The sequence below is a fragment of the Methyloceanibacter superfactus genome (assembly GCF_001723305.1).
Classification (GTDB): domain Bacteria; phylum Pseudomonadota; class Alphaproteobacteria; order Rhizobiales; family Methyloligellaceae; genus Methyloceanibacter; species Methyloceanibacter superfactus.
This window is the reverse complement of sequence record NZ_LPWF01000033.1, coordinates 55238-102918: the sequence shown is the minus strand read 5'-3', so window position 1 is coordinate 102918 and position 47681 is coordinate 55238. Positions and strand designations below refer to the sequence as shown.

The 47681-nt window shown below is 65.8% G+C and carries 54 protein-coding genes and 5 pseudogenes (1 of these 59 cut by a window edge); 17 read left to right on the top strand and 42 right to left on the bottom strand.

Going from position 1 to position 47681, the window contains the following annotated elements; all coding sequences use genetic code 11:
* Nucleotides 1–82 precede the first annotated feature (82 nt).
* Both AUC69_RS19105 and AUC69_RS17555 read right to left on the bottom strand, forming a co-directional pair.
* Nucleotides 83–208, bottom strand: coding sequence for a hypothetical protein (locus AUC69_RS19105; protein WP_280136654.1), 126 nt, complete (start codon nucleotides 206–208; stop codon nucleotides 83–85).
* A gap of 51 nt (nucleotides 209–259) precedes the next feature.
* The gene (locus AUC69_RS17555; RefSeq protein ID WP_204377333.1) at nucleotides 260–421 is read right to left on the bottom strand and encodes a hypothetical protein; all 162 of its coding nucleotides are present in this window, start codon (nucleotides 419–421) and stop codon (nucleotides 260–262) included.
* A gap of 169 nt (nucleotides 422–590) precedes the next feature.
* Here AUC69_RS17555 and AUC69_RS13540 point away from each other — a divergent pair, with 169 nt between their 5' ends.
* On the top strand, nucleotides 591–1121 hold the full coding sequence (locus AUC69_RS13540; RefSeq protein WP_141700807.1) for a hypothetical protein: 531 nt from the start codon (nucleotides 591–593) through the stop codon (nucleotides 1119–1121).
* A 41-nt stretch (nucleotides 1122–1162) separates the two neighbouring features.
* Here the strand turns inward: AUC69_RS13540 and AUC69_RS13535 are convergent, their stop codons facing one another.
* From AUC69_RS13535 to AUC69_RS13525, 3 genes are all read right to left on the bottom strand, one after another.
* Nucleotides 1163–1552 (bottom strand): VOC family protein, encoded by a 390-nt coding sequence (locus tag AUC69_RS13535; protein WP_069442609.1) that lies wholly within the window; start codon nucleotides 1550–1552, stop codon nucleotides 1163–1165.
* A 63-nt stretch (nucleotides 1553–1615) separates the two neighbouring features.
* A complete protein-coding gene (locus AUC69_RS13530; RefSeq protein ID WP_069442608.1) occupies nucleotides 1616–2404 on the bottom strand; it encodes a succinate dehydrogenase iron-sulfur subunit in 789 nt (262 codons plus the stop codon).
* A gap of 87 nt (nucleotides 2405–2491) precedes the next feature.
* Nucleotides 2492–4324, bottom strand: coding sequence for a CHASE3 domain-containing protein (locus AUC69_RS13525; protein ID WP_069442607.1), 1833 nt, complete (start codon nucleotides 4322–4324; stop codon nucleotides 2492–2494).
* A gap of 53 nt (nucleotides 4325–4377) precedes the next feature.
* Between AUC69_RS13525 and AUC69_RS13520 the strand changes: the two genes are divergently transcribed.
* The gene (locus AUC69_RS13520; RefSeq protein WP_141700806.1) at nucleotides 4378–4887 is read left to right on the top strand and encodes a response regulator; all 510 of its coding nucleotides are present in this window, start codon (nucleotides 4378–4380) and stop codon (nucleotides 4885–4887) included.
* On the opposite strand, the gene sdhA is transcribed toward AUC69_RS13520, so the two are convergent.
* The 11 genes and pseudogenes from sdhA to AUC69_RS13470 all read right to left on the bottom strand — a co-directional run bounded on the left by sdhA (nucleotide 4884) and on the right by AUC69_RS13470 (nucleotide 13797).
* Nucleotides 4884–6728 (bottom strand): succinate dehydrogenase flavoprotein subunit, encoded by a 1845-nt coding sequence (gene sdhA / locus AUC69_RS13515; RefSeq protein ID WP_069442606.1) that lies wholly within the window; start codon nucleotides 6726–6728, stop codon nucleotides 4884–4886. The genes AUC69_RS13520 and sdhA overlap by 4 nt on opposite strands.
* Nucleotides 6729–6734: 6 nt before the next feature.
* A complete protein-coding gene (sdhD, locus tag AUC69_RS13510) occupies nucleotides 6735–7106 on the bottom strand; it encodes a succinate dehydrogenase, hydrophobic membrane anchor protein (RefSeq protein ID WP_069442605.1) in 372 nt (123 codons plus the stop codon).
* 2 nt (nucleotides 7107–7108) lie between these two features.
* A complete protein-coding gene (gene sdhC / locus AUC69_RS13505; protein WP_069442604.1) occupies nucleotides 7109–7513 on the bottom strand; it encodes a succinate dehydrogenase, cytochrome b556 subunit in 405 nt (134 codons plus the stop codon).
* Between the two features lie 146 nt (nucleotides 7514–7659).
* Nucleotides 7660–7815 (bottom strand): hypothetical protein, encoded by a 156-nt coding sequence (locus AUC69_RS17550; RefSeq protein WP_158008122.1) that lies wholly within the window; start codon nucleotides 7813–7815, stop codon nucleotides 7660–7662.
* Nucleotides 7816–7878: 63 nt separating this feature from the next.
* Entirely contained in the window at nucleotides 7879–8376 is a 498-nt protein-coding gene (locus tag AUC69_RS13500) for a superoxide dismutase family protein (protein WP_244500263.1), read from the bottom strand.
* Nucleotides 8377–8551: 175 nt separating this feature from the next.
* Complete coding sequence (locus AUC69_RS13495; RefSeq protein WP_204377332.1) at nucleotides 8552–9622, bottom strand: MaoC family dehydratase; 1071 nt, start codon at nucleotides 9620–9622, stop codon at nucleotides 8552–8554.
* Nucleotides 9619–9942 (bottom strand): DMT family transporter, encoded by a 324-nt coding sequence (locus tag AUC69_RS13490; protein ID WP_069442602.1) that lies wholly within the window; start codon nucleotides 9940–9942, stop codon nucleotides 9619–9621. The genes AUC69_RS13495 and AUC69_RS13490 overlap by 4 nt, the downstream gene beginning before the upstream one ends.
* Nucleotides 9943–10148: 206 nt before the next feature.
* Nucleotides 10149–10238: a pyrroloquinoline quinone precursor peptide PqqA gene (gene pqqA / locus AUC69_RS13485; RefSeq protein WP_045363338.1), complete on the bottom strand. Its 90-nt coding sequence runs from the start codon at nucleotides 10236–10238 to the stop codon at nucleotides 10149–10151.
* 253 nt (nucleotides 10239–10491) lie between these two features.
* Nucleotides 10492–10581 (bottom strand): pyrroloquinoline quinone precursor peptide PqqA, encoded by a 90-nt coding sequence (gene pqqA, locus AUC69_RS13480; protein WP_045363338.1) that lies wholly within the window; start codon nucleotides 10579–10581, stop codon nucleotides 10492–10494.
* A 204-nt stretch (nucleotides 10582–10785) separates the two neighbouring features.
* Nucleotides 10786–12324: pseudogene (locus tag AUC69_RS13475) on the bottom strand (L-lactate MFS transporter).
* A 267-nt stretch (nucleotides 12325–12591) separates the two neighbouring features.
* Complete coding sequence (locus AUC69_RS13470; RefSeq protein ID WP_069442601.1) at nucleotides 12592–13797, bottom strand: NAD-dependent formate dehydrogenase; 1206 nt, start codon at nucleotides 13795–13797, stop codon at nucleotides 12592–12594.
* Nucleotides 13798–14138: 341 nt separating this feature from the next.
* Here AUC69_RS13470 and AUC69_RS13465 point away from each other — a divergent pair, with 341 nt between their 5' ends.
* Nucleotides 14139–14771 (top strand): carbonic anhydrase, encoded by a 633-nt coding sequence (locus AUC69_RS13465; protein ID WP_069442600.1) that lies wholly within the window; start codon nucleotides 14139–14141, stop codon nucleotides 14769–14771.
* Between the two features lie 8 nt (nucleotides 14772–14779).
* Here the strand turns inward: AUC69_RS13465 and AUC69_RS13460 are convergent, their stop codons facing one another.
* Nucleotides 14780–15805: an aspartate-semialdehyde dehydrogenase gene (locus AUC69_RS13460; protein WP_069442599.1), complete on the bottom strand. Its 1026-nt coding sequence runs from the start codon at nucleotides 15803–15805 to the stop codon at nucleotides 14780–14782.
* 152 nt (nucleotides 15806–15957) lie between these two features.
* Between AUC69_RS13460 and AUC69_RS13455 the strand changes: the two genes are divergently transcribed.
* Nucleotides 15958–17316, top strand: a complete 1359-nt coding sequence (locus AUC69_RS13455; protein WP_069442598.1) for a PQQ-dependent sugar dehydrogenase — start codon at nucleotides 15958–15960, stop codon at nucleotides 17314–17316.
* A gap of 68 nt (nucleotides 17317–17384) precedes the next feature.
* Entirely contained in the window at nucleotides 17385–18590 is a 1206-nt protein-coding gene (locus tag AUC69_RS13450; protein ID WP_069442597.1) for an MFS transporter, read from the top strand.
* A gap of 13 nt (nucleotides 18591–18603) precedes the next feature.
* On the opposite strand, the gene AUC69_RS13445 is transcribed toward AUC69_RS13450, so the two are convergent.
* From AUC69_RS13445 to AUC69_RS13440, 3 genes are all read right to left on the bottom strand, one after another.
* The gene (locus tag AUC69_RS13445; RefSeq protein WP_083239449.1) at nucleotides 18604–19281 is read right to left on the bottom strand and encodes an exopolysaccharide biosynthesis protein; all 678 of its coding nucleotides are present in this window, start codon (nucleotides 19279–19281) and stop codon (nucleotides 18604–18606) included.
* A 94-nt stretch (nucleotides 19282–19375) separates the two neighbouring features.
* Nucleotides 19376–19552: a hypothetical protein gene (locus AUC69_RS17545; RefSeq protein ID WP_158008121.1), complete on the bottom strand. Its 177-nt coding sequence runs from the start codon at nucleotides 19550–19552 to the stop codon at nucleotides 19376–19378.
* Nucleotides 19549–20022: a hypothetical protein gene (locus tag AUC69_RS13440; protein WP_069442596.1), complete on the bottom strand. Its 474-nt coding sequence runs from the start codon at nucleotides 20020–20022 to the stop codon at nucleotides 19549–19551. The genes AUC69_RS17545 and AUC69_RS13440 overlap by 4 nt, the downstream gene beginning before the upstream one ends.
* Before the next feature lie 216 nt (nucleotides 20023–20238).
* Here AUC69_RS13440 and AUC69_RS13435 point away from each other — a divergent pair, with 216 nt between their 5' ends.
* The gene (locus AUC69_RS13435) at nucleotides 20239–21006 is read left to right on the top strand and encodes a hypothetical protein (protein WP_141700804.1); all 768 of its coding nucleotides are present in this window, start codon (nucleotides 20239–20241) and stop codon (nucleotides 21004–21006) included.
* On the opposite strand, the gene leuB is transcribed toward AUC69_RS13435, so the two are convergent.
* Nucleotides 21003–22100 carry a 3-isopropylmalate dehydrogenase gene (gene leuB / locus AUC69_RS13430; protein WP_069442594.1) on the bottom strand — a complete coding sequence of 366 codons (1098 nt, stop codon included), beginning with the start codon at nucleotides 22098–22100 and terminating at the stop codon, nucleotides 21003–21005. The genes AUC69_RS13435 and leuB overlap by 4 nt on opposite strands.
* 108 nt (nucleotides 22101–22208) lie before the next feature.
* Between leuB and AUC69_RS13425 the strand changes: the two genes are divergently transcribed.
* On the top strand, nucleotides 22209–22646 hold the full coding sequence (locus AUC69_RS13425) for a hypothetical protein (RefSeq protein ID WP_069442593.1): 438 nt from the start codon (nucleotides 22209–22211) through the stop codon (nucleotides 22644–22646).
* A 25-nt stretch (nucleotides 22647–22671) separates the two neighbouring features.
* Here the strand turns inward: AUC69_RS13425 and leuD are convergent, their stop codons facing one another.
* Nucleotides 22672–23277, bottom strand: coding sequence for a 3-isopropylmalate dehydratase small subunit (gene leuD / locus AUC69_RS13420; protein ID WP_069442592.1), 606 nt, complete (start codon nucleotides 23275–23277; stop codon nucleotides 22672–22674).
* Between the two features lie 126 nt (nucleotides 23278–23403).
* Here leuD and AUC69_RS13415 point away from each other — a divergent pair, with 126 nt between their 5' ends.
* Nucleotides 23404–23799, top strand: coding sequence for a PH domain-containing protein (locus AUC69_RS13415; protein ID WP_069442591.1), 396 nt, complete (start codon nucleotides 23404–23406; stop codon nucleotides 23797–23799).
* Nucleotides 23800–23817: 18 nt separating this feature from the next.
* Nucleotides 23818–24141 carry a hypothetical protein gene (locus tag AUC69_RS13410; RefSeq protein ID WP_069442590.1) on the top strand — a complete coding sequence of 108 codons (324 nt, stop codon included), beginning with the start codon at nucleotides 23818–23820 and terminating at the stop codon, nucleotides 24139–24141.
* 16 nt (nucleotides 24142–24157) lie between these two features.
* Here the strand turns inward: AUC69_RS13410 and AUC69_RS13405 are convergent, their stop codons facing one another.
* The 3 genes from AUC69_RS13405 to AUC69_RS13395 all read right to left on the bottom strand — a co-directional run bounded on the left by AUC69_RS13405 (nucleotide 24158) and on the right by AUC69_RS13395 (nucleotide 25822).
* Nucleotides 24158–24775 (bottom strand): hypothetical protein, encoded by a 618-nt coding sequence (locus AUC69_RS13405; RefSeq protein WP_069442589.1) that lies wholly within the window; start codon nucleotides 24773–24775, stop codon nucleotides 24158–24160.
* A 36-nt stretch (nucleotides 24776–24811) separates the two neighbouring features.
* On the bottom strand, nucleotides 24812–25324 hold the full coding sequence (locus AUC69_RS13400) for a hypothetical protein (RefSeq protein WP_141700803.1): 513 nt from the start codon (nucleotides 25322–25324) through the stop codon (nucleotides 24812–24814).
* Nucleotides 25325–25411: 87 nt separating this feature from the next.
* Nucleotides 25412–25822 (bottom strand): metallopeptidase family protein, encoded by a 411-nt coding sequence (locus AUC69_RS13395; protein WP_069442587.1) that lies wholly within the window; start codon nucleotides 25820–25822, stop codon nucleotides 25412–25414.
* An 88-nt stretch (nucleotides 25823–25910) separates the two neighbouring features.
* On the opposite strand from AUC69_RS13395, the gene AUC69_RS13390 reads away from it, so the two are divergent.
* The gene (locus AUC69_RS13390) at nucleotides 25911–26231 is read left to right on the top strand and encodes a hypothetical protein (protein WP_069442586.1); all 321 of its coding nucleotides are present in this window, start codon (nucleotides 25911–25913) and stop codon (nucleotides 26229–26231) included.
* Here the strand turns inward: AUC69_RS13390 and AUC69_RS18745 are convergent.
* From AUC69_RS18745 to AUC69_RS13335, 12 genes and pseudogenes are all read right to left on the bottom strand, one after another.
* Entirely contained in the window at nucleotides 26228–26416 is a 189-nt protein-coding gene (locus AUC69_RS18745) for a hypothetical protein (protein WP_244500262.1), read from the bottom strand. The genes AUC69_RS13390 and AUC69_RS18745 overlap by 4 nt on opposite strands.
* Before the next feature lie 20 nt (nucleotides 26417–26436).
* On the bottom strand, nucleotides 26437–26988 hold the full coding sequence (locus tag AUC69_RS13385) for a class I SAM-dependent methyltransferase (protein ID WP_244500261.1): 552 nt from the start codon (nucleotides 26986–26988) through the stop codon (nucleotides 26437–26439).
* 29 nt (nucleotides 26989–27017) lie between these two features.
* Nucleotides 27018–28424: a 3-isopropylmalate dehydratase large subunit gene (gene leuC, locus AUC69_RS13380; RefSeq protein WP_069442585.1), complete on the bottom strand. Its 1407-nt coding sequence runs from the start codon at nucleotides 28422–28424 to the stop codon at nucleotides 27018–27020.
* A gap of 478 nt (nucleotides 28425–28902) precedes the next feature.
* Nucleotides 28903–29265, bottom strand: a pseudogene (rplS, locus tag AUC69_RS18740) (50S ribosomal protein L19); the annotation flags it as partial.
* Between the two features lie 183 nt (nucleotides 29266–29448).
* Complete coding sequence (locus tag AUC69_RS13370; protein ID WP_244500260.1) at nucleotides 29449–29772, bottom strand: c-type cytochrome; 324 nt, start codon at nucleotides 29770–29772, stop codon at nucleotides 29449–29451.
* A 68-nt stretch (nucleotides 29773–29840) separates the two neighbouring features.
* A pseudogene (trmD, locus tag AUC69_RS13365) lies at nucleotides 29841–30544 on the bottom strand (tRNA (guanosine(37)-N1)-methyltransferase TrmD).
* The gene (locus AUC69_RS13360; RefSeq protein WP_083239448.1) at nucleotides 30541–32241 is read right to left on the bottom strand and encodes a riboflavin biosynthesis intermediates N-glycosidase; all 1701 of its coding nucleotides are present in this window, start codon (nucleotides 32239–32241) and stop codon (nucleotides 30541–30543) included. The pseudogene trmD and the gene AUC69_RS13360 overlap by 4 nt, the downstream one beginning before the upstream one ends.
* A gap of 10 nt (nucleotides 32242–32251) precedes the next feature.
* A complete protein-coding gene (gene rimM / locus AUC69_RS13355; protein WP_069442582.1) occupies nucleotides 32252–32773 on the bottom strand; it encodes a ribosome maturation factor RimM in 522 nt (173 codons plus the stop codon).
* A 17-nt stretch (nucleotides 32774–32790) separates the two neighbouring features.
* Nucleotides 32791–33321 (bottom strand): 30S ribosomal protein S16, encoded by a 531-nt coding sequence (rpsP, locus tag AUC69_RS13350; protein ID WP_069442581.1) that lies wholly within the window; start codon nucleotides 33319–33321, stop codon nucleotides 32791–32793.
* 41 nt (nucleotides 33322–33362) lie between these two features.
* Nucleotides 33363–34862 (bottom strand): signal recognition particle protein, encoded by a 1500-nt coding sequence (gene ffh, locus AUC69_RS13345; RefSeq protein WP_069442580.1) that lies wholly within the window; start codon nucleotides 34860–34862, stop codon nucleotides 33363–33365.
* Nucleotides 34862–35275 carry an SH3 domain-containing protein gene (locus AUC69_RS13340; protein ID WP_069442579.1) on the bottom strand — a complete coding sequence of 138 codons (414 nt, stop codon included), beginning with the start codon at nucleotides 35273–35275 and terminating at the stop codon, nucleotides 34862–34864. The genes ffh and AUC69_RS13340 overlap by 1 nt, the downstream gene beginning before the upstream one ends.
* 219 nt (nucleotides 35276–35494) lie before the next feature.
* Entirely contained in the window at nucleotides 35495–36703 is a 1209-nt protein-coding gene (locus AUC69_RS13335; protein WP_069442578.1) for an amidase, read from the bottom strand.
* Nucleotides 36704–36876: 173 nt separating this feature from the next.
* Here AUC69_RS13335 and AUC69_RS13330 point away from each other — a divergent pair.
* From AUC69_RS13330 to AUC69_RS13305, 6 genes and pseudogenes are all read left to right on the top strand, one after another.
* Nucleotides 36877–37996, top strand: a pseudogene (locus AUC69_RS13330) (MFS transporter).
* Nucleotides 37997–38087: 91 nt separating this feature from the next.
* A complete protein-coding gene (dapF, locus tag AUC69_RS13325; protein WP_069442577.1) occupies nucleotides 38088–38924 on the top strand; it encodes a diaminopimelate epimerase in 837 nt (278 codons plus the stop codon).
* 33 nt (nucleotides 38925–38957) lie between these two features.
* On the top strand, nucleotides 38958–40214 hold the full coding sequence (gene mtaB, locus AUC69_RS13320) for a tRNA (N(6)-L-threonylcarbamoyladenosine(37)-C(2))-methylthiotransferase MtaB (RefSeq protein ID WP_069442576.1): 1257 nt from the start codon (nucleotides 38958–38960) through the stop codon (nucleotides 40212–40214).
* Nucleotides 40211–41179: a signal recognition particle-docking protein FtsY gene (gene ftsY / locus AUC69_RS13315; protein WP_069442575.1), complete on the top strand. Its 969-nt coding sequence runs from the start codon at nucleotides 40211–40213 to the stop codon at nucleotides 41177–41179. Before mtaB ends, ftsY begins: the two co-directional genes overlap by 4 nt.
* Nucleotides 41163–41804 carry a septation protein A gene (locus tag AUC69_RS13310; protein ID WP_425283545.1) on the top strand — a complete coding sequence of 214 codons (642 nt, stop codon included), beginning with the start codon at nucleotides 41163–41165 and terminating at the stop codon, nucleotides 41802–41804. Before ftsY ends, AUC69_RS13310 begins: the two co-directional genes overlap by 17 nt.
* 243 nt (nucleotides 41805–42047) lie before the next feature.
* Nucleotides 42048–42488: a MarR family winged helix-turn-helix transcriptional regulator gene (locus tag AUC69_RS13305; protein ID WP_244500268.1), complete on the top strand. Its 441-nt coding sequence runs from the start codon at nucleotides 42048–42050 to the stop codon at nucleotides 42486–42488.
* Nucleotides 42489–42515: 27 nt separating this feature from the next.
* On the opposite strand, the gene AUC69_RS13300 is transcribed toward AUC69_RS13305, so the two are convergent.
* From AUC69_RS13300 to ccmA, 5 genes are read right to left on the bottom strand one after another with little or no spacing between them, the layout of a single operon-like run.
* Nucleotides 42516–43244, bottom strand: a complete 729-nt coding sequence (locus AUC69_RS13300) for a DsbE family thiol:disulfide interchange protein (protein WP_083239446.1) — start codon at nucleotides 43242–43244, stop codon at nucleotides 42516–42518.
* On the bottom strand, nucleotides 43241–43618 hold the full coding sequence (gene ccmD, locus AUC69_RS13295) for a heme exporter protein CcmD (protein WP_069442574.1): 378 nt from the start codon (nucleotides 43616–43618) through the stop codon (nucleotides 43241–43243). The genes AUC69_RS13300 and ccmD overlap by 4 nt, the downstream gene beginning before the upstream one ends.
* A 9-nt stretch (nucleotides 43619–43627) precedes the next feature.
* Nucleotides 43628–44365, bottom strand: a complete 738-nt coding sequence (locus AUC69_RS13290; protein ID WP_069442573.1) for a heme ABC transporter permease — start codon at nucleotides 44363–44365, stop codon at nucleotides 43628–43630.
* Nucleotides 44366–44407: 42 nt separating this feature from the next.
* Nucleotides 44408–45076 carry a heme exporter protein CcmB gene (gene ccmB / locus AUC69_RS13285; RefSeq protein ID WP_069442572.1) on the bottom strand — a complete coding sequence of 223 codons (669 nt, stop codon included), beginning with the start codon at nucleotides 45074–45076 and terminating at the stop codon, nucleotides 44408–44410.
* Complete coding sequence (gene ccmA, locus AUC69_RS13280) at nucleotides 45073–45714, bottom strand: heme ABC exporter ATP-binding protein CcmA (RefSeq protein ID WP_069442571.1); 642 nt, start codon at nucleotides 45712–45714, stop codon at nucleotides 45073–45075. The genes ccmB and ccmA overlap by 4 nt, the downstream gene beginning before the upstream one ends.
* A 141-nt stretch (nucleotides 45715–45855) precedes the next feature.
* Here ccmA and acnA point away from each other — a divergent pair.
* Nucleotides 45856–47681 (top strand): annotated as a pseudogene (gene acnA / locus AUC69_RS13275) (aconitate hydratase AcnA) (it continues 969 nt past the right edge of the window).

Genomic DNA, 47681 nt, shown 5'->3' with positions numbered 1-47681 from the left:
GCCTCGCGAAAGCGCCCCTCAGAAGACGAGGTAAGGGCATTCTACCGCAGGTTTTCGGGGCGGGGATAAGGTGCGACGGATTCTATGCCCGACAGATCATCAGGCCTGCGAGCCCGCCGACGATATTTGGAAAGAAAAAGGAGGCCGCCATGATGACCCATGCCGGGAAGCCAGGGTCCAGGAACTGAACACCGGCCAGCGTGATCAATCCGACAACCCCTTGGCACATGATGAAGCAGACGGCCTGTGGATTCATCGCCTATGTCTTTGCTGTCAGTTCGACCAGAGCAGCCGCGAGCGATGTCACGAGGATCACCAGCACCCCTGCTGTGAGACGGCTAACGGGGAGGGTGTTTGTAGCGTCGAGCACAAAGGCAATCGTGCCGGCGATGGCTCCGGCGATGATGATGGATTGCATCACCCGACGGCCCGATGGGCTCCTATGTCCGCCAACAGCCATGCGGAAATCATACATGCAATTGCCGGTTATGCAACTGAAGGTTGTCTCTGACCTCGGCGGTTTTGCGTTTGCGATGCCCCCAAAACCGCGCAATCTGGCGCTAGGCCGTGCCCATAGCTTATGAAAAGGCATGGATTTGCGCGACAGAGGGCGGACGGGTCTGGGATTCGTGGCCGGCATGGCCCTGGCGGGGGCGTTGAGCCTGCTGCTGGCTGCGTGCGCCAATACCGGACCGGGCGACGCCATCGAGCGCATCACCGCGGTCGACTACGGCCAGCCCTATCTCGGCATGAGCAAGACCGAGGTGCTGTCCTGCGCCGGCACACCGCGCTCGCGCATCCCCGCCGGCAAGACCACCGAGACGCTCGTCTATCACTATAGCGGCGCGGGGCCGGTGCCTTCGGGCGGGGACTCCGGCGGCAAGAAGCAAAAGGCGTCGACCCCGTTCGGCGGCGGCGAGAAGAAATCGAAGGGCCCCAAGCCCACATGCACCGCGAGCCTCACCTTCGAGAAGGACGTGCTGGTGCGCGTCAGCTACGCGCACATGAATGTGCGCAGCCCCTATGAGTGGCAGGGCGAGGATAACGAGGCGGCGGCGGAGAGGATGCGGAAAGAAGGCGTACCGACTTGCGTGTTCTCGCTGCCGCGCTGCCGGCGCTAGGGATCTTTTTTGCGCTATCGGCCTCTGGCCTACTTGAGCGCTTAGGCCGGCCCGTGGCAGACGGCCTCGATATTGTTGCCGTCCGGATCGAGCACGAAGGCACCGTAATAGTTGGCGTGGTAATGCGGGCGCAGGCCCGGGGCACCGTTGTCCTTGCCGCCGGCCGCAAGCGCCGCCTGATAGAAGGCGTCGACAGCAGCGCGAGAGCTTGCGGCGAAGGCGACATGCACATGGCTGCCTTCGGCGACCTGTCCCTCGCCGATCCAGAAGAAGGGCTTGCCCTCAGCGCCGAAGCCGACCGCGGGACCGTTGCCGGTCAGCTCCGCCGGGACCTCCATGATCAGGCCGATGCCGAGCGGCTTGAGGGCTTTCAGATAGAACGCGGTGGCCCGGGCGATGTCGCGCACGGGCATGCCGATATGGTCGATCATCTATCCGCTCCATTATGCGCTACCGCTTCGCTGCTTGAGCGCACTCTTTCGCTCCTTGAGCGCTTAGGTGCGCTCCACCATCTTGGCCTTGAGCGAGGCGATGGCCTTGGCCGGGTTCAGCCCCTTGGGGCAGGCCTTGGTGCAGTTCAGAATGGTGTGGCAGCGATAGAGCCGGAAAGGATCCTCGAGATCGTCGAGGCGCTCTCCGGTGCGCTCGTCGCGCGAGTCCTCCACCCAGCGCTGGGCCTGAAGCAGCACGGCGGGGCCGAGATAGCGGTCGCCGTTCCACCAATAAGACGGGCAGGCGGTCGAGCAGCAGGCGCACAGGATGCATTCGTAAAGCCCGTCGAGCTTCTCGCGGTCCTCATGGGACTGGCGCCACTCTTTCTGCGGTGTCGGGCTGTCGGTCTTGAGCCACGGCTCGATGGAGCGGTGCTGGGCGTAGAACCGCGTCATGTCGGGCACGAGGTCCTTCACCACCGGCATATGCGGCAGTGGATAGACGGCGATGACGGAGCTCGGCGCGTCGTCGGCGTGCATGGTGCAGGCCAGCGTGTTGGTGCCGGCGATGTTCATCGAGCAGGAGCCGCACACGCCTTCGCGGCAGGAGCGGCGGAAGGTCAGGGTCGGGTCGATCTTGTTCTTGATCCAGATGAGGGCGTCGAGAACCATCGGCCCGCAATCCTTCATGTCGACCCAATAGGTGTCCACGCGCGGGTTCTCGCCGGTCTCGGGATCGAAGCGGTAGATGCGGTATTCGCGCCAGCGGCCGGCCTCGGCGTCCTTGGACGGCGGGTTCCACGCCTTGCCCTTGGTGACCTTGGAATTCTTGGGAAGTGTGAACTGGACCATCTCGACCTATTCCTTTGCCCTGCCCGGTTTACCGGCCTTTTCTTATGTCCTTGGTAGCCAGCGGCGGCGGTCCGGGCAAGTCTCGTTTCATGCCCCGTCGAGCATGTCGCGGAGCTTTTGGGCGAGATCCTGCGCGGTATAGGGCTTGCCGAGAAGCTCGACATCCGCATCGAGGCGCCCCTGGTGGACGATGGCATTGCGGGTGTAGCCGGTGGTGAACAGCACGGGCAGCCCGGGATAGCGCTTGACGATCTCCTCGGCCAGATCGCGGCCGGTGACTCCGCCCGGCAGCACCACGTCGGTGAACAGCAGGTCGATCGGGGGCTGGCTCGCGACGAGGGCGAGCGCTTCGGCCGCGTCGGCCGCCTCGATGACACTGTAGCCGAGCGATTGCAGGACGACCTTGGCATAGTCCCTGACCCCGGCATTGTCCTCCACCAGCAGGACGGTCTCGCGCGGCCCGGCTCGGGGCGCCGGCGCGACGTCCTCCTTGGCGGCGGGCGCGGCGCTCATCTCGTCGGCTTGAGTCATGCGCGGCAGATAGAGCTTGACCGTGGTGCCGTGGCCCTCCTCGCTATAGATGCGCAGATGCCCGCCCGATTGCTTGACGAAGCCATGCACCATGGCGAGGCCGAGGCCGGAGCCCTCGCCATGAGGCTTGGTGGTGAAGAAGGGCTCGAACACGTGGTCGATGACTTCGGCCGGGATGCCGGTGCCCGTGTCGGTCACGCAGAGCGCCACATATTGACCGGCCTCGATGTCGCCGAAGCGGCGGGCATAGGCATCGTCGAGATTGACGTTCGCCGTCTCGATGGTGAGGCAGCCGCCGTCGGGCATCGCCGCCTTGGCGTTGACGGTGAGGTTGAGCAGGGCGTTCTCGAGCTGATTGGCATCGGCGAAGGCCGGCCACAACCCGGCACCGAGCACGGTCTCGATGTTGATCGGCTCGCCGAGCGACCGGCGCAGCATGTCGAGCATGCCGGTGACCAGGCGGTTCACGTCGAGGCGCTCGGGCTCGAGCGCCTGGCGGCGTGAGAAGGCGAGCAGGCGCTGCGTCAATTGGGCGGCGCTGCGCGCGCCATACATCGCCGCGTCGACCGGCTTCTCCAGCTCGGCGGCGAGGGATGCATCCTCGTCCTTGCCGTCGCCATCCTTGCCGCCCTTCTGACCTTCTTCCGCGGCGCCGGTCAGACGCCGCTTCAAGGTGTCGAGATTGCCCAAGATGATGGTGAGCAGGTTGTTGAAGTCATGGGCGATGCCGCCGGTGAGCTGGCCCACGGCCTCCATTTTCTGCACCTGCCTCAGCGTGTCTTCCGCCTCCTGCCGGCGCTTCGATTCCGCCTCGAGCTCCTTGGTGCGCTCGATGAGGCCGCGCACCGAGTTCCGCGTCGCCAGGGCGAGGATGCCGGTCAGCAGCATGGCGGAGAGAAGGGCTAAGCCGATCAGCGCGGCGAGCCAACGGCGGAGCTCGCCCGCCCGGGCCTGGCGGACGCGGAGCAGGTCGCGCTCGGTTTTGAGGAAGCTGAACATCTCCGTTCGGATCGCCTCAAGCAGATTCTTGCCTTGCGGGGAGCGGATGATGTCGAGTGCCTCTTGGCGCCGCCCCTCTTCGTCCAGTTTCAGCGTGTGCTTCATCTCCTCGAGCTTGGCACTGATGAGCGGCTCGGAGGCGAAGAGCCTGGTCTGCTGCGCGGGATTGTCGGCGGTCAGCTTGTGGAGGCTGTCGAGCAGACCGGGCACGTTGCCGGAGGCTTGGCCGAAGGAGAGGGCGTAGTCCTTGTCCGCGGTGAGCAGATACCCGCGCTTGGCGCTTTCCGCCGTCTGGAGCTCGCTCAGCAAGGTCTCCGCGGTCTGCTGCACCTCGATGGTGTGATCGACGAGCTCGTCGGCCTCGTTGGAGCGCACGACCAGGACCGCCACGGCGGCGGCGGCGCCAGCACCAGCCCGAAACCGAACAGGACGATGAGCGGCGCGTGGCGGACGAGATAGTCGGCTTTGACAAGGCGTTGCGGCAAGGAGGGGCCATCCCTTGGCTCGGTTCGGCGGACGAAGACGGCATTGGCGCGGATTTCGCCGCGCTGCTAAAGTGGCAGTCAAGTGACCAGTTTGTAAGGGCTATTTCCGTGCCGCGCATCCTCGTTGTTGACGACGAACCGTTGATCTCGATGCTGGTCGAAGGGTGGCTTGCCGAGCTCGGCTGCGAGGTGGTGGGCCCGGCGCGATCCCTCCAGGACGGTCTCGCGCTTGCCGCCAGCGACGGGCTGGACGGCGCCATTCTCGATCTCAGGCTGGGGGATGAAGACTCGTACCCGCTGGCAAACGCGCTGCGGGCGAAAGGGGTTCCCTTCGCCTTCGCCACCGGCGATGGCGATCTCGGCGAAGAGTCCGGTTTCGAGACGGCGATCCTGCTCGCCAAGCCGTTCGACTTCGAAGGCGTGAAGTCCGTCGTGGACCGGCTGCTCGGTCAGCCGCCGGCCGCCTAGTACACCCGCTCCTTGGGCTCGATATAGGCGACCTCGTTCGACAGCGTGTAGGTGTGCACCGGCCGGAAGTCGAGCTTCACCAGATGCGTGCCGTAATCGGCGTAGGATAGAGTGTGCTTCATCCAGTCGGCGTCGTCGCGCTTGGGGAAGTCCTCGCGGGCATGGGCGCCTCTGGATTCCTGCCGCGCCAGCGCGCCCTGCACGGTGACCGCGGCCTGGGCGATGAGGTTGTCGAACTCCAGCGTCTCGATGAGATCGGTGTTCCAGACGAGCGAGCGGTCGGTCACCTTGAGATCTGCGGCGTCGTCCCACACCTGCTTGATGCCCTTCACGCCCTCCTTCAGCACCTCCTCGGTGCGGAACACCGAGCAGTCGCGCTGCATGGTCTTCTGCATGGCGAGACGCAGGTCCGCGGTGGGCGTTGAGCCGTCGGCGTAGCGCAGGCGGTCGAGTCGCTCGATCGCCGCTTCGCCCAACCCCTTGGGCAATTCGGGAATGGCGGTGCCCTTGCCGACGACCTCGGCACAGCGCATGGCGGCGGCGCGGCCGAACACCACGAGATCGATCAGCGAGTTCGAGCCGAGGCGGTTGGCGCCGTGCACCGAAACGCAGGCCGCTTCGCCGAGCGCCATGAGGCCCGGCACGATGGCGTCCTTGTCGTCGCCCCTCGGCGCGATCACCTCGCCATGCATGTTGGTGGGGATGCCGCCCATATTGTAGTGGCAGGTGGGGATGATCGGGATCGGCTCTTTGCGCACGTCGACGCCGCCGAAGATGCGGGCGAGATCGGTAATGCCCGGCAGCCGCTCGGCCAGCATGTCCTCGTCGAGATGATCGAGATGGAGATGCATGTAGTCCTTGTCGGGACCGTGGCCGCGGCCTTCGCGGATCTCGATGGTGATGGCGCGGGAGACCACGTCGCGCGAGGCGAGGTCCTTGGCGGAGGGCGCATAGCGCTCCATGAACTTCTCGCCCTCGGAATTGCGCAAATAGCCGCCTTCGCCGCGCGCGCCCTCGGTGATGAGGACGCCGGCGCCGTACACGCCGGTCGGATGGAACTGCACGAACTCCATGTCCTGAAGCGGCAGGCCGGCGCGCAGCACCATGGCGTTGCCGTCGCCGGTGCAGATATGGGCCGACGTGCAGGAGAAATAAGCGCGGCCATAGCCGCCGGTGGCGAGGATCGTCTGGTGCGCGCGGAAGCGGTGAATGGTGCCGTCCGCCATGTTGAGCGCCACCACGCCGCGGCAGCGTCCCTCGTCGTCCATGATGAGGTCGATGGCGAAATACTCGATGAAGAATTCCGCCGATTGCTTCAGCGCCTGACCGTACATGGTGTGCAGCATGGCGTGGCCGGTGCGGTCGGCCGCCGCGCAAGTGCGCTTGGCCGGGCCCTTGCCGAAATCCATGGTCATGCCGCCAAAGGCGCGCTGCAGGATCTTGCCGTCGTCGGTGCGCGAGAAGGGCACGCCCCAATGCTCGAGCTCGTACACGGCTTCGGGCGCGTTGCGGCAGAGATACTCGATGGCGTCCTGGTCGCCGAGCCAGTCGGAGCCCTTCACGGTGTCGTACATGTGCCAGCGCCAATCGTCCGGGCCCATATTGCCGAGCGCCGCGGCGATGCCGCCTTGCGCCGCCACGGTGTGAGAGCGCGTGGGGAACACCTTGGAGATGCAAGCGGTGCGAAGGCCGGCTTCGCTACAGCCGACCACGGCGCGGAGCCCTGAGCCGCCGGCGCCGACGACGAGGACGTCATAGGCGTGGTCGGTGACCGGATAAGCGCGGCCGTTGATGAGGACCGCGTTGTGCGGCGTGTCTTGTGGCTTGGCGTCTTGAGGCATGGACCGTCAGCTTCCGAGACTAATTTTCAACAAAGCAAGAGCGCTGGCGAGACCGACGGCGCCGGCGAAGAAGGTGGCGGCGAGGATGGCGACGATCTTGCAGCCGCCATGCACATAGTCCTCGATGATCTCTTTGAGGCCGATGCGCATGTGAATCGCGGCGGAGGCGATGAGCGCCAGCATGAGCACGGCGACGACGGGATGAGCGAGATAGGCTCTGACCTCGCTGTACGGCGCGCCGATATGGCCGACGATCGAAAGGATGAGGAAGATCACCAGCGGGATGTTGGCGATGGCCGTCACCCGCTGACGCCAGAAGGTCTCCGTGCCGCTATGGGCGGCGCCAAGTCCGCGCACGCGCTTGAGTGGTGTCGCCATGACTATTGGCCTCCCTTGAGCGCGTAGCCGACGACCCAAACCAGGACCGTGAGCACGATGGACGAGAGGATGGTGAGCCAGGCGAGCACCTCGATGCTCGTCTTGTCGAGGCCGCGTCCGGTGTCCCAAATGAGATGGCGGAGGCCGCCGAGCATGTGGTGGATCAGCGACCAGGTGAACAGCAGCAGCAGCAGCTTGCCGATCAGGCTTCCGAAGAACGCGTCCACATAGCTATAGGCCTCCGGGCCGATGCTTACGGCGACCAGCCACCAAGTGAGCAGCGCGAAGCCGATGGCATTGCCGAAGCCGGTGATGCGATGCGCGATCGACATCATCATGGTCAGCATCGGCCGGTAGATTTGGAGATGCGGCGAGAGCGGCCGCTCTGCCTCTAGCTTATTTGTCATTGGAAATTAGCGTGTGTTGCCCAGACGAGCTTTCTCATAGCCCAGTCATGGGGCAGGGGCAATCAGGCGGCCTGCTACTATTGGTCCGCCCGTGTGGGGCGGCCCGGCCGCGGTCTCGGGCATGGAAAAGTGGAAAAGGCAGCGCCTCAAGCGGGCGAGGCGATCTCGTAGGCGGCCTCTACGTCGTCCGCGAATTTGGACATGATCCAGGTCTGGCCGCCGTCGACCGACTCCCACACATGCGAGCCGACGATATAGGCGATACCGCCCATGATGCCTTCGAATGGGCCTTCCCAAGCCATGGCAACTCCCCCAGTTCCCGAATCCCTGGCCCTAGGATGGGTCCTAAACCTTTGACAGAAGGTTTATTTCAGGTGAGCCGGGGCTATTGGGGGCGCTTTGGCTTCGATGACGCCGCAGGCGATGCGGGGGCCGGCGTCGCCGGCGGGGTCGGACACGTAGTCGTCCGGCCCTTCATGGATGACGACGGCCGAGCCGTCCTCATCGAGCAGGCCGCCGAGGCTCACCATCTGGTTCAGAACCTCGATGCGGAGCTTGCCGGTTTCCGGCACGTGGATGTTGGGCATGTCGCCCGCGTGCGGGCCCGCCTCGTTCATCAGGCCGTGCTCGTCCTCTTCCGGGTTGAAATGGCCGCCGGCGGACTTGAAGTCGGGCGCCTCGCATTTGCCGACCGCGTGGATGTGGAACCCATGGTCGCCCGGCGGCACGGCGGTCAGGTCCACGGCCAGCAAGACACCGGAGGGAACGGCGACGAGGGTGACCTTGCCCACCTCCTTGCCGTCGGGATCCTTCAACACCGCCACGGCCTCATCGGCGGCGAAGGCCGGGGTGGAGAGCGCCAAGGCCGCGGTCAACGCGCCCGCGAGCCAAAGGGTCTTGGGGGTCCACAGGTCTTGCCGGTCCAGGTGTCTTTGCCGCTCATGATACGCCTCCTACTCCACGCAAGGTCCGGGCAAGCCGGCCATGGCGCCAGTCTCGCACGTCTCCCGCTCCCTGCAAGGGGAGCGATCGCTTGCGTTAACGGGGCAGCGCCACCCAGTAATCCATGTCGAGGACCACGCCGTCCTCGAGCGCGCCATCGGCCTTCACGCCGGGGAAGTCGGCGCAGGCGCGGTCCTTCACGGCGAAGGTGCGCAGGCGCAGCGCGCCCATGTCGGACTGGCCCGGGAGCTCGGCTTTGTCGAGCACCTCGCTCCAGGCATAGATGGTGTCGCCGGCGAAGGAGGGCGCGGCGTGGCGGGCCGCGTTCAGCCCCAGCACATGGAAGGCGTTGGCGAGGCCGTTAAAGCTGAGCGAGCGGGCGATGGAGATGATGTGACCGCCATAGACGAGGCGGCGGCCGAAGCGCTCCTGCGCCTCGCGATGCTGATTGAAGTGCACGCGCGCGGTGTTCTGGTAGAGGCGCGTGGCCATCTGGTGCTCGGCCTCCTCGATGGTCTGACCGTCGACGTGGTCGATCTTGTCGCCGACCGCGTAATCCTCCCAATGGCGGGGCGAGCCGGCCAACGCATAGTCGTAGACCGTAAGCTTCAAGGGCGGCAGCGCCTTGCCCAAGGAGTCCGGATCGACACTTGCGGCCAGCTCCGGGATCACGGTCTCCGGCGCCGGCGCGCCGACATCGCGCTTGGTGACCATCACCCAGCGCTTGAATTGCAGCACGATGTCGCCGTTCTGATTGCGCCCGGTGGTGCGCACATAGACCGTGCCGTTCTTGCCGTTGGAGTTCTGCTTGACGCCGATCACCTCCGAGACGGAGGCGATGGTGTCGCCGGGATAGACCGGCTTCATGAAGCGGAACTCGGCATAGCCGAGATTGGCGATGGCGTTGCGCGAGATGTCTGGCACCGTCTTGCCGATGACGAAGTGGAACACGAGAATGTCGTCGATGGGGCTCTTCGGATAGCCGATGGACTGCGCGAAGGCGTCCGACGACTGCACGGCGAAGCGGCCGCCATAGAGCGCGGTATAGACGCTCGTATCGCCCACGGTGACGGTGCGCGGCGTGGCATGCACGATTTCCTGGCCGACCTTGAAGTCCTCGAAATAGTTGCCGGTGATGGTGCGGTCGATCTTGTCTGGATTGGTCATTGTGTCGGTGTTGCGTATTTGAGGCCGATGATGGAAGCGACAAGCGTGGCGATGAAGAACAGGCGCAGCGCCGTGGCCGGCTCCTTATAGACGAGGATGCCGATAATGGCAGTGCCTACGGCGCCGATCCCGGTCCAGACCGCGTAGGCCGTCCCGATCGGAATGTCTTTCAGCGATTTCTCGAGGAAGAGGAAGCCCAAGAGGAGGCAAACGGCGAACGCGACCGTCGGCCATAGCTTGGTGAAGCCTTCGGTGAGCTTGAGAGTGGATGCGAAGCCGATCTCGAAGAGGCCGGCGAGCACGAGATAGGTCCAGGCCATGGGTACCGCGCGTGTTCGATTGACGAGAGCCGGCGCGTCGAGGCGCGGCCGGCCTAGCGGGCGGACCTTAGTTTCGCGAGGAGAGGCTGTCGAGGTAGGAAGCGGGTGGCCGCCGGGTGGCCTTAGGGACAGGAGCGGCAAAGAAAAATGGCGGCCCCGCTAGCGCTGGGACCGCCATTTTCTTAGACGTCAGCTAAACGCGCTGATTACGCGCGGTCGAGCTCGGCCGGAAGATAGGAGGTAACCTCCATGCCAGCTTCGGACTCGGTGATTTCGGGTTTCAGCCACTCTTTCATGGTCGTCTCCTTTCGTTGACTACAGACTAGAGAATGGGGTGCGGCGATGAGAACCGCATGAAGTGCCCATGAACGGAGTCTGACAGCCAGATTAGGGGAGTCTGACAGAATGTCGCAGGGCGTGGGATTGAAAGGGGGCGGGGGCGAAGGCAGGCGAAAGATGGACGCAGAAAAGCCGGGCGCACAAAGAAAAATGGCGGCCCCGCTATCGCTGGGACCGCCATTTTCCGAAAACTTGCTAGATCAGCGCTAATTAAGCGCGGTCGAGCTCGGCCGGGAGATAGGAAGTCACTTCCATACCAGCTTCGGACTCGGTGATCTCGGGCTTCAGCCACTCTTTCATGGTCGTCTCCTTCGGTGAACTTCAAGATAGATAATGGGGGACGGGGATGAGAGCCGCATGAAGCGTCCATGAACGCATCCTGACAGCCACATTAACGGATTCTGACAGAAAAAATCGTTCTGAACCAAGAATATAACGCAAAACGGCCCTGTTCCGGCGGTCTTCAAGCCGCTCCGAACAGGGCCTTTTTCATGTCGGCGGGGGCTATTTGAACAGCAGGACTGCCTTGGCGAGGGTGTTGTAGACGCCCCAGAGCAGCGGGATGCCGACGAAGGTCCACGCCAGGATCAGCTTGACCTTGTTGGCGGCCGAGACGTCCTCATGGTGTTTGGCTTCAGTCATCGGTGCCTCCCTTACGCGTCCACGTCTCGGGTTTCATATGGTGGCGTTCGTGTACCGGGTGCATGAACCAGTTCAGGGCGAAGCCGACCAGCAATAGTCCGGCCATGATGTACATGGTCACCGAGTAGGCGTCCGCCTTGGGCACGCCGTTATCGATCTGGTACTGGCGAATATAGTTCACCAGCACCGGCCCGAAGACGCCCGCGGCGGACCAGGCGGTCAGCAGGCGCCCGTGAATGGCGCCCACATAGCGCGTGCCGAACACGTCCTTGAGGTAAGCCGGGATGGTGGCGAAGCCGCCGCCATACATGGACAGGATCACGGCGTAGCAGGCCACGAACAAAACGACGGAGCCGATCGCGCCGGTCCAAGGCACGATCGCATAGAGCACCATGCCGAGGCGAAGAAGATCATGTAGGTGTTGCGCCGGCCGATATAGTCGGAGGTCGAGGCCCAGAAGAAGCGGCCGAGCATGTTGAACAGGCTCAACAGGCCGACGAAGCCCGCGGCCGCGGCGGCGCTGATCTGGCCGGGGAACATCTCCTGGCTCATGGCCGAGGCCTGGCCGAGCACGCCGATGCCGGCCGTCACGTTCAGGCACAGCACGCCCCACAAGAGATAGAATTGCGGAGTCTTCAGCGCTTCGTCCACGTGGACATGAGCCGTGGTGACGAGCTTCTTGGCCTGCGCCGGGGCCACATAGCCCTCCGGCGCCCAGCCCTTCGGCGGCACGCGCACGATCACCGCGCCCATCATCATGAAGAAGATGTAGACGATGCCGAGCACGATAAAGGTCTCCATCACGCCGACATGGGTGGGCGTGGCGAACTGCTGCATTAGCCAGACCGACAGGGGCGAGGCGATCATGGCGCCGCCGCCGAAGCCCATGATGGCCATGCCGGTGGCCATGCCGGGCCGGTCGGGAAACCAGGTGATGAGCGTCTTCACCGGCGAGATATAGCCGAGGCCGAGACCGCAGCCGCCGAGCACGCCATAGCCGAGATAGACGATCCACAGTTGATGTAGATGCACGCCGAGCGCGGAGATGAGAAAGCCGCCGCCGAAACAGAGCGCAGCGGTGAACATGGCCTTGCGCGGTCCGACGCGGTCGAGCCAGGTGCCGGTGAAGGCGGCGGAGAGGCCGAGAAAGACGATGGCGATGGAGAAGATCCAGCCGAGCTCGGTGAGCTTCCAATCGTCAGGCGCGGATTCGGTGATGCCGATGAGCCGGGTCATCGGCAGGTTGAACACGCTGAAGGCGTAAACCTGGCCGATGCAAAGATGCACGCAGAGCGCCGCCGGCGGCACGAGCCAACGGCTAAAGCCGGGCTTGGCGACCGTATGCGACCGGTCGAGCCAATGGAAAATACCCCCAGAGTCCGCCTGAGCCGCGGTTGCCATTCGCCAATCCCCCCTAGAACGCTTTGCGCTTTTATTGCCGGTAGTCTGGCCGGGCTTCGCCATCATCGCAAGCGCTAACGGCTTCGAGAGCGGTTGCATCGCGCGCGGCGCGCCGATTTCCAGCGCGTTCTCCGCGCAATACGACGGTGCCATGACAGAGCGGTGACAGTTGGAGCGCGATGCCCGCGCCCCCTGGCGGCCGGGAGGAGAAACAACCGCCGAGGGAGCGCGGGGTGGGCCCGCGTGGGAGCGGGTGTTGGTGGCGCGCTAGCCGGCCTTCCTATATTTGGCCGCTTCCTCGGAGCCCTTGGTGGCGTCGCCCGCGGTGTAGGAGTGGGCGCCGGCGCCGGCGAGCTTGCCGCCCTCGACGATGAGATATTCGTCACGGATCGGCTTGCCGGCGAAGAAGTCCTCGAGGATCTCGCGCGTGCCGGCGGCGTAGCGCGTCTGCGCCGAAAGCGACGTGCCCGAGATGTGCGGGGTCATGCCGTGATGGGGCATGGTCCGCCACGGATGATCCTTCGGCGCCGGTTGCGGGAACCACACATCGCCCGCGTAGCCGGCGAGCTGACCGCTCTCCAACGCGCGCACCACGGCGTCACGGTCGCAGATCTTGCCGCGCGCGGTGTTGATGAGATAGCTGCCGCGCTTCATCTTGCCGATCATCGCGTCGTCGAACAGATGCTCGGTTTCGGGATGAAGCGGGCAGTTGATGGTCACCACGTCACAGACCTTGACCATGGACTCGACGTCCGGATGGAAGGTGAGGTTGAGCTCCTTCTCGACGTCTTCAGGCAGGCGGTGCTTGTCGGTGTAGTGGAGCTTCACGTCGAAGGGCGCGAGTCGCCGCAGCACCGCAAGGCCGATCCGCCCCGCCGCGACCGTGCCGACATGCATGCCCTCGAGATCGTAGGAGCGCTCGACGCAGTCGGCGATGTTCCAGCCGCCTTTGACCACCCACTGGTACGAGGGGATGTAGTTGCGCACCAGCGACAGGATCATCATCACCACATGCTCGGCGACGCTGATCGAGTTGCAGAAGGTGACCTCGGCCACGGTGACGTTGTTGTCCATCGCCGCCTGAAGGTCGGTATGGTCGGAGCCGATGCCCGCGGTGACGATCATCTTGAGGTTCTTCGCCTTGGCGATGCGCTCCGCTGTCATGTAGGCGGGCCAGAAGGGCTGGGAGATCACGATGTCGGCGTCGGGAAGCTCCTTGTCCAAGGTCGAGTTGGCGCCGTCCTTGTCGGAGGTCACCACCAGTTCGTGGCCGGCCTCCTCGAGAAACTTGCGAAGGCCGAGCTCGCCCGAGACGCTGCCGAGCAGCGCGCCCGGCTTGAAGTCGATCGCGCTCGGCGTCGGCGCGGTCTGGCCGTCGGGATATTCGGTGATCTCGGGAATGTCGTCCCGCGCATAGTTCGGCGGATAGCCGGTGACGGGATCGTCGTAGAGAACACAAACAATCTTTGCCATGTCTTCACTCCTTATGCGTGCATGTGGACACGCCTCGTGAACGCCCGCCCGCGCCCACGAGTGGAGATCAACGACTTGCTGCCACATGCCGCTGTGAAGGGATCAAGGCCCTGCGCGATATACGCTTGCAGCCTCATCCGCGTTTCCTCATGCCGGCGGGCGCCGTTTTCTCGCGCTTCTTGCGGATCGCCGACGCGTCATTACGCGCCTCCCGGGCCGCCCGATCAAGGGGGCTGTCCGGAACGCGCGATAGGAATTGCCTATCGAAAGCGCAGGCAACTCCTGCTTTACAAACGCATGACGGGCTGGAATTGTGCCCACGTTTTGGAAGGAATTTGCGTTTGCGATTACCGAAGAGCCTTGCTGACGGATATTGGCGGTTCCGCCGCGAGCGCCATGCGCCCGACAAGGGCCGCTACGGCCAACTCGCCGCCCTCGGCCAGTCGCCTACCGCCATGGTCATCGCCTGCTGCGACGCGCGGGTGGATGTCTCGGCGATCTTCGACGCGGCGCCGGGCGATCTCTTCATCATGCGCAACGTGGCCAATCTCGTGCCGCCATTCGAGCCCGGAGGCAAGTTCCACGGCACCAGCGCCGCGGTGGAGTATGCCGCGCTCGTGCTCAAAGTGCCGAACATCATCGTGCTCGGCCATTCCCATTGCGGCGGCGTCGCGGCCTATCGCGAGAAGCTCAAGGGCAATGTGGACGAGACGAGCTTCATCGCCCGCTGGCTGACACTGCTGGACGGGCTCAAGGTGAAGCCATCGGATGGCGTTTTCGACCAGGAGACGGCGTTCGAGCTCGCCGGCATCCGTCAATCACTCGCGAACCTGCGCACCTTCGACGCCCTCAAGGAGCGCGAAGAGGAAGGGCTGCTCACGCTGCACGGGCTGCATTTCGACATCGGCAGCGGCACGGTGCTCGCGCTCGACGAAGAGACCGACAGCTTCGCCGCCTTGCCCGACAGTGCGTAGGGCCGAGGCTAAGCCGCCTTCTTGAGCAGATTGCGCTCGATGATCAGCTCGGCAATCTGGATCGTGTTGAGGGCGGCGCCTTTGCGCAGATTGTCCGAGACGATCCACAGCGACAACCCGTTGTCGATGGTCTGGTCGTCGCGGATGCGCGAGACATAGGTCGCGTAGTCGCCGACGCATTCGACCGGCGTCACGTAGCCGCCCGGCTCGCGCTTGTCGACGACCAGCACGCCCGGCGCCTCGCGCAAGATGCGCCGCGCATCCTTGGCCGAGATCTCGTTCTCGAACTCGATATTGACGGCTTCCGAATGGCCGACAAACACCGGCACGCGCACGCAGGTCGCCGTGAGCTTGATCTTGGGGTCGAGGATTTTCTTGGTCTCGACCATCATCTTCCATTCCTCCTTGGTGGAGCCGTCGTCCATGAAGACGTCGATGTGAGGAATGACGTTGAAGGCGATCTGCTTGGTGAACTTCTTGGGATCGGGCGTGTCGGTGACGAAGATGCCCTTGGTCTGGTCCCACAACTCGTCGATCGCTTCCTTGCCGGCGCCGGAAACGGATTGATAGGTGTCGACCACCACGCGCTTGATCTTGGCGTAGTCGTGCAGCGGCTTCAGCACCACGACGAGCTGGGCGGTGGAGCAATTCGGATTGGCGATGATGTTCTTCTTGGTGAAGCCGGCCACGGCGTCTGGGTTCACCTCGGGCACGATCAGCGGCACGTCCGGGTCGTAGCGCCAGCATGAAGAGTTGTCGATCACGACGCAGCCCTTCGAGGCGATCTTGGGCGCCCATTCCTTGGCCACGGCGGAGCCCGCCGACATCAAGGCGAAGTCGACGCCGGCGAAGTCGAACTGCTCGAGGTCCTGGCATTTGAGCCGATGATCGCCAAAGGAGACCTCGGAACCTTGCGAGCGGCGCGAGGCGACGGCGAAGACCTCATCGGCGGGAAACGACCGCTCGGCCAGGATATTCAGCATCTCGCGCCCGACATTGCCGGTCGCGCCGATGACGGCGACTTTGTAGCCCATGGATGAAACTCCTACGCCTGCGGCATGCCCGCGGGCCTTGCGGCGGATTTATGGGAAGCCCGCGCCAATGTAAAGGCGCGGCGTGTTGGCCGGGAAACGGATGGCCGCCCAATGCGTTGTTCCCCCAAGATCCATTGACCCAGAGAGCCGAAATGACCGCCATACCCAGGACCGCCATACCCAGGACCGCCATCGCCGCGGGGGGGCTCGCCCTGCTCGTGAGCGCCTGCGATTCCGCCGATTTGCCCGAGGAAGCCTCGCAAGGGCCGAATCCCACCATTCCGGAGCCGAGCCAGGCCGTGGTGCCGACCGTAAACGTGGCCGAAGGCACCGGCTGGAAGAAGGGCGAGCAGCCGGTCCCTGCGAGCGGGCTCGCGGTGAAGGCCTTCGCGCAAGGGCTCGATCATCCGCGCTGGCTCTACGTGCTGCCGAACGGCGACGTGCTGGTGGCGGAGACCAACGGCCCCGAGCGTCCGGAAGACGAGGATGGCATCAAGGGCTGGATCATGGGGCTGGCGATGAGCCATGCCGGCGCCGGCGTGCCGAGCCCGGACAAGATCGTCCTGCTGCGCGACAGCGATGGCGACGGCGTCGCCGAGACGAAGAAGGATTTCCTCACGGATCTGTACTCGCCGTTCGGGATGGCGCTGATCGGCGACCATCTCTACGTGGCCAACACGGACGCGGTGCTGCGCTTCCCCTATGAGGGGGGCGAAACGGAAATCACCGCGAAAGGCGAAAAGCTCGCCGGCCTGCCGGGCGGCCCGCTCAATCACCATTGGACCAAGAGCCTCGTGGCGAGCCCCGATGGAACGAAGCTCTATGCCGGCGTCGGCTCCAACAGCAACGTGGCCGAGAACGGCCTCGACAAGGAGAAGGGGCGCGCCGCGATCCAGGAGATCGACGTGGCGACGGGCGACACCCGCGTTTATGCCTCGGGCTTGCGCAACCCGGTGGGCCTCGCCTTCAACCCCGCCAGCGGCGCGTTGTGGGCGGTGGTCAACGAACGCGACGAGCTAGGCAGCGATCTCGTGCCCGACTATCTGACCTCGGTGAAGGAAGGCGGATTTTACGGCTGGCCGTTCAGCTATTGGGGGCAGCATGTGGACGACCGGGTCGAGCCGCAGAAGCCGGACCTGGTGAAGCAGGCCATCGTGCCCGACTACGCGCTCGGCAACCATGTCGCTCCGCTCGGTCTCACCTTCGCCGAAGGCGCCACCTTGCCGGCGACGTACCAAAGCGGCGCCTTCGTCGGCGAGCACGGCTCCTGGAACCGCGCGCCGCGCGCCGGCTACAAGGTGGTCTTCGTGCCATTCTCCGGCGGCACGCCGTCCGGCAAGCTGGTGGACGTGCTGACCGGCTTTCTCAATGAGGACGGTGAGGCGCGCGGCCGCCCGGTCGGCGTCGCCATCGATAGCCAAGGCGGACTGCTGGTGGTCGACGACGTCGGCAACACGGTGTGGCGTGTGACCGCCTCCTCCCAGACCGCGCGCCTCGGCGCCGAGCATTAGGCCCGTTCCCGAGCCAAGTCAGGGAACTGCTGGCCAACGCTCGGCCGCGACCATAGTGTCGCGCGCCCATGGCCTATTTCCGCTCCAAGACCGTCAACCTGCTCAATCTGCACTACGCCATTCACGCCTTCGCGCTGAGTGGGGGCGGGGCGTTCTTCGCGGTCTACCTGCTGAAGACGGGCGTCTCGGTACCGTGGGTGCTGGCCACCTTCGCCCTGATCCTGGCCGGGCGTTTCATCGTGCGGCCGATCGTCGTGCCGATCGCGGTGCGGACCGGGATGCGCGCCATCGTCGTCGCCGGTGCCTGCATCACGGCGCTGGAATATCCGATCCTCGCCGAAGTGGAGGGGCTCGGTCCGCCGCTGTTCGTGCTGTGCGTGGTCGCCGCAATCGGCGATGCGCTCTACTGGTCGGGCTTTCACGCCTATTACGCAGCGCTCGGCAGCCATGAAAATCGTGGCTCGGAGGTCGGCGCGCGCGAGGCGCTCGCAGCACTCGCGGGCATCGTCAATCCGGTAATAACCGGCTGGGTGCTGGTCGCCTACGGACCGCAATGGGCGTTCGGCATCACCGGAGCGATCCTTCTGCTCGGGACGCTGCCGCTACTCTTCACACCCGATGTGGCCGTGCCGCGCCGCACGCAAGGGGCCTACCGCGCGGCCGTGCCCAGCATCAAATTGTTCATGGCCGACGGCTGGATCTCGGCGGGCTATTTCTTCGTGTGGGAGATCGCCCTGTTCGTGACGCTTGGCGAAAGCTTCGTCGCCTTCGGCGGGGCCTTGGCGCTGGCGGCGCTGGCCGGCGCCGTCGGCGGACTCGTGCTCGGGCGGCTCATCGACACCGGCCATGGCCGCAAGGCGGTCGTCTACGCCATCGGCGCGCTGGTGGTCACCACGCTGTTGCGCGCCGTGGCCCCGGGCCATGTGGGACTCGCTGTCGTCGCTAATGCGCTCGGCGCGCTCGTCGTCTGCCTCTACATGCCGACGCTGATGACGGCGGTCTACAGCCAGGCCAAGAAGTCCGCCTGCACGCTCCGATTCCACGTGGCGACGGAAGGCGGCTGGGACGCGGGCGGCGCGGCCGGCTGCCTGGTCGCGGCGCTGCTCGCCGGGGCCGGGGTGCCTTTGGGGGTGTCGATCCTTCTGCCGCTCATCGGCGCGGCCGCCTCCTTCGTGCAACTCCGCCGGTACTACGCGACGCATCCGGTGCTCAAGCCGGTTGCGGTCGATCCGCTGGCGCAGAACGCCATCGTCAATTTGAGTGAGGGCGCCTGAGCGGTAAGGGGCTCTAGGCGAGGAAGGTGGCGATCACCAGCAAGGCGGCCTTGACGAGGCCGAAGACGACGGTGCTGGCGACGATGACGCTGGCGAGGGCGACGAACAGCCCGGCGACGACCGCGAGCCCATCCTTCTCGACGATGGCGAGGCCGAAAATGGCGATGCCGAGGGCCGGGATCAGATTGGCGAAGGGAATTGGCAAGGTCAGGATCAGCGCCAGGAGCAGGACGATGGCGCCGACCAGCCGCTCGCCCCGCCAGGTGAGAAGCCAGGTCAGGCGGGGCCGCAACAGCCGCTCGATGCGCTCGAGCGACGGCAGTGCGCGATTGGCGACCGCCGCGAAGCCCTCGCGCGCGAAGGACCGGCTGGTGATCCAGTCGGGAAGCCACGGCTCGTGCCGGCCATAGGTCAGTTGCGCGGCCAGGATCACCAGCGGCAGGCCGAGCACCGCGGAGAGCATGGGCACGCTGAAGGGAACGAGATTCGGCAACGCGAAGATCAAGAGCAGCACGCCGAAGCCACGGTCGCCAAGCGCGTCGCGCAACGCGCCCACGGACACGCGCTCACCCGTCTGGCCGTCGATAAAATCACGCAGCAGCGCGGAGGTGCGCCGGCCGTTGGGCGCGGCCGCGGCGCCCGGCCCGGTGTCCATCGTGCCTTCCAGGGGTGGTGTGGTGATGCTGTCCATTCTCCGGCCGCATGTCCGCCCCGGCAAAAGGGCTTCAGCTATAAGCGTGCAATATGACGGTTGGTTCAACCGGCGCCGGGGAAATGCCGCGAGACTAATTGACCCGGCGGCCGGGGAGTTCGTCCTCTACCTCGGCGCAGTCCTTGCGGATGAACTTATTGACCTGGCGCACGACCTCGGGACCCAGCACGTTGGCCGAGTTGTCGAGACCGGTCGCCGCGTAGAGCAGGGGGTAGATCGCCGCCGGCGCGGACACGTCGCCCCAGTTCACCTTGGCGTCTGTCGCCTTGCCGTTCTTAACGTGACGCGTGGCGCGAGCGCGACCTCGATCACGTAAGGCTTGCCGTCCTGCGCCACGGTGCAGCGGACCAGGTGCATGTCGCCCTTGATGGTGGCGTGGCGCGCGCTCATGGCGTTGGCAAGCGGCGCCCGGTTCACGGTGACTTGCGTTTGGCACACCGCCTGGCCCCAGGCCCAGTCGACGCGGCCGGCCAGCGCGTCGACGATCTCCTCGCCGCGCCACGTCCAGCCGATGTCGCAGGCGACATTCGACCCCTGGGCCTCGCGCGTCGCGACGATGTCGCAAATCTCGATCTTGCAGGCTTCGCGGGCTGCCTCGTCGGCCTTCTCCGCCGCGGTCTCTCCGCGATTGGAGTGCATTTGCGGTCCAAGATCCTCGGCAAAAGCAGGGACGAGACCGAGCCAGGCGGCCGCGGCAATCGCAGTGATGGCATGACGCATGAGACCCCCTGAATCAGCAAGACCGTGCAGAAATATGTGTGCCGCGGCGTCCGAAAAGTCCAGGTGCGGGCCGCGCACCATCCGCAACCTTGCCGGGTATAAACGGCGACGTCTGATGAAATTCGCTCACATAGTGTGCTGAGCGCTTTTCACTATGTGCATCAACCTGATATCCCTAGAGTGCCGGGAAGAAATGGCACGATATGGGGAGGGCCCATGCGCGGGGACGTGGGGCACGGCGCCATCTTGCGGCGTATCAGTTGGTTCTGTCTTGTTTTCTCGGTACTTCTGGCCGCGGCTCAGCCGGTGAGCGCGCAGTTCTACGTCCGGTCGCCGGACGTGGAGAAGGGCGAGTTCAAGCTGGAAGAGCACGGGGCGATCTATTCCGGACCCGGCGAGGACGAGCGGCGCCGTCAGTCTCATGAGCTGGAGGCGAAATACGGCTTCACCGACAGGTGGGAAGGCATCGCCGAGTTGACCGCCCGTGAGAATGTCGGCGACAGCTTGAAGTGGCACAGGCTCGAGCTCGGCGCCCAATACGAGATGATCGAGCGGCACGGGGACGGCCTCGGACTCGCCTTCCGGTCGCTCTACGAATTCGCGCTCCAGAGCGGCGACCCGGACGAGATTCTTTTCGGACCGCTCGGCAAATATGTCTGGGGACAGGACTCCCTGACGGTCAACGCGTTCTTTGTCGGGCAGGTGGGCGACCACCGCGACATCGACAGCCTGGAGTTCAAGTTCAACTGGCGCTTGAAGCACGCGTTCAACGACACATGGGGGCTCGGCGTCGAGAGCTTTAGCGAGATCGGGGATCTCTCACACACGGGGCCGTGGGACGAGCAGAAGCACCGGGTGGGCCCTGTCGCCTATCTCGAGCTCGAAGGCATGCCCAAATGGGAGTTCGCCGCGGGCACGTTGTTCGGCGTGTCGGACGCGACCTCCGACGTCACCTTCAAGTTCGATATCGAAGCCGAGTTCTAGGCGAGCGCCTTGAGAATGGCGTCGCCCATCTCGCGCGTGCCCACGGTCTTGCAGCCGGCTTGGCGAATGTCGCCGGTGCGAAGACCCTGATCGAGCACGTCGGCGATTGGCCTCTCGATGCGGTCCGCCGTTTCGCCCATGTCGAAGGAATAGCGCAGGCACATGGCGAAGCTGGCGATGGTGGCGATGGGGTTGGCCGCGCCTTTGCCGGCGATGTCCGGCGCGGAGCCGTGCACCGGCTCGTACATGGCGCGGCGCATGCCCTTGTCGTCGGTGGCGCCCAGCGAGGCCGACGGCAGCATGCCGAGCGAGCCGGTGGCCATGGCCGCCTCGTCGGACAGCACGTCGCCGAACAGATTGTCGGTGACGATGACGTCGAACTGCTTGGGCGCGCGCACCAATTGCATGGCACAATTGTCGGCCAGGATGTGCTCGAGCTTCACGTCGGCGAAGTCGGCCTTATGGACCTGCGTCACCACCTCGTTCCACAACACGCCCGTCTTCATCACGTTGCGTTTCTCGGCGGAGTGGACAAGGTTGCCGCGCTTGCGGGCGAGATCGAAAGCCACCCGCGCGATGCGCTCGATCTCGTAGGTCTCGTAGACTTGCGTATCGACGGCGCGCTTCTGGCCTCCGCCGAGATCGATGATCTCCTTGGGCTCGCCGAAATAGACGCCGCCGGTGAGCTCGCGCACGATCATGATGTCGAGGCCGTCGACCAGCTCGCGTTTCAACGACGAGGCGTCGGCCAACGCCGGGTAGCAGATGGCGGGGCGCAAATTGGCGAACAACTCGAGATCCTTGCGCAGGCGCAGGAGGCCGGCCTCGGGGCGCTTGTCGTAAGCCACGCCGTCCCATTTGGGGCCGCCCACGGCGCCGAGCATGACGGCGTCGGCTTCAAGCGCCGTCTTCATGGTGGCGTCGGAGATGGCCTCGCCATGGTCGTCATAGGCGCAGCCGCCGACCAGGTCGGTCTCGGTCTCGATGGTGGCGGCGCCGGAGTCATTGACCCAGTCGATGAGCCGGGAAACCTCGCCCATCACCTCGGTGCCGATGCCGTCGCCGGGAAGCAGCAAGAGTTTGTATGAAGCCATGAATCGAAATCCGCCCTGTGCTAAGCAACACCCCGAAAGACCGGGTGCCTGTCTACCAAACAAGAATGCGCCATGAACGCCCGGCGCTTTGGGTAAAGGGAGAGAGGAATGCTGACAAGGGTGCTGTTTGCCGCCGCGATGGGGTTAACCGCCGCGCTCGGCCTCGGACTGGCGGGGGCCGCTCAGGCCCAGGATACGGCCGTCGTGGCGCTGGGTGTCGCCGACCACAAGGTGGCCGAGGACGAGCTCGCCAAGGGCGAGACCCCGGCGGTCCCGAAATTCAACACGCCCGGCGTGGCCTATGCCTGGGTCGCCCATCCCAAGAAGGGCGACACGGTCGAGGTCACCCTCGTAAAGGACGGCAAGGCCTTGATGGCCAACAAGAGCGAGGTCGAGGCGGACGACTCGGACATCCTGCTCCAGGCGGGCAAGACCGGCGTGCCGGCCGGTGGCTGGCCCGAAGGGGCCTATAGCGCGTCCGTCAAGGTCACCCGCGACGGCGCGGCGATCCTCGAGCAGCAGTCAGACGCGATTCCGTTCGAGTAGTCCCTTCGTCATTATCGGGCTTCGCTCAAGCCCAGGGACGGCTGGCGGCGTTCTGCTGCTCGAAGGCGGCGATGGCGTCGGCCTTCTCCAGGGTCAGCCCGATATCGTCGAGCCCTTCCATCAGGCAACGCTTGCGGTGTGGGTCCACGTCGAAGTGAATAGCGCCGCCGTCGGGCCCGCGGATCTCCTGCGCCTCGAGATCGATGGTGAGGCGGGCGTTGTCGCCGCGCGCGGCATCGTCGATCAGCTTGTCGATCTCGGACTGCGGCAGGACGATGGGCAGGATGCCGTTCTTGAAGCAGTTGTTATAGAAAATGTCGGCGAAGGACGGCGCGATGATGCAGCGGAAGCCGAAATCGAGCAGCGCCCAGGGGGCGTGCTCGCGGGAGGAGCCGCAGCCGAAATTCTCGCCGGCGATGAGAATCTTCGCGTCCGTGTAAGGCGGCTTGTGCAGCACGAAATCGGGCAGCGGCCGGCCTTCCTCATCATAGCGCAGCTCGGCGAACAGGCCTTCGCCGAGGCCGGTGCGCTTGATGGTCTTCAGATACTGCTTGGGGATGATCATGTCGGTGTCGACATTGATCATGGGCAGATGGGCGGCGATGCCCGTGAGCGTGACAAATTTTTCCATGTGTGTCCTCGTTTCAGGAGCCATATAGCCGCTCGGACGCCCGGTTTCCACCGTCACATATCGGCGCTTTTCTCGGGCCATGCTGGGCCTTAAGGTCCGGGGCCAATCGGTGGGAGAGGGAAAAGCATGGTGGGCACGGTGATTTATAAGGCGCATCCGGCAATGTTCCGGGCGCACCCGTTCTGGTTCGTCCTTTTCGTGCTCCTGATTGCCGCCTTCGGGCTTGGGCTCCTCATCCTGCTCTACTGGTACATCAAGACCCGGGCCACATCGCTCACCGTGAGCGATCATGAACTGCTCTATGAGAAGGGCATTTTGAGCAAGGAGAGGCTGGCGGTGTCTCTCAGGCACGTGCGCTCGGTCCAGGTGAACCAGGGCTTTATCAATCGCATCCTCGGCGTGGGCACGATCGAGATCAAGACGGCGGGCGACGAGCCCGAGTTCACGGTCACGGACCTGCCCGATCCGCACGAGGTTCGCGAGGCGATCAGCCACGCGCAGGCCTTGCGTGGCGACGACTAGAGCGGGGGACGGAGACACATGGCAGGCCCAGAGGATCGCCGCGACCGGAACGACGCCATGCGGCTGTTCGTGGCCTCGGCGCTGGCGCTCGTCCTGCTCGTCGGGATCGGCTTTGCCGGGCTCTACTATTTCACCGAGATGCTGGGGGCGTCTGATCCGTTCTCGGCAGGCCTCGGCCTCAAGAACGCGGCGCTGATCTCCTTCGGCGTGTCGTTCGCCGCTATTCTGGTGATGACCATTGCCTCGGGCGGCGACGCCATTCTCGGCGAGCTGCCCTTCACCATCGCCGGGTTTCTGATCTTCTTCGTGATTTTCTGGCTGATGATCGCCTGGATCTTCTAGGCGAAGGCCCGCAAGCCTATTGCGGCGGCGCCAGCATCTGAGCGCGCGACGGCGGTGTCGAGCTCGCGCGGCGGTCGCCACCTTCGATCAGCTCGCGATAGCGGGCGCGCATGAGCTTGCAGCGCGCTGGGCCCGGCGGGTGCACCGCGTCGCCCTTCAGCTGCGAGATGAAGGTGCAGATGTCCTCGAGCCCCTGCGCGTCGAGCCAGCCCCATTTCACGCCGCGCCGAATGGCGAACAGATCGGCCTTCACCTCGTCGGCGCCGATGAACTGATGGCCGCACTCGTGGGAGTAGATGTAGAGCTTCACCTGGGTGTTCAGCCCGTTGATCTTCTTGGTGTTGAGGATGAGGAAGCCCGGAAAGGCGCCGCCCCAGCTGTCGAAGCTCGGGTTCAGCACCGTCGGCCGCTTGCCGCAATTCACCGACTTGCCGTCGATGGTCAGTTTGCCATGGGCGACGAAGCTGGCCTCGGGGCCGGTCTGCTCGAGATACTCCTCAACGGTCGGGCCGTTGGCCGTCCCGCCCCGGTAAACGAACTCCTGGGCATGGCCGAAGCCGCCGCCGCCAACGCAAAGCAAGAGCGCCAGGGCGAACGAAGCCGCCACACGATAAAGGGTCGGTCCGTTAAGCATGACTCGCAGTCTAAGGGGCGATTGGTATCCGCGCAATTACCGCAACGTGTCGATATCGTCGCGCGCCTCGAGCTCCGCCTTTTTGTTGAAACATTGCTGGAGCTCGGCGCAGCGGGCCTCCGGGTCGGCATGGACCGGGCCGTGACCGGCGATATTGAATGTGGCGCAAATATCCTCGAGCGCCTTGGGCGTCAGCCAGCGCTCGCGCCGGGCGCGGCGCACCGCGTAGCAATCGGCGGCGCTCTCGTTGGGGCCATACAGGATGTGCCCGCACTCGTGATAATAAATCAGCCACTGAACGGGACGGGGCAGGTCCTTCAGCGCCTGCATGTTGAGCATGATCACCGTCGAGGAGACGGCGAAACCCTCGAAATCGCGGATCAGCGTTGCGGTGCGGCCACATGACAGCCGGCGTCCGGCGACCACCAAGCGCCCCGGCGCGACGAGCTTGCTTTGCTCGATGGCGGCGGCAGAGCGCGGCTCCGGACCGGTTGCGGTCAGGGTGAGGCAAAGTGCGAGCCCCATCACCAGATGGGCAGCCGGTCGCATGATGTTTTCCTCTGCTACCCACCCGTCCCGTCCAGTCTGCGGGTGGGGTGGGGCAGCGTCAACCGGCAATTCCCAAGCGAATCGCGCTCAGCCCGCGGTGTCGGATTCGATGCGCGCCATGTCGGCGTCGGACAGGCCGAAGTGATGGCCGATCTCATGCACCAGCACATGGGTGACGATGTCGCCGAGCCTCTCGTCATGCTCGGCCCAATAATCGAGAATCGGGCGGCGATAGAGAAAGATCATCTCCGGCAGGGCCGACGGGTCGAGAACGCTCTGGCGGGTGAGATCGACGCCCTGGTAGAGACCGAGCAGACCGAAGGGGGAATCGATCCCCAGCGAATCGAGAACCTCGTCGGTGGGGAAGTCCTCGACGCGGATCAGAACGTCATTGGTCATGTCGCGGAAGGCCGCGGGCAGCTTCTTGAAGGCCGTGGCCGCAATCGCCTCGAACTCGGCGATGCTCGGCGCGCTGTGCTTGTGCCAGTCGGTCGTCATGACGGTCTGTTTAGCCGAGCACGCTGCCGGCGGGATAGTCCAAATTCGGAAACCCTTGCGCGCCGGCGGGCGTGCTAGACTCAAATCCATGACGAACCGTACGGGCCCGCTCCTGGTTTTTGGCGCCGGTCTCTTGCTTGCCGCGAGCGCGCCGGCGCCTGACGCGACGGCGAAGGATTGCGGCGCCTGGAATAATTGGTGCCGCCCCGCTTGCGGCGATTGGAACGCCTGGTGCGCCGGCCAATCGCTGCCAGACGTGCTGTCGCGCATGCAGCCGAAGAGCTATTTCGCCGATCCGAAATGGGTGGGCGAGACTTACCCCTTCCCGAAGGACCCGGACGCGGCGACCGCGCCGAAGCTGGACCGCAAGGCGAACAAGCGGGCGCGGCGGAAGCAGGCCGAGCGTTAGCCGCGCGGCTTCGCCGCGGTGAGGATCGCCTCGCGCAAGGTGAAGGTGAGACCGTCTTCCGTCTCGCGGGGGCGCAAATAGGCCCGCAAGGGCTCCTGCTGGAGCAGGTCTTTCAGGCGCGCGATCGTCGTGGGCGTGCAGCGCATGCGCTCCACCCAGGGATTGAACGGAATGTCCTGATCCATGACCTCGCTCGCGGTTGGCGTCAGCCCGGCCGCGCGGATGAGGGACTGCCACTCACCAAGGCCGAGCGCGCGGCCATGGCTCGGATCGCGCAGCTTCTCGAAGCTGTTGTAGCGGGCGGCGAGGTCCGCGTCCTCCGGCGAGACATTGTCGACGAGCGCGAAGATGCCGCCGGGGATGAGCACGCGCGCGCCTCGCGCACGAAGCTTTGCGGATCGGGAAAGTGATGGGCCGCGAGCCGGCACGTCACCAAGTGATAGCTGGTATCGGGGAAGGGGAGGTCGCCGGCTTGCGCTTGCGCGGCGACGACGTTGTTCAAGCCCCGCTCCTTGGCGAGCTTCCGCGCCTGTTGCAGCATCTCGGGCGTGATGTCGCTGGCGGTGACCTTGGCCACTTGGGGCGCGAAGGCGAGCGCGGTGTGGCCGGCGCCGGTGGCGATGTCGAGCACGCGCCAGGTTGGCTTGGTCTCGATCAGCTCAACGAGCCGGGCGAGCGACGGGCCGGTGGCGTGCACAGCGGAGGCCGCGTAGTCGGCGGCGGCTTCACCGAATTTCTTCTGAACGAGGGAGCTCATGGCGTTGCACCCTTCCGGCGTGCGTGCGCCTAGTGCATCTCGCGGATGTCGACGAAATGTCCGGCGATGGCCGCGGCGGCGGCCATTTGCGGCGACACCAGATGGGTGCGTCCCAAGCGGCCCTGGCGGCCCTCGAAGTTGCGGTTCGAGGTGGACGCGCACCGCTCGCCCGGCGCCAATTTGTCGGGGTTCATGGCCAGGCACATGGAGCAGCCCGGCTCGCGCCATTCGAAGCCCGCCTCCAGGAAGATCTTGTCGAGACCTTCTTCCTCGGCTTGCGCCTTCACCAGACCCGAGCCCGGCACGATCATGGCGTTCAGGTTCTCGTTGACGTGCTTGCCTTCGACGATCTTCGCCACGGCGCGCAAATCCTCGATGCGGCCATTGGTGCAGGAGCCGATGAAGATGCGGTCGAGCGCGATGTCGGTGATCTTCTCGCCGCCCTTGAGGCCCATATAGTCGAGCGCGCGGATCGCGGCTTTCCGCTTCGACTCGTCGGTGATGTCGCCAGGAACCGGCACGCGGCCGGCGACCGACACCACCTGCTCGGGGCTCGTGCCCCAGGAGACGATGGGCGGCAGCTGCTCGGCATGCAGCACGATCTCTTTGTCGAAATGGGCGTCCGGATCGGAGAACAGTGTCTCCCAATGCGCCTTCGCCAGCTCGAACTGGCCGGCCTTGGGCGCGCGCGGGCGGCCCTTGATGTAGTCGAAGGTCTTCTGGTCGGGCGCGATCAAGCCGGCCCGGGCGCCGCCCTCGATCGACATGTTGCAGATCGTCATTCGCCCTTCCATGGACAGCGCCTCGATCGCCTCGCCGGCATATTCGATGACATGGCCGGTGCCGCCGGCGGTGCCGATCTCGCCGATGATGGCGAGGATGATGTCCTTGGCGGTGACGCCCTCGGGCAGCTTGCCGTCGACGCGCACGCGCATGTTCTTGGCCTTCTGTTGGATCAGCGTCTGGGTGGCGAGCACATGCTCCACCTCCGAGGTGCCGATGCCGTGGGCCAGCGCACCAAAGGCGCCATGGGTCGAGGTGTGGCTGTCGCCGCAGACGATGGTGGTGCCGGGCAGGGTGAAGCCCTGCTCTGGCCCGACCACGTGGACGATGCCCTGACGCTTGTCGCGCTCGTGATAATACTCGACGCCGAAATCCTTGGCGTTCTGAGCCAGCGCGTCGATCTGGATCTTCGACTCCGGATCGTCGATGCCCTTGGAGCGGTCGGTGGTCGGCACGTTATGGTCGACCACGGCCAGCGTCTTCTCCGGGCTGCGCACTTTCCGGCCGGCCATGCGCAGGCCCTCGAAGGCCTGCGGGCTCGTCACCTCATGGACGAGATGCCGGTCGATATAGATGAGGCAGGTGCCGTCGGGCGCCTCATGGACCAGATGCTCGTCCCAGATCTTGTCGTACAGGGTGCGGGGCTTCGCCATTGTCGGTTTCTCAGAATCCCAGATTTCTAAGCGTCAGATAGCGACTGAAGGGGCCTTTGCCAACCGGGCGTCATTCCACGATTTGGGGCCAAGCCCGATAAGAAAGCGTGGATGGCCGGGACAAGCCCGGCATGACGAAAACAGCAGAAGAGGCGGAAATCCGCTATTTCTTCTCGGCTTCGCCTTCGGCCGGGGCCTCGCCTTCGTCACCGGCGGGAACCTCGTCGGCCGTGGTCTCGGCCATCAGAGCCACCGCCTTGGCGACCCAGTCGCCGCTCTCGATGGCGCCGCCGAGGCTCAGCTGATCGTCGATGCCGGCGATCTCGTCGTCGGTGAGATTGGCGATCTGCTCGAACTTAATGAGGCCGAGCTTGTTCAGCTTCTTCTCGATGTCCTCGGTGACGCCGGGAATGAGCTTGAGATCGTCGGGCGCGCCAGCGGGCTTCTTGAAGCCCTTGAGGCCGGACTTCTTCTTGCCGCGGGTGTCCTGGCGCTCCGGAATACGCGCCGACTTGCCGCGGCGGCCACGCAGATAATAGAGTTTGGCGCGGCGGACGCGGCCGTGGCGGATCACATCGATGGAATCGATCAGCGGCGAATGGATCGGGAAGACGCGCTCGACGCCCTCGCCATAGGAAATCTTGCGGACGGTGAAATTCTCGTTGATGCCGCCGCCGGAGCGGCCGATGCACACGCCCTCATAGGCCTGCACGCGGGAACGCTCGCCTTCCACGACCTTGACGTTGACACGGACGGTGTCGCCGGGGCCGAACTGGGGCACGCTGCGCTTGGAGGTGCGCTCGGCGAGCTGCTCTTTCTCGAGTTCCTCGATGATATTCATAGCTGTAACCTTTCACGGGCGCCTGCTCACGGCCTTTGACGGCCATCGGACGAACGCCATTCTTTTTGATTGATCCAGAAATGCGGGGAACGGGCCTAGAGCCCACAACCAGCGAGGGTTTCCTACCCTAGCTTTCCCGGCTTGTCGACGGATTTCGGGTGAAAAACCAGCCCAACTCGCCGTTTACCCTTTGCCCTTGAGGCTGTGGATATAGGCCACGACGTTCCGCAGATCGTCCTGCTCCAGCACGATATTGGGCATGGTGGGGTGGGAGCTTTGCAGCCACACCGAAAGGGCCAGCTCGGTCATGCCCGGGGTGTCGGCCACCTCCTGGAAGGCGGGTGCCTCCATCAGCGGCGACATCATCTCACCCTGCTGGACCGCATGGCAGGCGGCGCAGATCTCGGCCGCATAGGCCTTGCCGGCGGCGATGTCCGCGTCTTGGGCGGTCGCGTCGCCGGAGAGGCCGAACGTCGCAACCGCGGCCAGCACCATCAGGCTCTTCATGCGGGAATCTCCTTGCGTGATCCTTGGCTCCGCTTAGCGCCCGGCGACCCTCAGGGCACTGACTTCGATCAAGATTTCGGCTTGCCGTAGCGCTCCCAAAGGTCGGGACGGCGGGCCTTGGTGATCGCTTCCGCCTGGTCGCGCCGCCATTTGGCGATCTTCTCGTGGTCGCCGGAGAGCAGCACCTCGGGGATGGCGCGGCCTTCCCACTCCCGGGGCCGCGTATAGTGGGGATATTCCAGGAGCCCCGAGGCGAAGCTCTCCTCGGCGAGCGAGACCTCGTTGCCGGCGACGCCCGGCAGCAGGCGCACGCAGGCGTCGATCAACACTTGCGCCGCCAGCTCGCCGCCGGACAGCACATAATCGCCGATGGAGATCTCCTCCACGCCGCGGGCCGCGAGCACGCGCTCGTCCACGCCCTCGAAACGGCCGCAGAGCAGGACGACGCCCGGACCTTCCGCCAGCTCATGGGCGCGAGCTTGTGTCAGCGGCGCGCCGCGCGGCGATAGATAAAGTGTCGGCGTTCCGGGTGCGGCGTCCGCCCGTCCGGCATCGATGGCCAAAGCCGCGATATCGGCGCGCATGACCATGCCGGCGCCGCCGCCGGCCGGGGTGTCGTCCACCGAGCGGTGCTTGTCGGTGGCGAAGGAGCGGATGTCGAAGGTCTCAAGCGCCCAGGTGCCGTCCTCGAGGGCCTTGCCGGCAAGGCTCAAGCCCAAGGGTCCCGGAAACATCTCGGGGTAGAGAGTGAGGACGCGGCCCGCCAGGTCATGATGCGGCTCCTTGATTCGCCACGCGCTCTTCCTTCAGCAGCCAGGTCTCGAGCCGGCCGACGCCCTTCACCTCGATCTCCCCGCGCGCCTCGAACAGGAAGCCGTCTCCCAGGGCGTCGCGCACCGCGCCCGACACCTGGATCTCGCCGGGGAGCCCGTGGGACTCGAGCCGGGAGGCGAGGTTCACCGTCTCGCCCCACACATCGTAGGAGAATTTATCGGCGCCGATGACGCCGGCCATGACGGGGCCGCCGGCGATGCCGATGCGGATCTTGAGCACGACGCCATGGGTCTCCGACAGCCGCGCCACCAGGCCCGGCAGGCCGAGCGCCATGCGCGCCAGGCGATGGACATGGTCGTGTTGCGGCTGGCTGACGCCGGCCACCGCCATATAGCCGTCGCCGATGGTCTTGATCTTCTCCACGCCGTGCGCGGCGGCCAGCCGGTCGAACTCGGTGACGACGTGATCGAGAATGGCGACGGTGCGGGCGGCGCCGAGCTCCTGGGCCAGCGCCGTGAAGCCTACGAGATCGCTGAACAGCACGGAGGCTTGCGGCACGGCGTCGGCGACGCGCTCGCCCGGGCGCGCCTTCAAGCGCTCGGCGATGGCTTCGGGCAAGATGTTGGCGAGCAGGCTGTCGGCTTCGGCGCGGGCACGGTCGGCCATGGTGAAGGCATAGCCGACGATCAGCGCGATGATGGTGAAGGTGGTCGCCGCCGAGGAGACATAGAGATTGTGCAAGAGGAAGGGATCGGCGTCGATGCGCGCGCTCCCCGGCGGATACAAGAACCAGGCGGCGAGATGCAGCGCCAGCCCCACCGCCACCGCGCCCACCACGAGACGGATATGGGCCATGCCGCAAATGGCGAAGGCGACCGCGGCGACCACGATGTAATTCAGTTGGATGCCGGAGTCGCGGCCGAGCTCGCGCACGAAGAAGAACAGCGTCATGTATTCGGCGGCGCAGATCAGCAGCGCCGCGGCCACGTCGCCGAAGCGATGAGCGAGCGGCGCCATCAGCGCCACGGCAACGAGGAGGAAGTTGGCCACGATCAGCGGCCAGTACTCGTCGACGCCGAAGACGGCGAACATGCCCGCATAGCCCAACGAGGAGACGGCGATCATCATGGCCATCACGTTGACGATGGTGAGCCGGCGGCGAATGTTGCGCGCATAGCCCGCGGTGCCCCATTCGGCGAAGCGCACGAACGGACCGAGCCAGGCGAAGAGCGGCGCTTCGCTCGAAGGATGCGTAGTGGCGCTGCCGCGCAGCTCGACGCGCAGCCGCATCAGCATCTCGCCGAGCTTGTTCTGGCCGGTGCCGTTCTCGCCGATGCCCCAGTAATAATCCTTGGGCGCGGCCTCGGCGATCGCCTCATCGCCGGTGCCGAGCAGGAGCGCGCGCAAATCCCGATGCTGCGCGAACTTGGCGCGCAACGCGCGGTCCATGACCGTGTCCTTGATGCGGTCCCAGTCGGGCCTGATCTTCGCTTGGTGTTTGCGCGCGAGCCCTTTGACCGCCGCGGCCTTCGGCATCTGGCGCGCCCGCTCCCGCAACTCGGGGTCGGCGAATTTCTGCGCCTGGTAATAATGCTCGACCGTGGGCCACAGCACGCCGTCCACCTCGATCGGGTAGGGCGCAAAGTTCGAGAACTCGCGGTAGCGGTCCGACTTGGAAAAGAAGCGGATGGTCATGGCGTAGACCTTACTCCGCCAGTTCCTCCGGCGGTACGAGAACGAGGCGGCCGCCCTCGATGTCGACCTCGGGCACCGTCGTCTCAGTGAAGGCAACCAGCAGGTTCTCGCCACCGGCCGCCGATGACACCTCGACGATGTCGCTGGCGCCGAAATTGTGGATGGCGACCACGGTGCCGATCTCGTCGCCTTGCGGGCTCACGGCCTTCAGCCCGACCAGGTCGGCGACGTACCACTCGTCAGCCCCGGGCGCCTCGGCGGCCGGCATCTTGGCGCGGGGCAGATAGAGCTTGGTGCGGGTCAGCGCCTCGGCGGCCTCGCGGGTGGTCACGCCCTTGATGCGGGCGATGACCGCCTTGGGCGTGACGCGGACGCGCTCGATCTCGATCGACCTCGCGCCCGACTCGTCCTCGAGCGGGCCATAGCCGGCGATGTCGGCCGGCGCTTGCGTGTAGGAGCGGAGTCGAACCTCGCCCTTCAGCCCTTGCGCCGCACCGATCTCGCCAACCAGCACCCGGTCTTGCTCGCCCAAGACTACTCGGCCCAAGACTACTCGGCAGCCTTCTCGGCTTCGCCCTCGGCGGGCGCGGCCGCTTCGTCGGCCGCTTCCACGACCGCCTCATCGGCGGCCTCGACGGAAGCCTCTTCCTCGGCGGCGGCAGCAGCGTCCTTGGCGGCGGCGTCTTCGGCGACCTTGGCCTCTTCGGCAGCCTTCTTGGCGTCCTCGGCTTCCTTGACCTTTGCCTCGTCGGCGGCCTTCTTGGCCTCCTCGCGCTCGAGGCGCTTCTTGCCGGGCTTGGCCTTCTCCGGATTATTGCGCGCCTCGCGCTTCATCAAGCCGGCGGCGTCGAAGAAGCGGAGCACGCGGTCGGTCGGCAGCGCGCCGTTGGACAGCCAATGCTTGGCGCGGTCCTGGTCGAAGGTCACGCGCTCTTCGGAGTCGCGCGGCAGCAGCGGGTTGAACGTGCCGATCTTCTCGATGTAGCGGCCGTCGCGGGGGCTGCGCGAGTCGGCGACGACGATGCGGTAGAAGGGCCGCTTCTTGGCGCCGGCACGGGCCAGTCTGATCTTCAGTGACATTGCTTTGGTTCTCCTAGTCGTTCGATCTCAAAAAAAATGGCTCAACGTTTCTTCTTCTGCGGCAGGCCGGGGAGGCCGCGCGGCATCCCGCCGCCGGGCAGTCCCGGCAGGCCGGGCAATCCTCCGGGGAAGCCGCCGGGCGGCAGGCCCGGGAAATTCGCCGGCAGCTCGGCGCCGGCCGGCAGATCGGCGGGCATCTCCGGCGGCGGTCCGCCACCGAACAGCCCGGAAAGCACGCCCCGCTTCTTGCCCATGGCCTTCATCATGTCGGCCATCTGGCGGTGCATCTTCACCAGCTTGTTGATGTCCTGCACGGAGGTGCCGGAGCCCGCCGCCACGCGCTTCTTGCGCGAGGCATTGAGCAGCTTCGGCGTCTTGCGCTCGGCGCGGGTCATCGAGCTGATGATCGCCTGCTGGCGCTTCAGCACGCTGTCGTCGAGATTGGCGGCGTCGATCTGCTTCTTCACCTTGCCGAGGCCGGGGAGCATGCCGAGCACGCCGCCCATGCCGCCGAGCTTCTGCATCTGCGAGAGCTGGTCGGAGAGGTCCTGAAGGTCGAAGGAGCCCTTCTTGACCTTCTTGGCCATCGCCTCGGCCTTGTCGAGCTCGACGGTCTCCATCGCCTTCTCGACGAGGCCGACCACGTCGCCCATGCCGAGAATGCGTCCGGCGATTACGGTCGGGATAAAACTCCTCGAGCGCGTCGAGCTTCTCGCCGACGCGATCAGCTTGATGGGCTTGCCGGAGACGGCGCGCATGGACAGCGCCGCGCCGCCGCGCGCATCGCCGTCGACGCGGGTGAGCACGATGCCGGTCAGCGACACGCGGTCACCGAAGTTCTTGGCGAGATTGACGGCGTCCTGACCGGTCAGCGCATCGGCAACGAGCAGCGTCTCGTGCGGCTGGGCGATCTTCTCGATGGCCGCGGTCTCGGCCATGAGCGCCTCGTCGATGTGGGTGCGGCCGGCGGTGTCGAGCAGCAGCACGTCGTAGCCGCCGAGCTTCGCCGCCTTGATGGCGCGGGCGGTGATCTCGGTCGGGCTCTGGCCTTCGACGATGGGCAGCGTGGCGATCTCGGCCTGCTCGCCGAGAATGCGAAGCTGCTCTTGCGCCGCCGGACGGCGCGTATCGAGCGAGGCCATCAGTACCTTCTGCTTGTCGCGGGTGGTGAGGCGCTTGGCGAGCTTGGCGGTGGTCGTGGTCTTGCCCGAGCCTTGCAGGCCGACCAACATCATGACGACGGGCGGCGTGGCGGCGAGGTCGATGCCTTGCGCATCGGAACCCAGCATGCGCACCAGCTCGTCGTTGACGATCTTGATGACCATCTGGCCCGGCGTGATGGAACGCACCACGTCCTGGCCGAGCGCCTTCTGCTTCACCCGGTCGGTGAATGAGCGCACCACGTCGAGCGCCACGTCGGCCTCGATCAGAGCGCGGCGCACCTCGCGCATGGCCTCGGTCACGTCCGCCTCGCTTAGCGCGCCGCGGCGCGTGAGCTTGTCGAGAATGCCGGAGAGGCGGTCTGAAAGGGTCTCGAACATCAGCCGGCGTAGTCCGCCACATATTTGCGGAAGACCCAGCCCGAGTTGCAGGGGCCGTTATAGGCGGCGGCGCGGGGCCAGGGCGTGCCCACGCCGCAGTCCTGGGTCTCATGGGAGTAGACGACGCCGAGCCACTGGCCGCGCTGATCGCAGATATTGAGCAGGTAGCCGTTATAGACCTTGTCCAGCATGGCGTAGTTGGAGGAGGGGCCGGCGCGCACGGCGAGGAAGCCGTCGCCGCCTTGCGGATCGAGGCCGCGAACCACGCCGACCGTGCCGCAGGCGTCGTAGCCCGGGTTCTGGCCGGCGATGACCGGCACGGCGCTCTGCTGGGCGATGCTCGCCGCCGGCAGGCAGGCAAGGATGAGCGCGGCAAGGATGCCGGCGGGGCGTCGGTCGCGGTCTGTCACCATCGTCTCCTCCTCGAGATGAGGATCGGCAAAGCAAAAACGCACCCGTGGGCGCATCGCGCTGACGGGTGTTGACCCCCCTGGCTAGTCTCCTTGGTGCGCTACCGCGCTTCGCGCTACTTGAGCGCGAGGTGCCAAAGAGGAGACCCCACACAGGGCGGCGGCTCGGATTAGGAGCTGCCTTGAATTTCGGGCGGAATGTCGGCGAGGGGAGCCCTTAAGTCAAGCGCGGATAAAGAGTTCCAGCGTCGCGGCGAGGTCGAGCAGGGTCTCGTCGCCGCCCTCCCAGCCGATGAATGAGAGGCCCACCGGGCAGCCCGAGGCCTTGCCCATGGGAATCGAGATCTGCGGTAGGCCCGCATGGCCGGCAAGGCAGGTGCTTTGCAGGGTCTGCGTGCGGAACTCGGCGAAGGACGCGCCGTCGGGAATATCGCGCTCCGGCGGCAGGGTGGGCGTGGTCGGCAGCACGATGACCGTCCCCGGCTGGACGATCTCCTTGAGGCGCTTCGTGACCTGGCCGCGGACGGCGCGGGCCGATTCCGCCTCGTCGAAGGTGATCCCGGCGGCGATCTCGAACCGCTCCTTGATGCCGGGGCCGAGGTTCACATTGTGGGACTGCACGAAGGGCAGCAGGGTCGACTGGATCTCGAAGCCCTGGGTGGTGGCGAAGGCCTTGCGCCAGGCGACGATGTCCTCGCCGGCAATCTCCATTTGCTCGGGTTTCGGGATCGCGCCCAAGAGCTTGTCAAGCGTATCCCACATGGCTTGGTCGATGCTCGCCTCGGACTCACCCACGATGTCCTGGGCGAGGATCAGCCTGGTGATGGGCGCGGTCACGGATTCCCCTTCGAGCAGCAATTGGCCGAGCTTGCGGGCTAGCTTGGCGTCGCGCGCAAGAAAGCCCACCGTGTCGTAGCTCGGGGCCATGGGGGTGACGCCGCGCGTGTCGATGCGGCCATAGGTCGGGCGCAAGCCAACGAGTCCGCAGAAGGACGCCGGCACGCGGATCGAGCCGCCGGTGTCGGTGCCGAGCGCGAAGTCGCACATGGCGGCGGCCACCGCGGCCGCCGAGCCGCAGGACGAGCCGCCGGTCACATGGTTGCCGGCGCGGACATTGATCGGCTGGCCGTAATGGGCGTTGGTGCCGAGCACGCTGTAGAAGAACTCGTCGCAGACATTGATGCCGATGAGGCTCGCGCCCGCGTCCAGCAGGCGGGCGATGACAGGGGCGGTCTCGGCCGCCGGGGTGGCATGGTGATAGAAGTCCGGATTGCCGTTCGAAACCTTGCGGCCCTTGATGGCGAACAGGTCCTTGACCATGAAGGTGAGGCCGGCAAGCGGGCCTTCGCTCCGTCCCACGATCGGCTCTTCCAGCGTGTGGGGAACGAGGGCGCCGATCGTGTCGTTCTTGGGAACGGCGATGAAGACCATGGGGCTCTCCTTGCCTATGCGAGGATGAAGGAGAACGCCATATAAGTGAAGGCTTCGCAACTTCTCGAGAGCGGCGGGACGGTTTGAACGCTGACAAGACCCAACGCCTGCGCCTGCCCAAGAGTCCCCATTTGCCAAAGACGGTCTGGGCGCTGGGCTTCACGTCGCTGTTCATGGACATCTCCTCGGAGCTGATCCACGGGCTGCTGCCGCTGTTCCTCATGGTCAGCCTGGGCGCGAGCGCCGCGGTGCTCGGCCTGGTGGAGGGCATCGCCGAGGCGACCGCCTCAATTACCCGGGTCTTCTCGGGCTGGCTGTCCGACCGGCTCGGCCGCCGCAAGGCACTCGCCGTGGCGGGCTACGGCCTGGCGGCGATCACCAAGCCGCTGTTTCCGATTGCAAGCTCCGTGTGGCTCGTGGCGGTCGCGCGCTTCCTCGACCGGATCGGCAAGGGCATTCGCGGAGCGCCGCGCGATGCGCTGGTCGCCGACGTGACCGACCCCGCCAATCGGGGCGCCGCGTTCGGCCTGCGCCAATCCCTCGACACGGTCGGCGCGACGGTGGGGCCGGTCTTGGCCATCGGGCTCATGCTCGCCTTCAACGACGACATCCGCACCGTGCTGTGGTTCGCGGTCATCCCGGCGGCCATCGCCGTGGCCATTCTGGTGTTCGGAGTGAAGGAGCCGCCGCCCACGGCGAAGCAGGAGCGGGTGCCGATCAAGGCGGCCGAGATCGCCCGGCTCGGCCGCTTCTACTGGCTCGTGGTGGGCGCCGGCACGGTGTTCACGCTGGCCCGGTTCAGCGAGGCTTCCTGGTGATCCGCGCCCACGACCAGGGGCTGGGGCTCGCCTGGGCGCCGGCGGTGATCGCGCTGATGAGCCTCGTCTATGCGGTCGCCGCCTATCGGCCGGGCGTCTCCAGGACCGGTTCGGGGCGCGACCGCTGCTCGTCGCCGGCCTCGTGGCGCTGATCGCCGCGGATCTCTTGCTGGCGCGCGGCCAGTCGCTCTTCGCCGTCTTCCTTGGCATCGCCCTCTGGGGCCTCCATATGGGGCTCACGCAAGGGGTGCTGTCGGCGCTGGTGGCGCAAGCCGCGCCGTCGCGGCTCCGGGGCACGGCCTTCGGCGTATTCGGCCTCGTCACCGGGCTCGCCGCCCTGGTGGCCAGCGTTCTGGCTGGCGTGCTGTGGGAGACGATCGGCCCGGCCGCGACCTTCTTCGCCGGGGCGGGCTTTGCCGGGCTGTCGCTGATCGCCTTCTTGGCGATCCCGCGCAAGCTCGGCGCGTCCGGGTGACGTAGACTGATGTTTTCCGGGCGCGGTGCTATAGAGGCGTCGGAATTTTGGAGCGGTTGGTCATGGATGCGGGCGCCGCAATTTTCGCAAGATGAACGGGCTCGGCAACGACTTCGTCGTGCTGGACGCCCGCGCGGACGCGCTCGCGCTGGTGCCCGACGCCATCCGCGCCATCGCCGACCGCAAAGAGGGCATCGGCTGCGATCAGCTCGTGGCGCTGGAGCCGTCGACCAAGGCCGATGTGTTCATGCGCATCTGGAACGCCGACGGCGGCGAGGTGGCGGCCTGCGGCAACGCCGCGCGCTGCGTGGCGGCGCTGGTGGCGGCGGAGCAGGGCCGGCCTCAGGTCTCCATCGAGACCGAGGATCAGGTGCTCGGCGCGCTGGTCGGCAGCGACAACCAAGTCACCATCGACATGGGCGTGCCTCGGCTCGCCTGGAACGAAATTCCGCTCGCCGAGCCGTTCCACGACACGCGCCGCATCGAGCTCCAGGCCGGGCCCATCGATGCCCCGGTGATGCATTCGCCGGCCGTGGTCAATGTGGGCAACCCGCATGCGCTGTTCTTCGTGGACGACGTCGAGGCGATCGACCTCGGCCGGATCGGGTCGATGCTGGAGCATCACCCGCTGTTTCCCGAGCGCGCCAATATCTCGCTGGTGCAGGTGCTGTCGCCCGGACATCTCAAGATCCGCACCTGGGAGCGCGGCGCCGGGCTGACGCGCGCCTGCGGCACCGCGGCCTGCGCCTCCGCCGTGGCGGCTATCCGGCGCGAGCTCACCGGCCGCAAGGTCAAAGTGAGCCTCCCAGGTGGCGACCTCGTCATCGAATGGCGCGAGGCGGACGGCCATGTGCTGATGACCGGGCCTTATGCGCTCGACTTCGAGGGCACCTTGCCCGAAGGCCTGCTTGCGGGCGCAGGGGTCTGACTCCTTTCAGCAATTCGTGTTAGAAGCCGCCTTATGTCGGATATCGAGATCATCACCTTCGGTTGCAGGCTCAACGCCTACGAGTCCGAGGTCATGCGCGAGCATGCGAAGGCCGCCGGCGTCGGCGACGCGGTGATCGTCAACACCTGCGCGGTGACGGCGGAAGCCGTGCGCCAGGCGCGCCAAGCGATCCGCAAGGCGCGGCGCGACGCGCCGGGCGCAAGATCGGTGGTGACGGGCTGCGCGGCGCAGATCGATCCCGACCGCTTCGCCGCCATGGACGAGGTCGACCGCGTCATCGGCAATCAAGAGAAGATGCAAGCCCGGACCTTCCAAGGGCTTTGTGTCGAAGACACCGAGAAGGTCGCGGTCAACGACATCATGTCGGTGACGGAGACCGCCGGTCATCTCATCGAGGGCTTCGGCAATCGCGCGCGGGCCTATGTGCAGATCCAGAACGGCTGCGACCATCGCTGCACCTTCTGCATCATCCCGTTCGGGCGGGGCAACTCGCGCTCGGTGCCGGCGGGCGAGGTGGTGGCGCAAGTCCGGCGCCTCGTGGAGAACGGCTACGCCGAGATCGTGCTGACCGGCGTCGACATGACGGCCTATGGCGCGGACCTGCCCGGCGACATGACGCTCGGCAAGCTCGTCCGCTCCGTGCTCAAGCTCGTGCCGGAGCTGCCCCGCTTGCGCATTTCCTCCATCGATTCCGTCGAGGCCGACCCGGCGCTGATCGCCGCGATCGCCGAGGAAGAGCGGCTGATGCCGCATCTGCATTTGTCGCTACAGGCGGGCGACGATCTCACCTTGAAGCGCATGAAGCGGCGCCATGCCCGCGCCGACTCGGTCGCATTCTGCGAAGCCATGCGCAAGGCGCGTCCCGACATGGTGTTCGCGGCCGACATCATCGCCGGCTTCCCCACCGAGACCGAGGCGATGTTCGCGAACTCGCTGTCGCTGGTGGACGATTGCGGCCTCACCTTCCTGCATGTGTTCCCCTTCTCGGCGCGCGAGGGCACGCCCGCCGCGCGGATGCCGCAGGTGAACGGCGCAGTGGTGACGCGCCGCGCCGCCGACCTGCGCGCCAAGGGCGTCGCCGCACTGAAGAACCATCTCGAAGGCGCGCGCGGCCGGCGTATCCAGGTGCTCATGGAGAACGAGGCCCATGGCCGCTCGGCGGACTTCACGCCGGTCAAGCTCGAGACTTGCGCGGAAGCCGGCGCCCTGATTGACGCGGTGGTCTCCGGCGACGACGGCGCGGCGCTGCTGGCGGAGACGGCATCGTGAGCGAGAAGATCGCGCCGCCCGAGTCCAAGCGGAGCTGGTTCGCGCAGCTCAAAGCCGGCCTCTCCCGTACGTCGAACTCGCTCACGGAAAATATCGCCGGCGTGCTCACCAAGCGGAAGCTCGACGAGGAAACGCTCGACGAGCTGGAGGAGGTGCTGCTCAGGGCCGATCTCGGCATGGCCATGGCAGACCATGTGCGTGAAGCAATCTCCAAAGGCCGCTACGACAAAGGACTGACGGCGGAGGACGTGCGCAGCGTCTTGGCCACCGAGGTGGCGCGCGTGCTGGAGCCGGTGGCGCAAGCCTTCACGCTCGAGGCGAGCGCTAAGCCCCACGTGATCCTCGTCGTCGGCGTCAACGGCACCGGCAAGACCACCACCATCGGCAAGCTGGCGCACCAGTTCGATAACGACGGCAAGCGGGTCATGCTCGCCGCCGCCGATACGTTCCGCGCCGCGGCCATCGATCAGCTCAAGATCTGGGGCGGCCGCGTCGGCGCCGAGGTGGTCGCCAAGGATGTGGGGGCCGATCCCGCCGGCGTCGCCTATGAGGCGCTGGAGCGCGCCAAAGCCGAAGGGCGCGACGTGCTGCTTATCGACACGGCCGGGCGGCTACAGAACAAGGGCGACCTCATGGACGAGCTCGCCAAGATCGTGCGCGTGTTGAAGAAGCTCGACGCGAATGCGCCGCACAGCGTCGTGCTGGTGCTCGACGCCACCACCGGGCAGAACGCGATCAATCAGGTGCAGATTTTCCAGGAGATCGCCGGGGTGACTAACCTGGTCGTGACCAAGCTCGACGGCACCGCGCGGGGCGGCATTCTCGTGGCTATCGCCGAACGCTTCGGGCTACCCATCAACGCCATCGGCATCGGCGAAGGTATCGAGGATTTCGAGCCGTTCGATGCCCATGATTTCGCCCGGGCCATCGCCGGGGCAGGACGTGAAAATGAAGCCGCAGCCTGAGACGGAGCCGCCGGCCAATATGGCTGCCGGCGATAAGATGACCGCGGACAACAAGCCGGTCGAGCCGGCGCAGTCCGTCGTCGCCAAGCTCATCATCGAAATCGGGCCGCTGCTCGTCTTCTTCGGAACGAATGCCGCCGCCGGGATCTATGCCGGCACCGCCGCCTTCATGGTGGCGACCGTGCTATCCCTCGGCTTCGCTTGGTGGCGCTATCACAAAGTGCCGGTGATGCCGCTGGTCAGCGCGGTGATCGTGCTCGCCTTCGGGGGGCTCACGCTCTATCTGCACGACGACACCTTCATCAAGCTCAAGCCGACCATCGTCTACACGATGTTCGCGGTGCTGCTCCTAGGTGGCCTGCTCATGCGCAAGCCCGTGCTCGAGCTGCTGTTCGGCCCGGTGTTCAACCTCACCGACGAAGGCTGGCGCAAGCTGACCGTACGCTGGGCTGTGTTCTTCTTGGCCATGGCGGTGCTCAACGAGTTCGTGTGGCGGAACTTCTCGACCGACACCTGGGTCAGCTTCAAAGCGTTCGGCTTCCTACCGATTACCTTCCTGTTCGCCATGGCTCAGGTCCCATTGATGCAACGCTATGGTCTCTCCGAAGATGAGGCCCCCAAGTAGCAGGCTTGTCTGCTTAAGGTTATCGCCAATCATTCCCCGATCGTCTGCTTGTATGCGGAACGGCTCCCTCCGATATGACACCTCGACCCGTTGGTCATGTCGAGTAATGCCGCGCGAGGACAATCTTTCAACCAGTCGTTTGCTGATTGCGATTTCCGGTTGTAAAAGAAATGCCCGCAAGGCCCGAAAACGCTAGGCAGTTCAGTTCGCCTACACGCTTTGCGTGAGATTGGCAGCGTGCGGATGATGGTTAAGGCTGGAAATCCTCTCAATCGCTCGGCAGCGCATCTGCTGCATCGGGCGGGGCAGCGTGCCGCCGACATCTTCGCGGATGAAGCCGGGGCCAACGCGTTGACGCCCCGGCAGTATGCCGTGCTGCTGGTGGTGTCCAACGAGGAGGGTCTGACGCAGACCCAACTCGTCGACCGGACCGGCATCGACCGGTCGACGCTGGCCGACATCGTCGCGCGGTTGCTCAGCCGCGGCTTGATTCAGCGCCGCCGCGCCAAGGACGACGGCAGAGCCTATGCCGTCAGGCTGAGCGCCCAGGGCGCCAAGGCGTTGCGTGACGCGCAGCCGAGCGCCGCCGCCGCAGACTCGCGGCTTCTGGCCAATCTGCCGCCGGCCAAGCGTCAAGATTTTCTCGAAACTCTCATTCTGATCGCCGACGCCGACGACGAGTAGTCGCCGTTTCGCGAGCGCGGTCAGCCGTCACTCGGCCGGCGTCTCCGCCGGCGGCTGCATGAGCGGCAGGATCTTCTCGTTGATCGCCTGCTCGGTGAGCGGTCCCACATGGCGATAGGCGATCTTGCCGTCGCCGGAGATCACATAGGTCTCCGGCACGCCATAGACGCCGAAATCGATCGCCACCCGGCCGGACGCATCGGTGCCGACACGGTCGAAGGGATTGCCGTAGCGGCCGAGGAAGCGCCGGGCCGAGGCGGGGTCGTCCTTGTAGTTGATGCCGTAGAGGCGGACATCGGTGTCGTTGGCGAGCGCCATGAGCATCGGATGCTCTTGCAGGCACGGCACGCACCAAGACGCGAACACGTTGACGATGGTGGGCTTGCCGCCGGCGAGATCGGCCGCGCCAAAACTCTGCACGGGCACGCCGCCGTCCGCCTTCAGCCCGTCGAGCGGCAGCAGCGTGAAATCGGGCACCGGCTTGCCGAGCATCGCCGAGGGCAGCTTGGACGGATCGCCGGTCTGCAGCGCATAGAAGAACAGCCCGGCAAGTCCGGCGAACACGAGAAAGGGCAGCGCGACGGCCCAGCTGCTGCGCTTGCGCGGTGGCGTCGGCTCGGCCGCGTGTTGCGGGAGCGCCGTTTTCGCGGCCGGACCCTTCGCCGCCGGCGTCTTAGCCGCCGCTGCTTTTGCGGCCTTCTTGGCAGGCGCCTTCTTTGCAGGCGTTTTCTTGGCGGGCGACTTCTTGGCCGTCATGAGCGGGGCTTCCGGGTGCGCGGCGCCTTCGCTTTGGCCGCCGTCTTGCGCTTGGCCGCCGTCTTAGTTGCGGTCTTGGCCGCCGGCTTGCGCTTCGATGCCGGCTTTTTGGCCGTGGCCTCGGCGGGATCTGTCTCGATCGTCTCGCCGCCGGGCGGCGCCGTCATCGATGGCGTGGTCTTCGGCGTTACGGTCTTCGCTGCTTTGGGCGGCGTCGCCGAGCGCCGCCGGATGCCCCGGCGCTCGAGATCGGCGAGCTTGCGCCGTTGGGTGCGGTCGTCGGCAAGGGTCGTGACCACCAGCACGGCGACGGCGATGGCGGTCACGCCATAGGCGGCGAGGATGAAGCTTGCGTGCGGGCCGAGATCAAGCATGGGTTCGCTTTAGGCTTCGGCCAGCGCGGCGCGCTCGACTTGGGTTTGCTGAAGCGCGCGCACGCGGCGGCGCAGGATCTCGGCGCGCATGGCCATGAGATGCAGCAGCACGAACAGCGCGGTGAAGCCCGCCGCCATGACGAAGAGCGGCGTGAGCAGCGCGGGGTCGATGGTTGGGCCGCCGGTGCGAAACACGCTCGCCGGCTGATGCAGGGTGTTCCACCAATCGACCGAGAATTTGATGATCGGGATGTTGATGGCGCCGACCAAAGCCAAGATGGCGGCGGCGCGCCCGGCGCGGCCCAATTCGTCGATGGATTGCCACAGGGCGATCAGCCCGAGATAGAGCAGGAACAGCACCAGCATGGAGGTGAGCCGCGCGTCCCACACCCAATAGGTTCCCCACATGGGCTTGCCCCACAGCGAGCCGGTGACGAGGGCGACGAAGGTGAAGGTGGCGCCGATGGGGGCCGCGGTCTTGGCGGCGACATCGGCCAAGGGATGCCGCCAGATCAGCGTGCCCAACGCGGCGATGGCGATCACCGTGTAGCCGAACATGGCGAGCCAGGCGGCGGGCACGTGGATGAACATGATGCGCACGGTCTCGCCCTGCTGATAGTCGGGCGGGGCCACGAAGAACGAAAGATACAAGCCCGTGCCGAGCAGGATGACCACGAGTGCCGACAGCCAGGGCAGGACCTTGTCCACCAGGCCGAGAAAGCGCGTGGGGTTGGCGAGGCTGATCATGGGGCTGATCTAGTGGCTTTGGCGGGGAAGCGCAAATGAGGCCTATCGCAGCGCGTTGCGGATCGCGGCCGCAGAGGCCAGCGGCGCGAGCACCATGCTGGCGAGGCTGAGCGCGCAGAGAATAAGGAAGGGCGGCCACAAAGAGTTGGGCCCGGTGACGTAGGGCGTGACGGCCGAGACGCCGAAAATCAGCACCGGCACATAGAGCGGCACCACGAGCAATGCGAGAAGGAGCCCGCTGCGGCGAAGCCCGAGCGTCAGGCTCGCGCCGATGCCGGCGAGGAAGCTCACGGCCGGCGTGCCGGCCAGCATGGCGAGCATCAGCGACGGCACCGAGCCCATGGGCAGATTGAGCAGCAGGGCGAGAAGGGGCGCGATCAGCACCAGGGGGATGCCGGTGGCGAGCCAATGGGCGAGGCATTTCACGCCGGCGACGACGGAGAGCGGCAGCGGCCCGGCGGCGAGCACGTCGAGCGTGCCGTCCTCATAGTCGTTGTCGAAGATGCGGCCGGCGGAGAGGAGCCCGGCGAGCAGAAGCCCGACCCATAGAATGCCCGGCGCGATGCGGCCGAGCAGGTTGAGGTCGGGGCCGAGCCCGAGCGGGGTGATGACGATGACGACGAGATAGAAGCCGAGCGCCACGCCGACGGCGCCGCCTTCGCGCCAGGCGAGCTTCACGTCGCGCGCGAGAAGGGCGAGGGCCGCGTTCATGCGGCGCGCTCCAGGCCGAGATCGAGGGTGTGGGTGAACTTGGTCTCGAGCGGCACATGGGTCGACACCACGGCGATGCCGCCGGCCTTTAAGTGATCGCGCATCGCGCCGTCCAGCTTCTTCACCGAGGCCACGTCGAGCGACACGGACGGTTCGTCCAGCAGCCACAGGGGCCTGGGTGCGGCAAACAGGCGCGACAGGGCAAGTTTCCGCTTCTGTCCCGCCGACAACAGCCCTGCCGGAAGTCGGCCAAGCTCTCCAAGGCCGAAGGCGGCGAGCGCGCCGGCAAGGTGGTCAGCAGGATCGCCTTGGCCTTCGGCCAGGAAATCCGCCCAGAAGGCGAGATTCTCGCGCACGGTGAACGCGGTCTTGGCTGCGTTCAGATGGCCGACATAGTGGCTCAGCTCGGCAATCGGCGTATCGGCATCCGCGCCGTCGGTGACGAGACGGCCGCCCGCCAGCGGCAAAAGCCCGGCGAGCTGGCGCAGCAGGCTCGTCTTGCCGGCGCCGTTCGGGCCGCTGACCAGCAGCGCCTGGCCCGGCTCCACGGCAAAGTCCAAATTCCGGAACAGGGTCCGGCCGCCCCGCTCGCAGGCGATGTCTTGGGCGCTGAGGCTGAGCTTAAAGGGCGTTTGCATGGATTCTGTGCAGATTTCCGGCGAAGCGCGGGTTGCGGAGGCGGGCTACGGGTCTCTTCGCGTCATTGTCTCGTTGCCGCAAGGGCTTTTATAGTGGCCCCAAGAGCGCGTATCCAAAAGCCAAGGACGCCCCGGCGCGAGATGGCGAAAGCCCCTCGCGGCGGATTGGCCGTACCTTTGCATGCTCATTTGCTGGGACCCGCCCGTTTCAGGGCTTCGAAGGAGACTTCATTGACATCGGTGGTTTCGACCTCGCTCGACAGTTTCAAGTGCCGGCGGACGCTGCACGTGGGCAAGCGCGCTTACGATTATTTCGATCTCAAAGAGGCGGAGGCCGCGGGGCTCGACGGCATCAGCCGGCTGCCGTTCTCGCTGAAAGTGCTGCTGGAGAATCTCCTGCGCCATGAGACGGACGGACGGTGACTGCCGACGATATCCGCGCGGTCGCCGATTGGCTGAAAGAGAAGCGCAGCGACCGCGAGATCGCCTTCCGCCCGGCGCGCGTCTTGATGCAGGATTTCACCGGCGTGCCGGCCGTGGTCGATCTCGCCGCCATGCGCGATGCGGTCACCAAGCTCGGCGGCGACCCGCACAAGATCAATCCGCTGGCGCCGGTCGATCTCGTCATCGACCATTCCGTCATGGTCGACGCGTTCGGCTCGGGCGCCGCGTTCCAGTTCAATGTCGACAAGGAATATGAGCGCAATAACGAGCGCTACGCCTTTCTGCGCTGGGGGGCGGGCGCCTTCGACAATTTCCGCGTGGTGCCGCCGGGAACCGGCATCTGCCATCAGGTCAATCTGGAATATCTGGCGCAGACCGTGTGGACCAAGAACGAGGACGGCGACACGAAGCTCGCCTTCCCCGACACGCTGGTGGGCACGGATAGCCACACCACCATGGTCAACGGGCTGTCGGTGCTCGGCTGGGGCGTGGGTGGCATCGAGGCGGAAGCCGCCATGCTCGGTCAGCCGATCTCCATGCTGGTCCCCGAAGTGGTGGGCTTCCGCATGACCGGGCGCTTGCGCGAAGGTGTCACCGCCACCGATCTCGTGCTGACGGTGACGGAGATGCTGCGGCGCGCCGGCGTGGTCGGCAAGTTCGTGGAGTTCTTCGGCACCGGTCTCGATCATCTGCCGCTCGAGGACCGCGCCACCATCGCCAACATGGCGCCGGAATATGGCGCGACCTGCGGCTTCTTCCCCGTGGACAAGGAGACGTTGGCTTATCTCGAGGCCACGGCACGGAAGGACTCGCGCATCGCTCTGGTCGAAGCCTATGCCAAGGCGCAAGGGCTTTACCGCAAGGACGACACGCCGGACCCCGAGTTCACCGACACGCTGTCGCTCGATCTCGGCGACGTGGTGCCGTCGATCGCCGGACCGAAGCGGCCGCAGGACCGCGTGCCGCTGGACAAGGCCGCGCCGGCCTTCGCCGAGGTGCTCGACAAGGAGTACGGCAAGGGCGGCGAGATCGGCAAGCGCGTGCCGGTCAAGGACAAGAATTTCGATCTCGGCCATGGCGACGTGGTCATCGCCGCCATCACGTCCTGCACCAACACGTCGAATCCTTACGTGATGGTCGGTGCCGGTGTGCTCGCGCGCAACGCCGTCGAGAAGGGCTTGAGCGTCAAGCCGTGGGTCAAGACCTCGCTCGCGCCGGGCTCGCAGGTGGTCACCGACTATCTTGAGAAGGCCGGCTTGCAAGAGGATCTCGACAAGCTCGGCTTTAATCTCGTCGGCTATGGCTGCACCACCTGCATCGGCAACTCCGGACCGCTGCCGGAGGCGATCTCGCAGACCATCCACGAGAACGGCTTGGCGGTCGCCTCGGTGCTGTCGGGCAACCGCAACTTCGAAGGCCGGGTCAATCACGACGTGAAGGCTAATTATCTCGCCTCGCCGCCGCTGGTGGTGGCTTACGCGCTCGCCGGCTCCGTACTGGTGGATCTCGCCACCGAGCCGCTC

Coding starts and splice junctions, on each gene's coding strand:
- AUC69_RS13540 (WP_141700807.1), top strand. CDS start 591: ATGGATTTGCGCGACAGAGGGCGGACGGGTCTGGGATTCGTGGCCGGC.
- AUC69_RS13535 (WP_069442609.1), bottom strand. CDS start 1,552: ATGATCGACCATATCGGCATGCCCGTGCGCGACATCGCCCGGGCCACC.
- AUC69_RS13530 (WP_069442608.1), bottom strand. CDS start 2,404: ATGGTCCAGTTCACACTTCCCAAGAATTCCAAGGTCACCAAGGGCAAG.
- sdhA (WP_069442606.1), bottom strand. CDS start 6,728: ATGCCTCAAGACGCCAAGCCACAAGACACGCCGCACAACGCGGTCCTC.
- sdhD (WP_069442605.1), bottom strand. CDS start 7,106: ATGGCGACACCACTCAAGCGCGTGCGCGGACTTGGCGCCGCCCATAGC.
- sdhC (WP_069442604.1), bottom strand. CDS start 7,513: ATGACAAATAAGCTAGAGGCAGAGCGGCCGCTCTCGCCGCATCTCCAA.
- AUC69_RS17550 (WP_158008122.1), bottom strand. CDS start 7,815: ATGGCTTGGGAAGGCCCATTCGAAGGCATCATGGGCGGTATCGCCTAT.
- AUC69_RS13495 (WP_204377332.1), bottom strand. CDS start 9,622: ATGACCAATCCAGACAAGATCGACCGCACCATCACCGGCAACTATTTC.
- AUC69_RS13490 (WP_069442602.1), bottom strand. CDS start 9,942: ATGGCCTGGACCTATCTCGTGCTCGCCGGCCTCTTCGAGATCGGCTTC.
- pqqA (WP_045363338.1), bottom strand. CDS start 10,238: ATGAAAGAGTGGCTGAAACCCGAAATCACCGAGTCCGAAGCTGGCATG.
- pqqA (WP_045363338.1), bottom strand. CDS start 10,581: ATGAAAGAGTGGCTGAAGCCCGAGATCACCGAGTCCGAAGCTGGTATG.
- AUC69_RS13470 (WP_069442601.1), bottom strand. CDS start 13,797: ATGGCAAAGATTGTTTGTGTTCTCTACGACGATCCCGTCACCGGCTAT.
- AUC69_RS13460 (WP_069442599.1), bottom strand. CDS start 15,805: ATGGGCTACAAAGTCGCCGTCATCGGCGCGACCGGCAATGTCGGGCGC.
- AUC69_RS13455 (WP_069442598.1), top strand. CDS start 15,958: ATGACCGCCATACCCAGGACCGCCATACCCAGGACCGCCATCGCCGCG.
- AUC69_RS13450 (WP_069442597.1), top strand. CDS start 17,385: ATGGCCTATTTCCGCTCCAAGACCGTCAACCTGCTCAATCTGCACTAC.
- AUC69_RS13445 (WP_083239449.1), bottom strand. CDS start 19,281: ATGGACAGCATCACCACACCACCCCTGGAAGGCACGATGGACACCGGG.
- AUC69_RS13440 (WP_069442596.1), bottom strand. CDS start 20,022: ATGCGTCATGCCATCACTGCGATTGCCGCGGCCGCCTGGCTCGGTCTC.
- AUC69_RS13435 (WP_141700804.1), top strand. CDS start 20,239: ATGCGCGGGGACGTGGGGCACGGCGCCATCTTGCGGCGTATCAGTTGG.
- leuB (WP_069442594.1), bottom strand. CDS start 22,100: ATGGCTTCATACAAACTCTTGCTGCTTCCCGGCGACGGCATCGGCACC.
- AUC69_RS13425 (WP_069442593.1), top strand. CDS start 22,209: ATGCTGACAAGGGTGCTGTTTGCCGCCGCGATGGGGTTAACCGCCGCG.
- leuD (WP_069442592.1), bottom strand. CDS start 23,277: ATGGAAAAATTTGTCACGCTCACGGGCATCGCCGCCCATCTGCCCATG.
- AUC69_RS13415 (WP_069442591.1), top strand. CDS start 23,404: ATGGTGGGCACGGTGATTTATAAGGCGCATCCGGCAATGTTCCGGGCG.
- AUC69_RS13410 (WP_069442590.1), top strand. CDS start 23,818: ATGGCAGGCCCAGAGGATCGCCGCGACCGGAACGACGCCATGCGGCTG.
- AUC69_RS13405 (WP_069442589.1), bottom strand. CDS start 24,775: ATGCTTAACGGACCGACCCTTTATCGTGTGGCGGCTTCGTTCGCCCTG.
- AUC69_RS13400 (WP_141700803.1), bottom strand. CDS start 25,324: ATGCGACCGGCTGCCCATCTGGTGATGGGGCTCGCACTTTGCCTCACC.
- AUC69_RS13395 (WP_069442587.1), bottom strand. CDS start 25,822: ATGACGACCGACTGGCACAAGCACAGCGCGCCGAGCATCGCCGAGTTC.
- AUC69_RS13390 (WP_069442586.1), top strand. CDS start 25,911: ATGACGAACCGTACGGGCCCGCTCCTGGTTTTTGGCGCCGGTCTCTTG.
- AUC69_RS18745 (WP_244500262.1), bottom strand. CDS start 26,416: ATGGATCAGGACATTCCGTTCAATCCCTGGGTGGAGCGCATGCGCTGC.
- AUC69_RS13385 (WP_244500261.1), bottom strand. CDS start 26,988: ATGAGCTCCCTCGTTCAGAAGAAATTCGGTGAAGCCGCCGCCGACTAC.
- leuC (WP_069442585.1), bottom strand. CDS start 28,424: ATGGCGAAGCCCCGCACCCTGTACGACAAGATCTGGGACGAGCATCTG.
- AUC69_RS13370 (WP_244500260.1), bottom strand. CDS start 29,772: ATGAAGAGCCTGATGGTGCTGGCCGCGGTTGCGACGTTCGGCCTCTCC.
- AUC69_RS13360 (WP_083239448.1), bottom strand. CDS start 32,241: ATGACCATCCGCTTCTTTTCCAAGTCGGACCGCTACCGCGAGTTCTCG.
- rpsP (WP_069442581.1), bottom strand. CDS start 33,321: ATGTCACTGAAGATCAGACTGGCCCGTGCCGGCGCCAAGAAGCGGCCC.
- ffh (WP_069442580.1), bottom strand. CDS start 34,862: ATGTTCGAGACCCTTTCAGACCGCCTCTCCGGCATTCTCGACAAGCTC.
- AUC69_RS13340 (WP_069442579.1), bottom strand. CDS start 35,275: ATGGTGACAGACCGCGACCGACGCCCCGCCGGCATCCTTGCCGCGCTC.
- AUC69_RS13335 (WP_069442578.1), bottom strand. CDS start 36,703: ATGGTCTTCATCGCCGTTCCCAAGAACGACACGATCGGCGCCCTCGTT.
- dapF (WP_069442577.1), top strand. CDS start 38,088: ATGAACGGGCTCGGCAACGACTTCGTCGTGCTGGACGCCCGCGCGGAC.
- mtaB (WP_069442576.1), top strand. CDS start 38,958: ATGTCGGATATCGAGATCATCACCTTCGGTTGCAGGCTCAACGCCTAC.
- AUC69_RS13310 (WP_425283545.1), top strand. CDS start 41,163: ATGAAGCCGCAGCCTGAGACGGAGCCGCCGGCCAATATGGCTGCCGGC.
- AUC69_RS13305 (WP_244500268.1), top strand. CDS start 42,048: ATGATGGTTAAGGCTGGAAATCCTCTCAATCGCTCGGCAGCGCATCTG.
- AUC69_RS13300 (WP_083239446.1), bottom strand. CDS start 43,244: ATGACGGCCAAGAAGTCGCCCGCCAAGAAAACGCCTGCAAAGAAGGCG.
- ccmD (WP_069442574.1), bottom strand. CDS start 43,618: ATGCTTGATCTCGGCCCGCACGCAAGCTTCATCCTCGCCGCCTATGGC.
- AUC69_RS13290 (WP_069442573.1), bottom strand. CDS start 44,365: ATGATCAGCCTCGCCAACCCCACGCGCTTTCTCGGCCTGGTGGACAAG.
- ccmB (WP_069442572.1), bottom strand. CDS start 45,076: ATGAACGCGGCCCTCGCCCTTCTCGCGCGCGACGTGAAGCTCGCCTGG.
- ccmA (WP_069442571.1), bottom strand. CDS start 45,714: ATGCAAACGCCCTTTAAGCTCAGCCTCAGCGCCCAAGACATCGCCTGC.